Origin of the sequence: Bradyrhizobium betae (assembly GCF_004123905.1) — a bacterium.
GTDB lineage: Bacteria > Pseudomonadota > Alphaproteobacteria > Rhizobiales > Xanthobacteraceae > Bradyrhizobium > Bradyrhizobium betae_A.
Map to the genome: position 1 here is coordinate 173,015 of NZ_MZXW01000017.1, position 52,863 is coordinate 225,877.

The 52,863-nt window shown below is 64.4% G+C and carries 51 protein-coding genes (1 of these 51 running past the window's edge); 27 read left to right on the forward strand and 24 right to left on the reverse strand.

All coding sequences use genetic code 11. The features are described from left to right. On the reverse strand, positions 1-1,604 hold the 5' portion of the coding sequence (locus B5V03_RS16440) for a PQQ-dependent sugar dehydrogenase (protein WP_129271360.1). It extends 469 nt beyond the left edge of the window; 1,604 of the gene's 2,073 nt are visible here — the first part of the coding sequence; its start codon is at positions 1,602-1,604; its stop codon lies off the left edge, out of view. Positions 1,605-1,805: 201 nt separating this feature from the next. Between B5V03_RS16440 and B5V03_RS16445 the strand changes: the two genes are divergently transcribed. Then, positions 1,806-2,039 carry a DUF6894 family protein gene (locus B5V03_RS16445; RefSeq protein ID WP_129271361.1) on the forward strand — a complete coding sequence of 78 codons (234 nt, stop codon included), beginning with the start codon at positions 1,806-1,808 and terminating at the stop codon, positions 2,037-2,039. A gap of 9 nt (positions 2,040-2,048) precedes the next feature. After that, the gene (locus tag B5V03_RS41485) at positions 2,049-2,225 is read left to right on the forward strand and encodes a hypothetical protein (protein WP_164988058.1); all 177 of its coding nucleotides are present in this window, start codon (positions 2,049-2,051) and stop codon (positions 2,223-2,225) included. A 135-nt stretch (positions 2,226-2,360) separates the two neighbouring features. Here the strand turns inward: B5V03_RS41485 and B5V03_RS16450 are convergent, their stop codons facing one another. After that, entirely contained in the window at positions 2,361-3,134 is a 774-nt protein-coding gene (locus tag B5V03_RS16450; RefSeq protein WP_129271362.1) for an enoyl-CoA hydratase-related protein, read from the reverse strand. A 128-nt stretch (positions 3,135-3,262) separates the two neighbouring features. Between B5V03_RS16450 and B5V03_RS16455 the strand changes: the two genes are divergently transcribed. Beyond that, complete coding sequence (locus tag B5V03_RS16455; protein ID WP_129271363.1) at positions 3,263-4,852, forward strand: gamma-glutamyltransferase family protein; 1,590 nt, start codon at positions 3,263-3,265, stop codon at positions 4,850-4,852. A 2-nt stretch (positions 4,853-4,854) separates the two neighbouring features. Here B5V03_RS16455 and B5V03_RS16460 read toward each other — a convergent pair whose 3' ends face one another. Genes B5V03_RS16460 through B5V03_RS16475 form a run of 4 tightly spaced genes read right to left on the reverse strand, consistent with a single transcriptional unit; the run spans position 4,855 to position 8,359 of the window. After that, entirely contained in the window at positions 4,855-6,141 is a 1,287-nt protein-coding gene (locus tag B5V03_RS16460) for an NAD(P)/FAD-dependent oxidoreductase (protein ID WP_129271364.1), read from the reverse strand. Positions 6,142-6,153: 12 nt separating this feature from the next. Continuing rightward, positions 6,154-6,885 (reverse strand): amino acid ABC transporter ATP-binding protein, encoded by a 732-nt coding sequence (locus tag B5V03_RS16465; RefSeq protein WP_129271365.1) that lies wholly within the window; start codon positions 6,883-6,885, stop codon positions 6,154-6,156. Further along, positions 6,882-7,535 carry an amino acid ABC transporter permease gene (locus B5V03_RS16470; RefSeq protein ID WP_129271366.1) on the reverse strand — a complete coding sequence of 218 codons (654 nt, stop codon included), beginning with the start codon at positions 7,533-7,535 and terminating at the stop codon, positions 6,882-6,884. Before B5V03_RS16470 ends, B5V03_RS16465 begins: the two co-directional genes overlap by 4 nt. A 59-nt stretch (positions 7,536-7,594) precedes the next feature. After that, on the reverse strand, positions 7,595-8,359 hold the full coding sequence (locus B5V03_RS16475) for an ABC transporter substrate-binding protein (RefSeq protein ID WP_129271367.1): 765 nt from the start codon (positions 8,357-8,359) through the stop codon (positions 7,595-7,597). 179 nt (positions 8,360-8,538) lie between these two features. Here B5V03_RS16475 and B5V03_RS16480 point away from each other — a divergent pair, with 179 nt between their 5' ends. After that, on the forward strand, positions 8,539-9,183 hold the full coding sequence (locus tag B5V03_RS16480) for a helix-turn-helix domain-containing protein (protein ID WP_164988059.1): 645 nt from the start codon (positions 8,539-8,541) through the stop codon (positions 9,181-9,183). Between the two features lie 7 nt (positions 9,184-9,190). Here B5V03_RS16480 and B5V03_RS16485 read toward each other — a convergent pair whose 3' ends face one another. The 3 genes from B5V03_RS16485 to B5V03_RS16495 form a co-directional block, all read right to left on the reverse strand. Beyond that, positions 9,191-9,637: a GNAT family N-acetyltransferase gene (locus B5V03_RS16485; RefSeq protein ID WP_129271369.1), complete on the reverse strand. Its 447-nt coding sequence runs from the start codon at positions 9,635-9,637 to the stop codon at positions 9,191-9,193. 291 nt (positions 9,638-9,928) lie between these two features. Then, a complete protein-coding gene (locus B5V03_RS16490) occupies positions 9,929-11,194 on the reverse strand; it encodes a D-amino acid dehydrogenase (protein WP_129271370.1) in 1,266 nt (421 codons plus the stop codon). A 70-nt stretch (positions 11,195-11,264) separates the two neighbouring features. Beyond that, positions 11,265-12,593: an aspartate aminotransferase family protein gene (locus tag B5V03_RS16495; RefSeq protein WP_129271371.1), complete on the reverse strand. Its 1,329-nt coding sequence runs from the start codon at positions 12,591-12,593 to the stop codon at positions 11,265-11,267. A gap of 161 nt (positions 12,594-12,754) precedes the next feature. Between B5V03_RS16495 and B5V03_RS16500 the strand changes: the two genes are divergently transcribed. Together B5V03_RS16500 and B5V03_RS41490 are read left to right on the forward strand one after the other, a co-directional pair. After that, positions 12,755-13,303, forward strand: a complete 549-nt coding sequence (locus B5V03_RS16500) for a cupin domain-containing protein (RefSeq protein ID WP_129271372.1) — start codon at positions 12,755-12,757, stop codon at positions 13,301-13,303. A 138-nt stretch (positions 13,304-13,441) separates the two neighbouring features. Further along, the gene (locus B5V03_RS41490) at positions 13,442-13,594 is read left to right on the forward strand and encodes a hypothetical protein (protein ID WP_164988060.1); all 153 of its coding nucleotides are present in this window, start codon (positions 13,442-13,444) and stop codon (positions 13,592-13,594) included. Positions 13,595-13,642: 48 nt separating this feature from the next. Here the strand turns inward: B5V03_RS41490 and B5V03_RS16505 are convergent, their stop codons facing one another. From B5V03_RS16505 to B5V03_RS16515, 3 genes are read right to left on the reverse strand one after another with little or no spacing between them, the layout of a single operon-like run. After that, on the reverse strand, positions 13,643-15,898 hold the full coding sequence (locus tag B5V03_RS16505; protein ID WP_129271373.1) for a xanthine dehydrogenase family protein molybdopterin-binding subunit: 2,256 nt from the start codon (positions 15,896-15,898) through the stop codon (positions 13,643-13,645). Continuing rightward, entirely contained in the window at positions 15,891-16,946 is a 1,056-nt protein-coding gene (locus tag B5V03_RS16510; protein WP_129271374.1) for an FAD binding domain-containing protein, read from the reverse strand. The genes B5V03_RS16505 and B5V03_RS16510 overlap by 8 nt, the downstream gene beginning before the upstream one ends. Next, positions 16,943-17,440, reverse strand: coding sequence for a (2Fe-2S)-binding protein (locus B5V03_RS16515; RefSeq protein WP_129271375.1), 498 nt, complete (start codon positions 17,438-17,440; stop codon positions 16,943-16,945). The genes B5V03_RS16510 and B5V03_RS16515 overlap by 4 nt, the downstream gene beginning before the upstream one ends. A gap of 251 nt (positions 17,441-17,691) precedes the next feature. On the opposite strand from B5V03_RS16515, the gene B5V03_RS16520 reads away from it, so the two are divergent. Together B5V03_RS16520 and B5V03_RS16525 are read left to right on the forward strand one after the other, a co-directional pair. Continuing rightward, on the forward strand, positions 17,692-18,330 hold the full coding sequence (locus B5V03_RS16520) for a TetR/AcrR family transcriptional regulator (protein WP_129271376.1): 639 nt from the start codon (positions 17,692-17,694) through the stop codon (positions 18,328-18,330). A gap of 66 nt (positions 18,331-18,396) precedes the next feature. Beyond that, the gene (locus B5V03_RS16525; protein ID WP_129271377.1) at positions 18,397-18,804 is read left to right on the forward strand and encodes a DUF4864 domain-containing protein; all 408 of its coding nucleotides are present in this window, start codon (positions 18,397-18,399) and stop codon (positions 18,802-18,804) included. Here B5V03_RS16525 and B5V03_RS16530 read toward each other — a convergent pair. Continuing rightward, complete coding sequence (locus B5V03_RS16530; protein WP_129271378.1) at positions 18,764-20,065, reverse strand: MFS transporter; 1,302 nt, start codon at positions 20,063-20,065, stop codon at positions 18,764-18,766. The genes B5V03_RS16525 and B5V03_RS16530 overlap by 41 nt on opposite strands. Before the next feature lie 150 nt (positions 20,066-20,215). Here B5V03_RS16530 and B5V03_RS16535 point away from each other — a divergent pair, with 150 nt between their 5' ends. The 8 genes from B5V03_RS16535 to B5V03_RS16570 all read left to right on the forward strand — a co-directional run bounded on the left by B5V03_RS16535 (position 20,216) and on the right by B5V03_RS16570 (position 27,539). Then, positions 20,216-20,656: a hypothetical protein gene (locus tag B5V03_RS16535; protein ID WP_129271379.1), complete on the forward strand. Its 441-nt coding sequence runs from the start codon at positions 20,216-20,218 to the stop codon at positions 20,654-20,656. Positions 20,657-20,733: 77 nt separating this feature from the next. After that, complete coding sequence (locus B5V03_RS16540; protein WP_129271380.1) at positions 20,734-21,018, forward strand: hypothetical protein; 285 nt, start codon at positions 20,734-20,736, stop codon at positions 21,016-21,018. A gap of 9 nt (positions 21,019-21,027) precedes the next feature. Then, positions 21,028-22,452: a TolC family protein gene (locus tag B5V03_RS16545; protein WP_129271381.1), complete on the forward strand. Its 1,425-nt coding sequence runs from the start codon at positions 21,028-21,030 to the stop codon at positions 22,450-22,452. Between the two features lie 13 nt (positions 22,453-22,465). Continuing rightward, positions 22,466-23,797: a copper oxidase gene (locus B5V03_RS16550; RefSeq protein ID WP_129271382.1), complete on the forward strand. Its 1,332-nt coding sequence runs from the start codon at positions 22,466-22,468 to the stop codon at positions 23,795-23,797. Positions 23,798-23,829: 32 nt separating this feature from the next. Next, positions 23,830-24,285 carry a cupredoxin domain-containing protein gene (locus B5V03_RS16555; protein ID WP_164988061.1) on the forward strand — a complete coding sequence of 152 codons (456 nt, stop codon included), beginning with the start codon at positions 23,830-23,832 and terminating at the stop codon, positions 24,283-24,285. Between the two features lie 16 nt (positions 24,286-24,301). Then, positions 24,302-24,616, forward strand: coding sequence for a copper-binding protein (locus B5V03_RS16560; RefSeq protein ID WP_164988062.1), 315 nt, complete (start codon positions 24,302-24,304; stop codon positions 24,614-24,616). A 286-nt stretch (positions 24,617-24,902) separates the two neighbouring features. Next, complete coding sequence (flhA, locus tag B5V03_RS16565; RefSeq protein WP_164988063.1) at positions 24,903-27,044, forward strand: flagellar biosynthesis protein FlhA; 2,142 nt, start codon at positions 24,903-24,905, stop codon at positions 27,042-27,044. A gap of 294 nt (positions 27,045-27,338) precedes the next feature. Continuing rightward, positions 27,339-27,539: a hypothetical protein gene (locus B5V03_RS16570; protein WP_027532768.1), complete on the forward strand. Its 201-nt coding sequence runs from the start codon at positions 27,339-27,341 to the stop codon at positions 27,537-27,539. A 1,046-nt stretch (positions 27,540-28,585) separates the two neighbouring features. Here B5V03_RS16570 and B5V03_RS16580 read toward each other — a convergent pair. Then, positions 28,586-33,190 carry a LuxR C-terminal-related transcriptional regulator gene (locus tag B5V03_RS16580; protein ID WP_129271386.1) on the reverse strand — a complete coding sequence of 1,535 codons (4,605 nt, stop codon included), beginning with the start codon at positions 33,188-33,190 and terminating at the stop codon, positions 28,586-28,588. Between the two features lie 153 nt (positions 33,191-33,343). Between B5V03_RS16580 and B5V03_RS16585 the strand changes: the two genes are divergently transcribed. Further along, positions 33,344-33,685 carry a nuclear transport factor 2 family protein gene (locus tag B5V03_RS16585; RefSeq protein ID WP_129271387.1) on the forward strand — a complete coding sequence of 114 codons (342 nt, stop codon included), beginning with the start codon at positions 33,344-33,346 and terminating at the stop codon, positions 33,683-33,685. A gap of 76 nt (positions 33,686-33,761) precedes the next feature. Here the strand turns inward: B5V03_RS16585 and B5V03_RS16590 are convergent, their stop codons facing one another. Both B5V03_RS16590 and B5V03_RS16595 read right to left on the reverse strand, forming a co-directional pair. Beyond that, on the reverse strand, positions 33,762-34,985 hold the full coding sequence (locus tag B5V03_RS16590; protein ID WP_129271388.1) for an NAD(P)/FAD-dependent oxidoreductase: 1,224 nt from the start codon (positions 34,983-34,985) through the stop codon (positions 33,762-33,764). Positions 34,986-35,102: 117 nt separating this feature from the next. Further along, the gene (locus B5V03_RS16595) at positions 35,103-36,062 is read right to left on the reverse strand and encodes a helix-turn-helix transcriptional regulator (RefSeq protein ID WP_129271389.1); all 960 of its coding nucleotides are present in this window, start codon (positions 36,060-36,062) and stop codon (positions 35,103-35,105) included. 608 nt (positions 36,063-36,670) lie between these two features. Between B5V03_RS16595 and B5V03_RS16600 the strand changes: the two genes are divergently transcribed. The 6 genes from B5V03_RS16600 (at position 36,671) to apyS (ending at position 42,803) form a co-directional block, all read left to right on the forward strand. Further along, on the forward strand, positions 36,671-37,756 hold the full coding sequence (locus tag B5V03_RS16600; RefSeq protein WP_129271390.1) for a cytochrome P450: 1,086 nt from the start codon (positions 36,671-36,673) through the stop codon (positions 37,754-37,756). A gap of 118 nt (positions 37,757-37,874) precedes the next feature. Further along, a complete protein-coding gene (gene apyA, locus B5V03_RS16605; RefSeq protein WP_129271391.1) occupies positions 37,875-38,054 on the forward strand; it encodes an aminopyruvatide family RiPP in 180 nt (59 codons plus the stop codon). A gap of 71 nt (positions 38,055-38,125) precedes the next feature. Further along, positions 38,126-38,998 carry a multinuclear non-heme iron-dependent oxidative enzyme ApyH gene (gene apyH, locus B5V03_RS16610; RefSeq protein WP_129271392.1) on the forward strand — a complete coding sequence of 291 codons (873 nt, stop codon included), beginning with the start codon at positions 38,126-38,128 and terminating at the stop codon, positions 38,996-38,998. Further along, a complete protein-coding gene (gene apyI / locus B5V03_RS16615) occupies positions 38,991-39,857 on the forward strand; it encodes a RiPP maturation protein ApyI (protein WP_129271393.1) in 867 nt (288 codons plus the stop codon). The genes apyH and apyI overlap by 8 nt, the downstream gene beginning before the upstream one ends. Then, positions 39,835-41,811: a RiPP biosynthesis radical SAM protein ApyD gene (apyD, locus tag B5V03_RS16620; RefSeq protein WP_129271394.1), complete on the forward strand. Its 1,977-nt coding sequence runs from the start codon at positions 39,835-39,837 to the stop codon at positions 41,809-41,811. The genes apyI and apyD overlap by 23 nt, the downstream gene beginning before the upstream one ends. Beyond that, complete coding sequence (gene apyS, locus B5V03_RS16625; RefSeq protein ID WP_129271395.1) at positions 41,808-42,803, forward strand: RiPP biosynthesis methyltransferase ApyS; 996 nt, start codon at positions 41,808-41,810, stop codon at positions 42,801-42,803. The genes apyD and apyS overlap by 4 nt, the downstream gene beginning before the upstream one ends. Before the next feature lie 41 nt (positions 42,804-42,844). Here the strand turns inward: apyS and B5V03_RS16630 are convergent, their stop codons facing one another. The 4 genes from B5V03_RS16630 to fliI all read right to left on the reverse strand — a co-directional run bounded on the left by B5V03_RS16630 (position 42,845) and on the right by fliI (position 46,535). After that, positions 42,845-43,897 (reverse strand): anti-sigma factor, encoded by a 1,053-nt coding sequence (locus B5V03_RS16630; protein ID WP_129271396.1) that lies wholly within the window; start codon positions 43,895-43,897, stop codon positions 42,845-42,847. 37 nt (positions 43,898-43,934) lie between these two features. Further along, on the reverse strand, positions 43,935-44,480 hold the full coding sequence (locus B5V03_RS16635; protein WP_129271397.1) for a sigma-70 family RNA polymerase sigma factor: 546 nt from the start codon (positions 44,478-44,480) through the stop codon (positions 43,935-43,937). A gap of 176 nt (positions 44,481-44,656) precedes the next feature. After that, the gene (gene fliJ / locus B5V03_RS16640; RefSeq protein WP_129271398.1) at positions 44,657-45,076 is read right to left on the reverse strand and encodes a flagellar export protein FliJ; all 420 of its coding nucleotides are present in this window, start codon (positions 45,074-45,076) and stop codon (positions 44,657-44,659) included. A gap of 133 nt (positions 45,077-45,209) precedes the next feature. Then, positions 45,210-46,535: a flagellar protein export ATPase FliI gene (gene fliI / locus B5V03_RS16645; protein WP_129271399.1), complete on the reverse strand. Its 1,326-nt coding sequence runs from the start codon at positions 46,533-46,535 to the stop codon at positions 45,210-45,212. Between the two features lie 446 nt (positions 46,536-46,981). Here fliI and ctrA point away from each other — a divergent pair, with 446 nt between their 5' ends. From ctrA to B5V03_RS16665, 4 genes are all read left to right on the forward strand, one after another. Next, complete coding sequence (gene ctrA, locus B5V03_RS16650) at positions 46,982-47,683, forward strand: response regulator transcription factor CtrA (RefSeq protein ID WP_015688285.1); 702 nt, start codon at positions 46,982-46,984, stop codon at positions 47,681-47,683. Between the two features lie 167 nt (positions 47,684-47,850). Next, positions 47,851-48,255 (forward strand): DUF350 domain-containing protein, encoded by a 405-nt coding sequence (locus B5V03_RS16655; protein ID WP_129271400.1) that lies wholly within the window; start codon positions 47,851-47,853, stop codon positions 48,253-48,255. Between the two features lies 1 nt (position 48,256). Beyond that, positions 48,257-48,667 carry a hypothetical protein gene (locus B5V03_RS16660; protein ID WP_129271401.1) on the forward strand — a complete coding sequence of 137 codons (411 nt, stop codon included), beginning with the start codon at positions 48,257-48,259 and terminating at the stop codon, positions 48,665-48,667. A gap of 3 nt (positions 48,668-48,670) precedes the next feature. Next, a complete protein-coding gene (locus tag B5V03_RS16665) occupies positions 48,671-49,831 on the forward strand; it encodes a glutathionylspermidine synthase family protein (protein WP_129271402.1) in 1,161 nt (386 codons plus the stop codon). A 170-nt stretch (positions 49,832-50,001) separates the two neighbouring features. On the opposite strand, the gene B5V03_RS16670 is transcribed toward B5V03_RS16665, so the two are convergent. The 4 genes from B5V03_RS16670 to B5V03_RS16685 form a co-directional block, all read right to left on the reverse strand. Further along, complete coding sequence (locus tag B5V03_RS16670; RefSeq protein WP_129271403.1) at positions 50,002-50,874, reverse strand: CheR family methyltransferase; 873 nt, start codon at positions 50,872-50,874, stop codon at positions 50,002-50,004. Then, entirely contained in the window at positions 50,871-52,073 is a 1,203-nt protein-coding gene (locus B5V03_RS16675) for a protein-glutamate methylesterase/protein-glutamine glutaminase (RefSeq protein ID WP_129271404.1), read from the reverse strand. Before B5V03_RS16675 ends, B5V03_RS16670 begins: the two co-directional genes overlap by 4 nt. Positions 52,074-52,148: 75 nt before the next feature. Beyond that, the gene (locus tag B5V03_RS16680; RefSeq protein WP_007600538.1) at positions 52,149-52,514 is read right to left on the reverse strand and encodes a response regulator; all 366 of its coding nucleotides are present in this window, start codon (positions 52,512-52,514) and stop codon (positions 52,149-52,151) included. Between the two features lie 72 nt (positions 52,515-52,586). Further along, a partial coding sequence (locus B5V03_RS16685) for a chemotaxis protein CheW (RefSeq protein WP_206736155.1) occupies positions 52,587-52,863 on the reverse strand: 277 nt, incomplete at its 5' end.

Here is a 52,863-nt window from a genome sequence, read left to right on the forward strand (position 1 = left end):
CCAAAATCCGAATGGCAGCCGACGCAATGCTTCTCGACGAGGCCCTTGCGCAACGTGGTAAGGCGGATGCTGTTCTGCGCATCTCTGGCAACGAAGGCCGCGAGCTGGTCGATCATCGCCTGGCTGCGCGTGTCGCAGGGCAGTGGCGGCGGTGCATCGCCCGTGGCGCGATCGATGCGGATCACGGTCTGGTTTTTGTCCTCGACCAGCCAGATCGCACCGTCTTCCGCGACCGTCATGCCGACCGGCGCGCCCTGCGGCCGCGCACCGTTGACGCGGTGCCAGCCGGCGATCAGCTCTTCGAACGGCGCGGCAGTGACATCGCCGGCGTCCGTCTGAAAATTATGGGTCGGATCGGCTGCGCAACTAACGTGGTATCGCACCGGCGCCGGGGCGGACTTCGGGAAACCGTGGTCGTCGACGTCGTAGATCAGCACGCGGCTTCCGGTCGGGCGATAGCCGTGCAGACCGACCAGCAGCTTGCCCTCCAGCTCCGGGAATTTGGCGCCGTGATAATAGAGCATCGCGAGCGGCGCGCCGTGCGGCGGCATCAGCGAGAACGGCGGCTTGTAGAGCGCGTTGGCCGTGCAGAGCGATTTGTAGACGCCGGATTGCAGGACAATCCTGAATTCGGGGCTCGGCGTCGCGAGGTCGAAACAATAGGGCCAGCCATAATGCCTGCCCTGCTCGATCGCGTTGATCTCCTCGTTCGGCTTGAAGATGTCAGGCAGGTCGCGGCCATTCTCGCCTTGCAGGAAGGCGTAGCCCGCATCCGGAAAGTTCGGATGTAGCGCCAGCGCCATCGAATTGCGCAAGCCGCGCGCATAGACGGTGTGCGGCGGGTCGGGATCGCCTGCCTTCAACGCCGGGAAGGCGCCGCCCGCGGGCGGCGTGAACAGCCAGATCGACGCCATCGCGGACGCGCCCTCCGCGGCCGCACAAGGCTTCGTGATCGGCGCCGGCGTGATGCAGTCGTCGCTGTGCGAGCCGATATTGACGAACAGCCGGCCGGTCCTGTCGAACACGAACTGCTTGAGCGGATGCGCGCTCTCGTCGAGCCTAGTGCCGTCGGGCAGTGTGATCCGGCGGCCCGGCATATGACGGATGATGGTTTCGACCGTGCTCCGCGGATTGTCGGCGAGCGGATCGAACCGGAAGATCGTCTCTGATGTCGAGGCATAGAGCTTCTTGTCCGGGCCGATCACGAGGCCGAACGGGTACTCGACGCCGGTCAGCAGCTCCTTGAAGCGCTGGCCTTGGGGCGCATGCGGATCGAGCAGCAGCAGCCGTCCGTCGGTGTGGCCCCAGCCGCCCATGTCGGCGACCACGAACAGGTCGCGGCCGGGCACCTGCATGATCGAGCGCGGAAATTTGAGGTGATCCTCTTCGCTGGCGACGAGGCCGGCGCAAAATCCCGCCTTCATGTCGATCTGGATCCTGGGAAAGGCGAGATCCCCGCTACCGCAGGTATCCGTGCCGATGGCATAGCCGCTCTTCCTCACCGACTCGGAAGAGGCCGGGGCAGCGCCGAGCAGCGCTGCGACCAAAACCGCTGCAAACACACGCAGGTTTCGGCGGGCGTGCCCGAATGTGAACTGGTTCACGGTGGTCTCCCGGACTTTCGGGAAGCTTGTTCCATGCCGCCTGAACGCCGTCCAGCCATCACCCGCCTGTGATTAAACCTTTAACGACCTTGGTGCCGACCAATCTCCGTAAATTCCCTTACCGGGCTCGCCCCGAATGTTTCGCGAATGCCTCGGGTGGTATCGTTTTGCCATCCCAATCGCTCCCAATAGGAGACGCATATGGTCCAGGTCTATTTTCACTGCTCCAACACCGAGGGCACGCTGATCGACCGCTACGGCGCCGCCGTCGCCAACCTGACCGAGGCGCGCGACCGTGCGGCCCAGATCATGCATTCGATGATCCAGACCCCCGGCTCCGAGGACTGGCGCGACTGGGTGATCCATGTTGCCGACGACGACGGCGAGGAGATTTTCGATCTCCCCTTCACCGCCATGCTCGGCAAGCCGCATTGAGGTGATGCCATGCTGTTCGCTTCACTGACCCTGCTCCGCCAGCCCCTCACCTTCGTCGCCACCAAATGGCAGAAGCTGGTGCGGATCGCGGGCAACCCCTACCGCCCCGAGCTGCACTACATGCGTGGGCCTGGCCCGAAATGGCACGCCAAGTATCAGGCCAGCCGGCTGGACCGCAGGCTCTGAGCGCCACTTCTTAGATTTCACGCTAACGGTCTCTCCATAGTCATGCCCGGGCTTGTCCCGGGCATCCACATTTTTGGCCACCCGAAAGACGTGGATGGCCGGGACAAGCCCGGCCATGACGGCGAGAAGTGTGCCCTACCTCCCGGTAAACTTCGCCTTGCGCTTCTCGACGAAGGCATTGCGCCCTTCGATCGCATCGGCGCTCTTGCGGATCGTGGCCTGAAGCTCGATCTCGCGGCGGAATTGCGCCTCGTAGGTCGCGTGCTCGCTCTCCTCGACCAGCGCGCGGGTCGCGACCAAAGCGCGCGTCGGGCCATCGGCCAAACGACGCGCCAGGGCCAGCGCCTCATCCATCAGCTTCGCATCGTCGACCACCTCTCGCACCAGGCCGATCTCCTGCGCCCGCTCAGCCGTGAGCGGCTCGTTCAACAGCATCAGCTCGAGCGCGCGCTGCCGGCCGATCAGGCGCGGCAATAGCCAGGTCGAGCCGAGATCCGGCACCAGCGCGATACGGCTGAACACCTGGATGAAGCTTGCCGAGCGCGCCGCGACAATCATGTCGCCGGCCATTGCCAGACTGAAGCCGCCGCCGGCCGCCACGCCATTGACGGCCACGACGACCGGCACGCGGCATTCGCGCAGCGCCCTGAAGGCCGGCCAGTAGAAGCGCATCACACCGGCGGCGATGTCCTCGCCGAGCGCTTCCGATGCCTTCAAATTCTGGCCCGAGCAGAAGCCGCGCCCGGCGCCGGTGAGGATCAAGGCGCGGACATCGTCATCCCCAGTCATCTCGGCGACCGCGGCGGCGAGCGCGCCGAGCAGGTCCGGCGTCATCGCATTCAGGCTTGCCGGCTCGTCCAGCGTCAGGATTCCGACCGCGCCATCCCGCGCCCGTTTCACACCTGCCATGTCGCGTCTCCCTCTGGATGTTCTCGTTGGCGCCAATGTGCCATTGTCCGCGCGCTTCGCCAAATGCGGGGCTTGGAAGTCAGCGCAACGAAGCCAAGACAACTTAAGACAAGACAAAAAGCGACATCATGCCTCATCAGTTCAGCCTCGCCCAAACCGTCCGCAAACCTGCCGTCAAGACCAAGGGCGGCATCGTCGCCGCGCAATCGCGGCGAGCGGCTGAAGTGGGCGCGGAGGTGCTGGCGGCCGGTGGCGACTGCGTCGACGCGATCGTCGCGACCACCATGGCGCTCAACGTGCTGGAGCCCTGGAACAGCGGCATCGGCGGCGGCGGCGCCATGGTGCTCTACCGCGCCAAGGAAAATCGCTATGAGGTGATCGACTACGGCATGTGCGCGCCGCAGAGCCTGCGCGCCGCCGACTACCCGCTCAGCGGCAAGGGCGCGGCCGCAGATCTGTTTCCCTGGCAGAGGGTGAAGGACGACCGCAACATCCACGGTCCCGGCTCGGTCGCCGTGCCCGGCGTCGTCGCCGGCATGGAAGAGGCGCATCGCCGCCACGCCAGGCTGCCGTGGAAGGATCTGGTCGTACCGGCCGTGGCACTCGCCGGCGAAGGCCTGCTGGTCGATTGGTGGACCACGCTGACGATTGCAGCATCGGCCGCCGATCTCAGGCGCTATCCGGGAAGCGCGGCAACGTTCCTGAAGGACGGCCTGCCGCCGAGCGCACCATGGGGCATCAAATCCGAGACGCGGTTGCCGCTTGAGACGTTGAAGGCGACGCTGTCGCATCTCGCCGAAGCCGGTCCGCGCGATTTCTACCAAGGCGACCTCGCCAAGAGCATCGCCTCCGACATCAAGGCCGACGGCGGCTCGCTGTCGGTGGAAGATCTCGCTGCGTTCCGTGCCCATCTGCGCGAGCCACTGGCGATCCCCTATCGCGGCGGCAAGGTGTTTGCGACGCCGGAGCTGACGGCCGGGCCGACCATGGCGCATGCTCTGCGCCTGTTGCAGCAGAACCTGAAGCCGGCCAACGCGCCGGATGCGGCGGCCTACAGCGAATACGCCGTGGCGCTGCAAGAGGCCTATCGCGAGCGGCTCAAGGACATGGGCGATGCCGACGGCAAGCGCTCGCTTGGCGCGGAATATCTGGCGCCCGCCTGCACCACGCATTTCTCCGTGGTCGACCGCCACGGCAACATGGCCGCTGTGACGCAGACCCTGCTCTCGTCCTTCGGCTCGAAATATGTGACGCCGCATACCGGCATCGCCATGAACAACGGCATCATGTGGTTCGACCCGACGCCGGGCACCACCAATTCGCTCGCCCCGGGCAAGCGCTGCCTCACCAACTACACGCCCGTGATCGCAGAGACGAAGGACGGCAAGCGCCTCGCGGTCGGCGCCTCCGGCGGCCGGCGCATCCTGCCGTCGGTCATGCAGCTCGTGTCCTTTGCGATGGACTTCGGCATGGATCTCGATAGCGCCATCCACCAGCCGCGCATCGACGCCAGCGAAGGCGCGATCGTGATTGGCGACTCCCGTCTGCCGGCGGACGCACGCAAGACGCTCGCCGCGCGCTTCGACTATGAAGAGAGCCGGGTGCAGGCCTTGCCGCAAAAATTCGCGTGCCCGAGCGTGGTGATGCGCGAGGGCGACACGAATTTCGGTGCGGTCGAGATTTTCCAGCCCTGGGCGGATGCTGTAGTAGAGGGCTGAGGCTAGATCCCCAGCCGGTCGCGCACGCGGCCTGCGATCACCGCGGTCGTCACACCCACCGGCCAGAACGCGTGCATCGGGATCGGCTTGATGCCGGTGACGGGCATGTCGATCTCGGCCTTGGCGCCGCCGATCAGACGGCGGGCGAGTTGGGCGCCCATCGCGGTCGAGAGCGCGACGCCGCGGCCGTTGCAGCCGAGCGAGATCAGGATGTTGTCCGCGGGCTCGTGCACATGCGGATAATGGTCCTTGGTGATGGCGAGCCGGCTGTTCCAGCCATGGGTCCAGGCGACGCCCTTGAGCTGCGGCCACAGCCGCTCGGCGTAGCGCATGAGATAGGCGACGTCATCAGGCGAGTCGATCCAGCGCATCGGGCCGCGCCCGCCCATCAGCAGGCGATTCTGCTGATCGATGCGGTAATAGACGGTGATGTGGCCGCTCTCGTAGAGCACGGGACGCGTCGGCATGATCGAGCGGGCGACCTCGTCGGAGAGCGGCGCTGTGGCGGCGATCGAGGAAAACACCGGCACGATGGTGCGGCGGAGCGCGGGCCAGAGATCGTCGGTAAACCCGTTGGTGGCGAGCAGGACCTTGTCGGCATGCACGATCGCGCGCGGCGTCTCGATGCGCCAACGCGAACCGTCGCGGCGCAGCGATAGCGCCGGCGTTTCACCATGCACCTTCGCGCCCGCGGAGATCGCGGCGCGCGCGAGACCGCGGGCGTAGCTCAAAGGATGCAGGTCGCCGCCGCGGGAGTCGAGCATCGCGCCGATATAGCGGTCGGTGCCGGTCATCTCGCGCAGCTGCTCGCGATTGAGATATTTCACAGGCATACCGCGGCGGATGCATTGGTCTACCGTTGTCTTGATCGCGGCAGCGCTGGCCTCGTGATAGGCCGCGCGCAGCGTGCCGTTCTGGCGGGGCTCGCACGGGATCTGGTAGCGGCGGATCAGATCATGGGTGAAATTCGGCGTGCCGTAGGAGAACTCGATCATGCGGCGGCCGAGTTCACTGCCGAAATCGGCCTCGATCTGATCGGGATCGTGCTTCAAGCCGGGATTGGTGTGGCCGCCATTGTTGCCCGACGCGCCCCAGCCCGGTTCCTGCGCCTCCAGCACCAGGGCCTCGACGCCCTGCCCGGCCAGATGCAACGCCGTGGACAGGCCGGTGTAGCCGCCGCCGACGATCGCGACGGAAACACTCTTGTCGACGTCGAGCGGCGGCGTGGCCACCGGTGCGACAGCGGTGTCGGCATAGAGCGAGGGCGGCAGCGGCAGGCGCGGGTTCATGGCGAAGTCCGGTCAGAGCGGATGCAGCACGCGGCGCAAAAAGTCCTGCGTGCGCGGATGCTGGGGTTGATTGAGCAGCGCCTTGGCCGGCCCCTGCTCGACGATGATTCCGCCGTCGATGAACAGCACTCGGTCGGCGACGTCGCGGGCAAATCCCATCTCGTGGGTGACGACGACCATGGTCATGCCGTCGTCGGCGAGCTTGCGCATCACGCTGAGGACGTCGCCGACGAGCTCGGGATCGAGCGCCGAGGTCGGCTCGTCGAACAGGATCGCCTTGGGCTGCATCGCCAGCGCACGCGCAATCGCGACGCGCTGCTGCTGGCCGCCGGAGAGCTGCGGCGGATGCGCATCGGCTTTCTCGGCGAGGCCGACTTGCGCAAGCAGCACGCGGCCCCGTTCGAGCACCTGCGCACGCGGCTCCTTCTTCACGAAGAGCGGGCCTTCGACGACGTTCTCCAGCACGGTCCGATGCGGGAACAGATTAAATCGCTGGAACACCATCGAGACCTGCGTGCGGACCCTCACGATCGACGGCGCGTCGCGATCGACCTTGAGGCCTTCAACGCTGATCTCGCCACGGTCGTAGCTTTCGAGACCGTTGATACAGCGCAGAATGGTGGATTTGCCGGAGCCGGAGGGGCCGACGATGCAGACCACCTCGCCCTTCTCGACGTTCGCCGTGATGCCCTTGAGCACCTCGTTCTGGCCAAAGCTCTTGTGAACGTCCTTGAGCTCGATCATTTCTTGCCCGCCCGCTTCTCGAAGTGACGGACCAGCAGGATCAGCGGAATGCTCATGGTGAGATACATCAGCGCAACAAGCGTGAACACGTTGGTGTTCTTGAAGGTCGAGGACGCGATCAGCTTGCCTTGCAACGCGAGCTCGGCAACCGTGATGGTCGAGGCCTGCGAGGAATCCTTCAGCATCATGATCATGACGTTGCCGTAGGGCGGCAGCACGATGCGCACCGCCTGCGGCAGCACCACGCGGCGCATGGTCAGCCACCAGCCCATGCCGATCGATTGCGCCGCCTCGATCTGGCCCTTGTCGATCGCCTCGATGCCGGCGCGAAAATTTTCCGCCTGATAGGCCGAATAGGCGATGCCGAGCCCGAGGATCGCGGCTTGCAAGGCCGACAGCGTGACGCCGAGATCGGGCATCACGAAGTAGAGGTAGAACAAGAGCACGATGATCGGGATACCGCGGATCACGTTGATCAGGCTGGCACTGATCATCGACAGCGCCTTGATGCCGGAGACCCGCATCATCGCCCAGACGAGGCCGAGCACCGTCGAGAGCAGCAGCGAGCCGATGGTGACGATAATCGTCAGCGCGACGCCGCTCATCAGAATCGGGAAGAACTCGACGGCGTCGTGCCAGAAGCCTTTCATCGGCAAGCCTTCATCGAAAAGCCTTCATCGATCGAACCCTATCGATCAGCACCTCTTGATCAGCCCTGGGCCTTCTGGCCCCATTTTTCGAGGATCTTGTCGATGGTGCCGTTGGCCTTCAGCTTGGCCAGCGACGCATTGATCTTGCCGAGCAGCGCGGCCTCGCCCTTGCGCACGCCGATGCCGACCGAGCCGACGGTGACAGGCTTGTAGCTGTCGACCAGCCGCACCTCTGGGAAACCGCCCTGCTTCAGATTGTAGGCGAGGATCGGATAGTCGGCGAAGCCGGCCTTGAGGCGGCCGGTGTTCACGTCGCGCAGGATGTCGGGGATGGTGTCGTAGGCCTTGACGTCGGCGAACAGGCCGGACTTCTTCAGCGCGTCGACGAAGGCGGTGCCGACCTGGGCGCCGACTGTCTCGCCCTTCAGATCGTCCTGCGTGGCATAGGCCTTGGTGTCGGTCTTCGGCACCACGAGGCCTTCGCCATAGGTGTAGATCGGATCGGAGAAATCGACGACCTCCTTGCGCGGCGCAGTGATGAACATGGCGGCTGCGATGATGTCGATCTTGCTGGAGGTCAGCGACGGGATCAGCGCCGAGAACGCCATCGGCTCGATCTGCACATTGAGGCCGGCGTCCTTGCCGATCTCGGTGACGAGATCGACCATGATGCCCTGGATGGTGTTGGTCTTGGTGTCCAGGAAGGTGAAGGGAATGCCCGTCGGCGTCGAGCCGACCTTCAGTACCTGCTGCGCGGAGGCAGGCATGGTCGCCGAAATCGCGAGCGCCGCGACTGCGGCCTGGACAAAACGCTTCAACGCCATCGCATTCCCCTTTGGGTCCGGCCGATGGCGGCGCTCGCAGATGTCGTGATCAGACGTTGCGGGCCAAGCCGTTTCGGCCTATTTTCACCAATATGAAAATTTGGTCACACTTTCGCAGGTGATGCAAGCGGTTTTCATGCACATGAAGGAAGCGGTTTGACGTGAGCGGTGGCAAAAGAATGCGCAAACCGGCCGCCGCAAAGCCGGTGAAAAGGGCGAAGGCCAAAGCTATCACCAAGCCGGCCGAGCCGGCGATGGACGTTGCGGTCGGCCGCCGCATCAGGGATCTCCGGCGTGTCAGGCAATTCTCACTCGAAACGGTCGCGGCGCGCACGGAGCTGTCGATCGGCTTCCTCAGCCAGATCGAGCGCGGACTGTCGTCGCCGTCGCTGCGCGTGCTGGCAACGCTGTCCGACGTGCTCGGCGTCGGCATCGCCGCGCTGTTCGGTGCAAGCCCAAGTGCCGACGGCGCATCCGACCAAGTGGTGACGCGCGGGCTGCAGCGGCCCGAACTCAAGCTGTGGCGCACCGGCGTGTCCAAGCAATTGCTCAGCCCGGCCAGTGCCGACAACAAGCTGAACCTGTTCCTGGTGCATCTGGAGCCCGGCGGCTCAACCGGCGACGAGCTTTACACCCATGACGGCGAAGAGGCTGGCCTGGTGCTCGAAGGCGAGATGATGCTGACGGTGGACAGCGAGACGTGGTCGCTGAAGACGGGCGACAGTTTTAGATTTGCGAGCAGAAGGCCGCACCGGTTTTCCAATCCGGCGAATGATGCGAAGGCGGTCGTGCTGTGGGTGAATTGCGTGACGGGGGCGGGGTAGCTGGCCGTCAGGCCGACTGATAGACGTTCGGCCGAAGCACCTCCATGAAGCGGGACGGGCTTCCGATCTCCTTGAATCCGAATTGGCTATACAAGCCATGGGCGTCCGAGGTCAGCAGCAGGAAACGCCTGAGACCCTGGAGGTCTTCATGCTCCGTGACACGACGCATCAGTTCCTTGGACAGACCCTTGCCGCGATGCGCTTCGAGGATGAATACGTCGGCAAGCAGCGCGAATGTCGACCTGTCCGTGACGACGCGGGCAAAGCCGATCTGCGCGGCGCCATGGTACACACCAAAGCAGAGAGAATTTTCGATCGCGCGCTCGACGGTGGATCGCGGGATCCCGCGCGACCAATAGCTGTCTTCCGCCAGGAATTTGTGAATGACTGCTACGTTCAGGCGGTGCGGATCGGCTGAGATCTCGTAGTCGGCGGGAAACTGCTCCGTTTGCATTCACCCGGCTCCTTCTTGTGTCCATGCGACGCTATCCTGACCGTCATCCTGAGGTGCTCGCGCAGCGAGCCTCGAAGGATGCACGGCCCCGATCGAGCCGGGCCGTCGCCCTTCGAGGCTCGCCGCACGGCGCGTTGCGCCGCACAGCTCGCACCTCAGGGTGACGGTGATAGAGCAAGTGCGCGCTGCCTCCGCAGCCGTCATTGCGAGCGTAGCGAAGCAATCCAGACTGCCGCCGCGGAAAGATTCTGGATTGCTTCGCTTCGCTCGCAATGACGAGGGGATGGAGTCTTAGCCGAACCTGTGCGCGTACCGGTCCACCGTCAGCGCACTCACATCGACATCCGGCTTCTTGCCCGACAGCATGTCCGCGAGCACGCGGCCGGAGCCGCAGGACATGGTCCAGCCGAGCGTACCGTGACCGGTGTTGAGGTGGAGGTTGCCGTACCGCGTCGGGCCGATCACGGGCGGGCCATCAGGCGTCATCGGACGCAGGCCGCTCCAGAACGTCGCTTTGGACAGATCGCCGCCGCGCGGGAACAGGTCGGTCAGGGAGTGATCGAGCGTGGCGCGGCGCGCGTCGTAGAGTTTTGTCGAGAAGCCCGAGATTTCGGCGGTGCCGCCGACGCGGATGCGATTGCCGAGACGGGTGATCGCGACCTTGTAGCTCTCGTCCATCACGGTGGATTCGGGCGCGCCTGTTGCGTCCGTGATCGGCACCGTGATCGAATAGCCCTTCACCGGATAGACCGGCAGCGAAATGCCGAGCGGCGCAACGAGGCGCGACGACCAGCTTCCGAGCGCGAGGACGTAAGCGTCTGCCTGCAACATGCCGGCACTGGTCGCGACGCCGCTGACGCGCGCGCCGTCAGTGACGATGTGGCCGATGCCGGTATTGAACATGAAGCGCACGCCGAGTGCCTCGGCGTGCTTGGCCAGCGCCTGCGTAAACATGTGGCAGTCGCCGGTCTCGTCCTGCGGCAGACGAAGGCCACCGACGAACTTTTCCTTCACACCGGCGAGCGCTGGTTCGACCGCGATGCAGCCCTCGCGGCTCAGCGTCTCGTAGGGCACGCCGTATTGCTTGAGCACGGCGACGTCTTCGCCGGTGCCGTCGAGCTGGGCCTGGTAGCGGAACAGCTGGAGTGTGCCCTGCGAGCGCTCGTCATATTGAATGCCGATGTCGCGGCGCAGATCGCGCAGACAATCGCGGCTGTATTCCGCGATCGGGATCATCCGGCTCTTGTTGACCGCGTAACGCGCGCTGGTGCAGTTGCGCAGCATTTTTGAGAGCCAGACCCACATCACGGGATCGAGCTTCGGCCGGATCACCAGCGGGCCGTGCTTCATCAAGAGCCACTTGATCGCCTTCACCGGCACGCCGGGGCCGGCCCAGGGCGAGGAATAGCCCGGCGAGACTTCGCCGGCATTGGCAAAAGAGGTCTCCAGCGCCGGTTCGGGTTGACGGTCGACGACCGTCACTTCGTGGCCGGCACGTGCGAGGTAGTAGGCAGAGGTGACACCGATGACACCGCTGCCGAGGATCAGAACTTTCACGCTTGGTCAAACTCCCGCGGCATCACGCTCGCCGCTGCAAGGAAACAACTCGCAACGGCGAGAGCAATTATCAGGCCACCCGCTTGATGGCGTCGCCGAGGATCGAGACGATGTCGTCGATATGGCTCTTCTCGACGATCAGCGGCGGCGACAGCGCGAAGGAGTCGCCGCTCATGCGGAAGTACAATCCGCGATTGAAGCAGTCGACCATGACGTCGTAGCCGCGCGCACCGACGGTGCCATCACGCGGCGACAGCTCGACCGCGCCCATCAGGCCGCAATTGCGGATGTCGACGACGTTGGGCAGACCTTTGAGCGAATGTAGCGCATCGCGCCAGTATTCGGCAATCGACGCACCGCGTGTGAGCAGGCCTTCGTCCTTGTAGATGTCGAGCGTGGCGACACCCGCGGCGCAGGCTGTCGGATGCGCCGAATAAGTGTAGCCGTGGAACAGCTCCATCGCGTTCTCCGGGCCGACCATCAAGCCGTCGTGCACCTTGCGGCTCGCGAACACCGCGCCGCAGGGAATGGTGCCGTTGGTGATGCCCTTGGCCGTCGTCATCATATCGGGCGTGACGCCGAAGAAGTTGGCGGCGAACGGCGTACCGAGGCGGCCGAAGCCGGTGATGACCTCGTCGAAGATCAGCAGAATGCCGTGCTTGTCGCAGATCTCGCGCAGGCGCTGGAGATAGCCCTTCGGCGGCGGCAGCACCGCGGTCGAACCCGGCACCGGCTCGACGATGACGGCCGCGATGGTCTCGGCGCCGTGCAGGGCGACCAGACGCTCGAGATCGTCGGCGAGTTCGGCGCCGTGCTCGGGCTGATCCTTGGCGAAGGCGTTGCGGGAGAGATCATGGGTGTGCCGGATGTGGTCAACGCCCGGCAGCAGGGTCGCGAAGGCGCGGCGGTTGGCGACCATGCCGCCGACCGAGGTGCCACCGAAGCCGACGCCGTGATAGCCGCGCTCGCGGCCGATCAGGCGGGTGCGGCTCGCCTGGCCGTTGGCGCGGTGATAGGCGAGCGCGATCTTCAGCGCGGTGTCGACCGATTCGGAGCCGGAATTGGTGAAGAAGATGCGGTCGAGGCCCTTCGGCGCGATCTCGGCGAGACGCTCGGCGAAGTCGAACGCCAGCGGGTGGCCCATCTGGAACGACGGCGCGAAGTCCAGCGTCATCAGCTGCCGCTCGACCGCAGCGGCGATCTGCTTGCGGCCGTGGCCGGCATTGACGCACCAGAGGCCGGCGGAGGCGTCGATCACCTTGCGGCCGTCGACGGTGGTGTAGTGCATGCCCTCGGCCGAGGAGAACAGGCGCGGCGCCTTCTTGAACTGACGGTTGGCCGTGAACGGCATCCAGAACGAGTCGGTCTTGATAGTGTTCGGAATCTGATGAAGGGTCACGGGCCACGCTCCTTTGCTGACCTGCTAGCAGAGGCACGGTTCGGCAAGCGCAACAAGTCCTTTTCTGCGTTTCCGCAAGCCATTGATTTTACTAGGGCAGCCGGTCCATATTTGCGCGATCCGCAACACCTGCAACACGGGATCAGGGCAAGGACCAGGACATGAGCGTCGACATCGGTGGACGGCTGCGATTCATCCGGGCGCGCCAGAAGCTGTCCCAGCGCGCGCTCGCCAAGCGCGCCGGCGTCACCAATTCGACGATCTCGCTGATCGAATCCAACCAGATGAACCCGTCGGTCGGCGCGCTCAAGCGCATCCTCGACGGCATCCCGATGGGGCTCGCCGAGTTCTTCGCGCTGGAGCCGGAGAGCCGGCGCAAGATCTTCTACCGTTCGGAAGAACTCACCGAGGTCGGCAAGAAGCCGATCTCCTATCGCCAGATCGGCGATAATCTGTTCGGCCGCAGCCTGCAGATTTTGAAGGAGCGCTACGAGCCCGGCAGCGACACCGGACGCGTGCACCTGGTCCATGACGGCGAGGAAGGCGGCATCGTGATCTCCGGCAAGCTCGAAGTCACCGTCGAGGATGAACGCCGCATCCTCAATCCCGGTGATGCCTATTACTTCGAGAGCCGCCGCCCGCATCGCTTCCGCTGCGTCGGCGGCAAACCGTGCGAAGTGATCTCGGCCTGCACGCCGCCGACGTTCTGACGCGCTACCCGGGATACTACGGAGTGCCCCGGTGTCTTACGGAGCTTGCGCCATCTCAATTTCCGCGTGCCGAACCGCTATATGTTGCGAGCCGTAGTCGAGAAATATTCCGACACCGCTTCGTAACTGGGCTCGCCGATGAAGATCACGCTCGCCAATGCAGAGGCTGCGCTCGATGAAGTACAGCGCGACACCGACAAGCTCCATTCGCAGGAGCTGCGCAGGGCTATTGCTGAATACATCGAGACGCAACGCGAGGCGCTTAGGGCCCTCCGCAAGAAGCTGCATTAGCAGGACGCGGCGGAACGCGACTATCTCGCCCCGCCTTTTGTCTCAGAGCTACGTCAACAACTCCTCGATCTTGATCGGGAAACGACGCACCCGAATGCCAGTCGCGTGCCAGACAGCATTTGCGACCGCGCCGGCGCTGCCGGTGATTCCGATCTCGCCGACTCCCTTGATGCCGAGCGCATTCACATGCGGGTCGTGCTCCTCGACCGTGATGACGTCAAGCGGCGGCACGTCGGCATTCACCGGGATATGGTACTCGCCGAGATTGGCGTTCATGATCCGGCCGCTGCGCCGATCGGTGATGGCCTCCTCATGCAGCGCGAAGGACATACCCCAGATCATGCCGCCGAACAGCTGGCTCTTCACCAGATGCGGATTGACGATGCGCCCCGCCGCGAAGGCGCCGACCATGCGGGTGACACGGACCTGGCCGAGCTCGGGATCGACCTTGACCTCGGCGAACACTGCGCCGTGGGCGTGCATCGCATACTCCTCCATCGCCGCGGGGTTCGGCGCGCCGGTGCCGCGGGCCTCGACCTCCGCGACGCCTGCGCGCGCAAGAATCTCGGGGTAGCTCTCGCTGCGGCTTTCGTCGTCGCGGCGGATCAATCTGCCGTCGCGCGCGATGACGCCGGCATTGCCGGCGCCGAACAGCGGCGAGCGCTCATCGTTCGTGGCGAGATCGGCGAGTTTCGCGATCACGGCCGCACCGGCGCTGTGGATCGCAGCGCCAGCGGTTGCCGTGTGCGCCGAGCCGCCGGCGATGCCTGCGTCCGGCAAGTCGGATGAGCCGGCCTTGAACTCGACGCGGTCGATGTCGAGACCGAGTTCGTCGGCCGCGATCTGGGCCAGCGCAGTCCAGGCGCCCTGCCCCATGTCATGTGCGCCGATCTCCATCGCGCCGGAACCATCGCGGCGGAGCACCGCGCGTGCTTCGGCCTGGAACATCAGCGCCGGGAAGGTCGCGGTGCCCATGCCCCAGCCGACCAGAAGGCCGGCATCGTCCCGCATCTGCCGCGGCTGGAGCGAACGCTTCGACCAGCCGAAGCGCGCCGCGCCCTGCTCGTAGCAGGCACGCAGGGCCTTAGACGAGAACGGCTTGCCGGTGATCGGCTCGACCTCGGCGTAGTTCTTCAGGCGGAAAGCGAGCGGATCGATGCCGCAGGTCCAAGCCATCTCGTCGATCGCGCTTTCCAGCGCGATCGAGCCGGTTGCTTCGCCCGGCGCGCGCATGAACAGCGGCGTGCCGGTGTTGACGCGCACGGCGTCGTGCGAGGTGCGGATCGCAGGCGCCGCATAGAGCGTGTGCGAGGCATCGGCCGCGGGCTCATAGAAATCGTCGAACGTGCTCGACACGGTCCGCGCGTGATGATCGAGCGCAGTCAGGCGTCCCTCGCCGTCGGCGCCGATCCGTAGCCGCTGGCGCGTCGGCGCGCGATGGCCGACCGGGCCATACATCTGCTCCCGGCGCAGCACCAGCTTGACCGGCTTGCCGACCAGCTTGGCCGCCATGATGCCAAGGGTCGGCGGGCCCGACATCAGCCCCTTGGAGCCGAAACCGCCACCGAGAAACGGGCTGCGGATGTGGATCTTGTCAGGCGCAATGCCGAACAGCTCGGCGATGCGCCCGAGCGACAGCATCAGGCCCTGCGTCGGCATGTCGATCTGGAGGCTGTCGCCATTCCAGGCGGCAACGATCGCATGCGGCTCCATCGCATTGTGATACTGCGGCGGCGTTTCATAAATCGAGTCGATCTGCTTCCCGGCCGAGGCAAGCCCTGCCTCGACGTCGCCACGGTGATTTTCCGTGGGGTTGCCGACCCCGACGACCGGCGGCACATAGCTTTCACCGGCATCGAGGCCGATCAGCGCAGGCAGCGTCTCGTAACGCGGCGCCAGCAGCACCGCGCCTTCCGTCGCCGCCTCCAGCGTCTCGGCGATCACGACGGCGATTGGCTGGTTGGCGTAGCGGACCTCATTGCTCTGCAACACCTCCATCCGGAATACGAACGGATTGGTCTTGATCTCAGGATCGATCGCGAGCCGCGGCTTGTGATCGGGCGTCATGACATCGACGACGCCGGGATGGCGTTTTGCAGCCGCGACGTCGAGTGAGGTCACACGGCCGTGCGCAATGCTGGAGACAGCCATCACCGCAAACAGCATACCGGGCGGATGATTGTCGGCGGCATAGGTCGCCTGCCCCTTGACCTTGAGGATGCCGTCACGGCGGGTCAGCGGCTGGCCGATGCTCGAGCCATGCCGCAGATGAGTAGGCGCGCTGGTGAGATTGAGCTCAGACATGGATGGCTCCGGACGTCGAGGCAAAGGGAGAGGCCGGCAGCGCGGGGATGCGCGCGGGCGTGCCGGCGGCGGCAAGGGTCAGCGCGCGCACGACGATGCGGCGTGCGAGCTCGATCTTGAAGGCGTTGTCGCCGGACGGCTTTGCGTCGGTGAGCGCGCGCCAGGCGGCTTCCTGGAAGGCGTCCGCCGTGGGCGTAACGCCCATGAGCACATCTTCCGCGACACGAGCGCGCCACGGCTTTGCGGCGATGCCGCCAAGCGCAAGCCGCGTTTCCGCAATCTTGCCGTTCTCGATCCGCAACGCAGCGGCAGCCGAAACGACAGCGAAGGCGTATGAGGTCCGCTCGCGGACCTTGAGGTACCGCGCATGCGCGGCAAAGCCGCGCGCGGCGGGCGGCAGCCGCACCGCGACAATGAGGTCGCCGGGTTCGAGTGCGGAGTCGCGCTCGGGCGAGTTGCCCGGCAGGCGATGCAGCGCGTCGAGTGCCATTTCACGGCGACCGTTCCTGCCCTCGATCTCGACGATGGCATCAAGCGCAACCAGGGGCACGCAGAAGTCGGATGGATGCGTGGCGATGCAGCTCTCGCTCCAGCCGAGCACGGCATGGGTGCGGTTCTCGCCCTCGCGCGCATCGCAGCCGCTGCCCGCCTCGCGCTTGTTGCAGCGGCTTGCGGTGTCGTAGAAATACGCGCAGCGCGTCCGTTGCAACAGATTGCCGCCGACGGTCGCGGCATTGCGCAGTTGCGCCGACGCGCCGGAGAGCAGCGCCTCAGCAACGGCGGGATAGGACTTTGCAAAGTCCGCGTCATGCGCGAGATCGGCATTGCTGACCAGCGCGCCAATGCGCAGGCTTCCGTCAGCGAGGCGCTCGATTCCATCGAGCCCGTCGAGATGCGTGACGTCGACAAGACGATCCGGACGGCTGACGCCGCCCTTCATCAGATCAAGCAGATTGGTGCCGGCGGCGAGATAAACAGCACCCGGCTGCGCCGCGGCGGCGACGGCCTCGGCGACCGTGGCGGGCCTGACGTAATCAAACTGTTTCATGCGGAGCGCCTCTGATTGGTTTCATCAATGCCGGCCTGCGCCTCGAGCACGGCATCGACGATGCCGGCATAGGCGCCGCAGCGGCAGAGATTGCCGCTCAAGCATTCGCGGATGCGCTCGGGGTCGTTGCCGGCTTGCGCTTCCTGCATCATGCCGATCGCACTCATGATCTGGCCGGGCGTGCAGAAGCCGCACTGAAATCCATCGTGCGCGATGAAGGCGGCCTGGACGGGGTGAAGCTGGTCGCCGCGCGCGACGCCTTCGATGGTGAGGATATCGGCGCCATCATGGCTGATGGCGAGCGCGAGGCAGGAATTGATGCGCTTGCCGTCGACGAGAATGGTGCAGGCGCCGCACTGGCCGCGATCGCATCCCTTCTTGGTTCCGGTCAAATGGAGGCGCTCACGCAGGAGATCGAGCAGCGTGACGCGCGGATCGTCGAGGACGAAATCGCGCCGCGCACCGTTCACGGTGAGGCTGATGGAGTGGTTCATACAAGGCTCCGATCAGATATGGACATGAGTGATCGCGCAGCGCGCCACCTCCGTGGCCGCCGTCGATATCGTGCGCCCGAACATAATCCGGGCCAGCACACGACGAAGATACGGAGGCACCCTCCGCTTAACAAGAGCCGCCGTAAAATATTTGGAATTCGTCAAAAGTCCGTGGGCAGACAACGCGATGCAGCCCTGCAAAGGTTCTTGCGAGGGTTCAATCTAACCAATTCGTGATCTAGATTACCGGCATGGACGACCACACCGACCAGATTCGAAAGCCCCGCGCCGATGCCGTGCGCAATCGCGAGCGCGTGCTCGAGGCGGCGAAGGTCGTGTTCAACGCCGGCGGTCCGGAGGCCAGTCTTGAAGCTGTCGCAAAACGCGCCGGCGTCGGCATCGGCACGCTCTACCGGCACTTTCCGACCCGCGAGAATCTGTTCGAGGCGGTATACCGGCGTGAGGTCGAGCAGCTCAGCGAGCTTGCCGAGCATTTGAAGAATGCGAAGGACCCGGTCGATGCGCTCAGGCGCTGGCTGCGCTCAGGTGTCGAATTCGTTGCCACCAAGAAGGGGATGATGGCTGCCCTGGCGCTCGCGGTGCAAAGTTCATCGGAGCTCGCGGCGTTCTCGATGGACCGGCTGACCAAGGCGATCGGCTCGCTGCTCGATCGCGCCGTCGTGGCCGGCGAGATGCGCGGCGATGTCAGCCCGGAGGATTTGCTGCGGGCATTTTTTGGGATGTGCTACATGCACGACCAACCCGGCTGGCAATCCTCGGTGCTACGCATGCTCGACGTATTCGTCGACGGGCTGCGGATGCAGCCGGCCGGCAAGGCCAAGGCACGTACGGCCAAGGCCGCGAAGCCGGCCGTGAAACGGAAGCGATAGCACGCCCGTATTTCCCGTGGCGCGTGCTAGGATCGGCACCGCCAGGATTTCAACGCGGAGCCAGTCATGCGCATTGCCGCCTTGCTCGTCGCCTTCGTGATCGCCCTCAGCGCCGCTCCGGCATGTGCCGACGATGTCGCCACGGCGCAGGGCGTCATCCGCGCCCAGGAACAGGCCTTCGTCCGCGACGATGCGAGCGCCGCATATTCCTATGCCGCCCCCGCGATCAAGGAGATCTTCCCCGCACCCGACATCTTCATGGCCATGGTGCAAAACGGCTACGCGCCGGTCTACCGGCACAAGAGTTTTGAATTTGGCGAGAGCAAGAGCGAAGGCAATCAGATCGCCCAGCATGTTCACATCGTCGACGCCAATGGCGAGGCCTGGGAAGCGCTCTACACGCTCGAGCAGCAGGCGGACGGGAACTACAAGATCACCGGGTGTTCGCTGCTGAAGGCCGGACAGGCGGTTTAGGTTGCAAATCCGGTCCGGCCTTGACCGAATTCATCCGCGAGCGGATCAGCAGCACCAGGACAATGCCGATATTGACGGCGTTCCAGGCGACGCCGTTCGCAAACGCTGCTGCATAAGATCCCGTCGCATCGAAGATCACACCCGACACCCAGCCGCCGAAGGACATGCCGAACACGGAGGCGAAGATCACGATGCCGACGCGGGTTGCGGCTTCGCCCGCCGGCATCGCCTCGCGCACGATGATGGCGTAGCTCGGCACGATGCCGCCCTGGAACAGGCCGAACATCGCAGAGATCAGATAGAGCGAGGCGAGGCTGTCGAAGAACAGATAGAACACCAGCGCAAAGCCCTGCGCCAGCGATCCGAGCAGCAGCGTGTGGATGCCCCCGATCTTGTCGGCGAGGAAGCCCGAGCCGATTCGGCTGACGATGCCGCAGGCCATCATCAGGGACAGCATCTCGGCGCCGCGCGCCACGCCGTAGCCGAGATCACCGCAATAGGCGACGATGTGCACCTGCGGCATCGCCATGGCGACGCAGCAGGAAATGCTGGCAATCGAGAGCAGCACCGTCAGCGTGTTGGTCGACAGCTTGAGATCAACCCGCGGCGGCGGCGCATTGGCATGATCGCGGATATGGTCGTTCCCCATCTGCGCGCGCAGGACCAGCACCAGGATGGTCATCAGGCTCACGCAAACAAGGCCGATGCCGATGTGAGTGTAACGCCAGCCGATCGTCTGCAGGCCCCCATTCACGAGCGGCGGCCACATCGTGCCGGCCACATAATTGCCGCTGGCGACGATGGTCACGGCGAGGCCACGATAGCGCTCGAACCAGTGCGAGGCCTCCGCCATCAGCGGCGCGAAGGTCGCCGACGTCCCGAGCCCGATCAGGAAATAGGCCGCCACGAACTGCCAGAGCTGGGTCGAAAGCCCGGCCAGCGTGTTCGCAATGCCGAGGAAGGCGATGCTGATCGCCATCGCCGACACGATGCCGAACCGATCGGTAATCTTGCCGGCAATCACGCCGCCGAGCCCGAAGCCGAACATCATGAGGGTGAAGGCCAGCGACACCGCGCCGCGCGTGGCGGCGAATTCGGCCTGGACCGCGGGAATCATCACCACGATCGCCCACATGCCGACGCCGCCGATCGAGCCGATCAGAAGCGCAATGACGAGCCGTATCCAGGCCTGACGCGAATCAGGGGTGAATGTATCAGCTATGTGTCCTGGATGATTTGGTGCGTGCACAGGCCGGACCATGACCCGCGGCTCGCCACACGGTCAAGCAGCGTGGCGATATATTGGGCATGCGCGGTGCACTGCGGTAAAACGAGCTTGGCGGATGCGCGTTTTGCCATTAGTTTGCAATCCGCGTGTGCAACATTGCCGCGCGAGGAGTCTATTGGCAGAATGCTGTTGCGATTGACGCGATCGATGCGGATCAGGGTGGGGCGGATCATCGCCCTCGCCTATCTGTTCTGCGTGCTCGCGCCGGCCGCAAGCCTAGCCTGGGGCAGTGGTCCCGCACCGTGCCTTGACGAGGCGCTCCTCGCCGATCTCGTGCCCGTGCATCACCAGATGCAGCCCGGTCACGTGCATGACGGCGCCTCGCATGACCACGCCGGACCGCATGCGCACCACCAGACCGCCGCACAGGACGCTCCCGCTCCGCATCACGATGGCAAGGGAACGGTGGGCCCGTGCTGCGCGATGATGTGCGTGAGCGCGCTGCCGGCGGATCTGCCCGGCTTGACCACACCGGTCCGGCCGATGTCGATCTGCGCGCCCGAGATCGTGGCCAGCCTGCATAGCACGGCGCCGCCCCAGCACTACCGTCCCCCCATCGCCTGATCTGACGCGACGACGTCAGGCCGCACGCGCATCCGCGCGCGCGAACCTGTGGTCCTACGACAGATCAGGGATGACTCATGCTTACGCTTTCCGGAGCGAAGTCCGCGGCCGCATCCGCGGCGCGGGGACGACGCTTTTCATTTAACTGGCCCCTGCTGGCCGTGATTGCGCTGGCGTTGTCCGGCTGCATGCCGGCAACCACGCAGGTCGCGGGCGCCGATCCCGCCGATCCCGCGGCAAAGGTGGCACCTGTCGGCTATCGGTCGACGATCGCGCCCTATACCGGCCTGCGGCCCGCGACGCCGGCACCATGGCGCGACCGCAACGACGCCGTCGCGCCGCAGCCGAAGCAAGACCGGTAGGAGCGCGCCATGGCACACCATTTTGCGCGGGGCCTGCTCGTGCTCACTGCGTTCGGACTCTCCGGCTGCGCCGCATTTTCACCCGACAGCGGCATGAATGCCGTCTCGGAGCTGACCAGCCAGACCATCAACAAGGACGTCGCCTTCGTGCTGACGGCCGAGGGAGCCGGCGCGGTCGATGCGCGCGTTCGCCAGCTGCTGGCGCGCACGCTGACCAGCGAGAGCGCCGTGCAGATGGCGCTGCTCAACAACAAGGGATTGCAGGCCGCCTACAACGAGCTGGCGCTGGCCGAGACCGACCTGGTGGAGCAAAGCCTGCCGCCCAATCCCGTGTTCTCGATCTCGCGAATCTCGGGCAATGGCGCCAGCGAAATCGAGCGCCAGGTGGTCGGCGACATCCTCGCACTCGCAACCCTGCCGTTCCGCTCCGACATCGCCCGCGAGCGTTTTCGGCAGGCGCAGTTGCGTGCCGCGCTGGCGACGCTGCGGCTCGCCGCGGACGTGCGCCGCGCTTATGTCGGCGCGGTTGCCGGCAACGAGATGGTGGTGCTGCTGACGGACGCGAAGTCTACGGCGGAATCGACCGCGCAGCTTGCGGTCAAGCTCGGCGAAACCGGCTCGATCAACAAGCTCGACCAGGCGCGCGAGCAGGTGTTTTATGCCGAGACCACCGCCGACCTCGCGACCGCTCGGCAGGCGGCGACGAGCGGCCGCGAAAGACTGGCGCGCCTGATGGGGCTGTGGGACGACGGCCTCGACTTCCGCCTGCCCAACCAGCTGCCGCCACTGCCGCGCCGGCCGCAGGCGTTGCCCTCGATCGAAGCCGACGCGGTGGCCCATCGCATCGACTTGCAGATCGCGCGGCTCGAGCTGACGGCGCTGGCGAAGTCGTTGAATCTCACTGAAGCGACACGCTTCGTGACGCTGCTCGATCTCGCCGGAATCTCCCGCCGCACCCAGGATCCGGAAGGTGCGCCGTTCCGCGAACGTGGTTTCGATGTCCAGTTCCAGATCCCGATCTTCGACGGCGGCGAGGTGCGCGTGCGGCAGGCGACGGAGACCTACAGCCTCGCCTTCAACCGCCTCACCGAGCGCGCCGTGAACGTTCGCTCGGAAGCACGTGACGCCTATCGCGCGTACCGATCCACCTACGACATCGCCAGCCACTACCAGCGCGAGATCCTGCCCTTGCGAAAAATCATCACCGAGGAGATGCAGCTGCGCTTCTCCAGCATGCAGGTCGACATCTTCGCCCTGCTCACCGAGGCGCGTCAGCGCCTGGCGTCACTGCGCGGCGCGATCGACGCCAGGCAAAAATTCTTCCTCGCCCAGTCCGACTTGCAGACCGCCGTCAATGGCGGCGGCGCGCCTTCTTCGGGCGGCGACAATTCAACCACCATCGCCGCGGCAGCGCCTGCCGATGGCGGCCACTGAGAGGGAGGCCAGCATGTATTCCCGTCGAGGATTTTTGGGCACCGCCGCGCTTGCCGGCGCATCGGCCATCAGCGGCCGCGTCCAGGCCGCGTCGATTCCGGAAGCGCCGCACATGGACAGGGTGGTGATGCAGCCGCCTTTGCACCCCATCAGCGGACCCGACTATCGCCCCGTGGTCACGCTGAACGGCTGGTCACTGCCGTTCCGCATGAACGGCGACTGGAAGGAATTCCATCTCGTCGCCGAACCTGTCGTGCGCGAGTTCGCCGAAGGCATGAAGGTCAATCTGTGGGGCTACAACGGCCAATCGCCGGGACCGACCATCGAGGCGGTCGAGGGTGACAAGATCCGCATCTTCGTCACCAACAAATTGCCCGAATACACCACCGTGCACTGGCACGGCATGATCATTCCGAGCGGCATGGACGGCGTCGGCGGGCTGACCCAGCCGCACATCCAGCCCGGCAAGACCTTCGTCTACGAGTTCGAGATGAAGAAGAGCGGGACCTTCATGTACCACCCGCACTCCGATGAGATGGTCCAGATGGCGATGGGCATGATGGGCATGGTCGTCGTGCATCCGCGCGATCAAAGCTTCCGGCCCGTCGACCGCGACTTCGTCTTCGTGATGAGCACCTATCGCGTCGATCCCGGCACCTATCTGCCGCAGGTCAACGAGATGACCGACTTCAACATGTGGACCTGGAATTCGCGGGTGTTTCCGGGTATCGATCCGCTGCCGGTGCGGCTCGGCGACAGAGTGCGCGTGCGCATCGGCAATCTCAGCATGACCAATCACCCGATCCATCTGCACGGCCATAGCTTTGCGGTGACCTGCACCGACGGCGGCTGGATTCCCGAGAGCGCGCAATATCCGGAGACGACCACCGACGTGCCGGTCGGCGCTGTCAGGGTGTTCGACGTGCTCGCCGACAATCCCGGCGACTGGGCGTTCCACTGCCACAAGTCGCACCACACCATGAACGCGATGGGGCACGAGGTGCGCAATCTGATCGGCGTGTCGCGCAAGGACCTCGCCAGAGCCGTCGGCAAGCTCGCACCGGATGCGATGGCGATGGGCTCCTCCGGCATGGCGATGGGCAACATGGAGATGCCCGCGCCCGACAACACGCTGCCGATGATGACTGGCACCGGCCAGTTCGGCCCGATCGAGATGGGCGGCATGTTCACGGTAATGAAGATCCGCGAGGACCTCGCGCGCGACGATTATCGCGATCCCGGCCCCTACAAATTCCCGCAAGGCACCGTCGCTTACGAGGTCGAGGCACCCGATGCGGGACCGGTGCGGCAGCCCGCCACGCCCGCCCACAAGATGAAGATGTGAGCGGTTCGATGAACCACCAACTGGAGAACAAGATGAAGACGACAATCAAACTCGCACTCGCGCTGGCTGCGCTTTCAATCGCACCGGCCCTTGGCCACGACAAGCATGATCACGGCAGCTTTTCGGCCGGCGAGCCCGGCAATCCCAAGCAGCCCGCGCGCACCATCGAGATCCTGTTGAACGAGATGGACTACGCCCCCGCCAAGATCGAGGTCAAACGCGGCGAGCAGATCCGCTTCGTGCTGCGCAATGTCGGCAAGGAGGACCATGAATTCCTGCTTGCCACCACGAAGGAGAACCTCGCGCATGCCGAGGTGATGAAGAAGCATCCGCACATGGAGCACGACGAACCCAACGGCGTGCGCCTCGCACCGAGCAAGACGGCCGAGGTCCTCTGGAAGTTCACCAAGGCCGGCACGTTCGAATTTTCCTGCCTGATCCCCGGCCATCGCGACTACGGCATGGTCGGCCACGTCACTGTGAACTGAAGCAATGGAGAGAGCCATGAAATCGATCAGTAAATCGATCACCCGCATCACGGCCGCGCTCGCGTTGACGCTCGGCCTGACCTTCGCCGCCGGCACGGCGCAGGCAGCCTCGATCAGCGGCGAGGTCAAGAAGATCGACGAGAGCGCCGGCAAGATCACGCTCAAGCACGGCCCCGCCAAGAGCCTCGGCATGGACGAGCCCATGACCATGGTCTACCGCGTCAAGGACCCCGCTTGGCTCAAACAGGTGAAGGTCGGCGACAAGGTGACCTTCGAGGCCGAGGAGGTGGCCTCAGGGTACACGGTGACGAAGATGGAGAAGGCGAAGTAGGCCGACCTCCCCTCAACGGTCATTCCGGGGCGCGCAGCGCGAGCCCGGAATGACATCCGTGGCCCAAATACCCCGGTCTGACCTCCTGCCGCACCCTCCGTTAACCCTTTGCTAACCATACACCCGGCAAGAATTGCCGGGTGAAGTCGAGTGTCGTCAGCCGCGTAGAACGGGAGGTCCCCCCGTGGACGCCAGTGCGGTGCCTCACTTTCGGAACGGCGGCCCTCCGGCCGCCGCGCAGACAATTGGGGCGCGCGGACGTCAGCCGCGCGGGGGAGCAGCTACCATGGTCGACGTCACCGCGGGACAGGGCGTAGGCAGCACGAACGCCGGCTTCCCCACCCTTGCCGAGGTCGGCAACATCCTCAGGCGCGGCGATATCGCGCTGGCGCTCGGCGTCCTCACCATCCTGGTGGTGCTGATCCTGCCGCTGCCGGCGATCGTGCTGGACCTGTTCCTGGCGATCTCGATCACGCTCTCGATCCTGATCCTGATGACCTCGCTGTTCATCCAGGCGCCGCTGGAATTCTCCGCCTTCCCGACCGTCCTCCTGATCTCGACCATGCTGCGGCTGTCGCTCAACATGGCCTCGACCCGCCTGATCCTGTCGCACGGGCACGAGGGCACGGATGCCGCCGGGCACGTCATCGAAGCCTTCGGCAGCTTCGTGATGGGCGGCAATTTCGTCATCGGCATCATCGTCTTCGCCATCCTGATCATCGTCAATTTCGTCGTCATCACCAAGGGTTCGGGCCGCATCGCCGAAGTCGCCGCGCGCTTCCACCTCGACGCCATGCCCGGCAAGCAGATGGCGATCGACGCCGACCTCTCCGCCGGCCTGATCGACGAGAAGGTCGCCAAGCACCGGCGCAAGGAGCTGGAGGACGAAAGCGGTTTCTTCGGCGCCATGGACGGTGCCTCCAAATTCGTCCGCGGCGACGCCATCGCCGGCCTTTTGATCGTCTTCATCAACGTCGTCGGCGGCATGATCATCGGCGTGGCGCAGCAAGGCCTCTCCTTCGCCGACGCCGGGCGCAGCTACACGCTGCTGACCGTCGGTGACGGCCTCGTCACCCAGGTGCCGGCGCTGATCGTCTCGACCGCGGCCGGCCTGCTCGTCTCCAAGGCCGGCGTCTCCGGCGCCGCCGACAAGGCGCTGATGAAGCAGTTCTCCGGCTATCCGCAGGCGCTCGCGATGTCCGCGGCGGTCATGCTGGTGCTGGCGGCGCTGCCGGGCATTCCGACCATCCCCTTCCTGGCGCTCGGCGCCGGCGCCGGCGCGCTCGCCTGGCACGCCCGCAACCGCAACCGGGCGACGGCAAGGGCTGACGAAATTGCCAAGACCGCACCTGCTGCGGGAACGCCGGGTGCCCCGGGCGCCGCCGCGGCCGAAGAGCCCATCTCGGCGGCTCTGAAGATCGACGACCTCAAGATCGAGCTCGGCTACGCGCTGCTGCCGCTCGTCAACGGCCCCGACGGTACCGACCGCCTCACCGAGCAGATCAAGGCGCTCCGCCGCTCGCTCGCGATCGAGATGGGTTTTGTGATGCCGGCGGTGCGCATTCTCGACAACGTCCAGCTCGAGGCCAACACCTACATCATCAAGATCAAGGAGGTCGACGCCGGCACCGGCAAGATCTGGCCGAACCAGTTCATGGTCATGGACCCCGGCGGCAGCCAGGTGCAGGTGCCCGGCATCCACACCACCGAGCCGACCTTCGGCCTGCCCGCGACCTGGGTCGATGCCAGCCTCAAGGAAGAGGCCTCGCTCAAGGGCTACACCGTCGTCGACGCCGCGACCGTGCTCTCGACCCACCTCACCGAGCTGCTCAAGGCCAACATGTCGGACCTGCTCTCCTATGGCGAGGTGCAGAAGCTGCTCAAGGAGCTACCGAAGGAGCAGGGCGAGCTGGTCAAGGACATCGTCCCCGGACAGGTCACGGTTTCCGGCATCCAGCGCGTGCTGCAACTCCTGCTCGCCGAGCGCATCTCGATCCGCGACCTCTCGACCATCCTCGAAGGCATCGCGGACTCGCTCGCCTTCTCGCGCAATCCCGCGACCATGGTCGAGCACGTCCGCGCCCGGCTGGCACGGCAGATCTGCGCGCAAAACACCTCCTACAACGGCTATCTGCCGCTGATCGCGCTGTCGGCGCGCTGGGAGCAGGCCTTTGCCGAATCCATCATCGGCCAGGGCGAGGAGCGCAGCCTCGCGATGCAGCCCTCGAAACTGTCGGAGTTCATGACCGCCGTGCGCGAGGCCTTCGAGCGCGCCGCACGGGAAGGCGAAGCACCGGTGCTGGTCACCTCTGCGGCAATTCGTCCCTTCGTGCGCTCTCTGGTCGAGCGGTTCCGGGCCCAGACGACCGTGTTGTCACAGGCCGAAATCCATCCCAGGGCGAGATTGAAAACGGTCGGAAGCGTCTGATTTGCCTTAAGAAGCCGTGTGTTTTTCGGCCACAGGCAAATAGTTTTTGAGTTCCTGGTGCCTTGTCGACCAAATGCTGACAAGGCGCCCTAGAAGCACATTACGGCGTTGAAATAATTACAAAATTGCACGATCAAGGGTCGCCTTTGATCGCGATCTTTCACGTCGTGTCACGCTCTTGTGATCGCCCCTTGGGAACGAATCCCCCCAATACTAGGTTGTTGGGCACCGGAAGCATGAACCTGCCTGAACAGGGCGGCGACTACTTCGGGTAGATGGCGGCAGGAGCCTTCCATGAACCACTCGATTTACAGCGCAGATCGCTCGACCCACTTGAAGATCGTGGTCGTGGCCCTCGTCGCAGGGATCGCGGTGGCAGGCTTCGGCATCACGGCACGCACGGGTTCGGATGATGGTCTGACCCAGACGGCCCGCGTCATCAAGGCCGGCAAGCCGGTTGTTATCACCAGCTCGAACGCGTCCCTCGTTCGCTAAGGAGATATGAGTTTCAGGAATTCACGCGGCTCTTTACCAGCCCCCCAAAGTCGCCGTGTGGATATGTAGACGACCCCAACCCCAAGTCGACTACAGAAAGCGCCCGCCCCCCACGGGCGCTTTCTCATGTCTGGGGTATGCCTGTTATTGGTGAGCACAGGCGCATCCAATCCATCATTTCGAGCTGCTGATGCCGTCATCCTGAGGTGCGAAGCTTGCGTTGCGAAGCAGCGCAAGCGGAGCCTCGAAGGATGCACGGCCCCGATGCAGCTCGGCGTCGCCCTTCGAGGCTCTTCGTGGGCGCGCTGCGCCCATGAAGAGCACCTCAGGGTGACGGTCGACGATTTGCGCGTGTGGTGACATTGGTATTTTGCTTTCAGCAAGAGACACACCTTCGCGCTCCCGCGGCATCTTTTCGCCCGAGCTTTGCTTCGTCCGCCTGCCCTCAATTGAAAGAGGGCGCAGGGAAGACCGGGTGCCGGCTGGCACCCGCGGTCCACTGTGCGAGGTTGCAGATAGAAAATCTGCACAGTGGCATACAGGTGTAGCCAGGACATCCGGCCTTCCCTGCGCAGTGGCTTTACGGCTTATGTCGTGATCTCCCCGGGGAGCGATGCACTATTGCCCCCGTCGTCTCGCGGATGACTGACACGAGGGCCCGGTTGAGCCACACGCATCACCACGAGCCTTGACGCACAGACCCCGGGCGTCAGGACCACACGATTTTGCCGTACGCAGATCCCACCGGTCGTGCGCGCGACGTTTTCACTCACGGTTGCCCGCCCTGCGAAGCACTTCGCGCCGATGTGACCCACGTCCACCGCCGCCCGGCCCGCGTTCGTGACGATCGCGATACGCCCTCTTCCTTGGGCCGGGTTGACGCGACACATACGCCATTTCCGAATTTCGGTAAAGTGGAATATTTGTGGCTGTGCGGATTGACCCGTCGGGTGGGTGTTTTGCCCGACGGGCAACGCAAGGACTTGTAGATGGGCTCTCTCAGATCGCGGGTGCAATACTGGGCCTCGCGCCCCGAATGCAATGCTTCAGATCAGCAAATCATGATGCGCAGGTACAACGGAATGATGTGGACCGCTATTGCCGTGGTTGGCCGCGTGTTGTTCGTCCAGTCCAGGAGGGACGAGGCTGAGGATCACCTCGAGGCCCTCTCGCTGATCGAGCAGACCAGGCGGATTGATCGGATTGTTAGGCAGTTTGAGCTCAACTGCCGCGACGAGCGTGGGGGGAGCTGTCCCGCTATCGAAGCGGAACACCAGCTCGTTATCTGCGCCGCCCGTCTCGGATGCAGCTTTAGCCGGCTGTGCGGCCTCTGGTGCGATCGCAGCAGATTGCGCAGCCTGCTGGGCGTTGCCGCCGGTTGCGACGCTCGGTTCGACGACGTCAGCTGCTTCCGGCGCGTCTGCAGAGCTCGCGTGTAAATCGTGCCCCGATTTGCCGTGTTCCACGACGGTAGGCTCTGCTGTCGTCACTGCCGCCGCAGCGTCCAGCGCCGGAGCGTGTTGATCATTGTCATTGTTGCCCGGTATGAAATCAGCTTCAGCCGACTCCGTAGCGACCGCCTTTGCGGACCCCGGCTCCGCAGCGTGCTGCGAGTTACCACTTCCGGCGTTGCCGCCGGCTGCGACGTCCGGCTCCACAATATCGGCTGCTACCGCTGTGCTTGCAGAGGTGGAGTGCCCGGAGTTGCCATGTTCCACGCCGTCTGATTCCGCCGTCTTCGCTGCCCCTGGCGCAGCATCCGAAGCCTGAGCGTGATGCTCGGCGCCATTGCTGACGCCGTTGCCCGTTATAAAGCCTGCTTCAATCAACTCTGTGGCTGGCGCCGTTACAGACCCTGGCTCCGACGCGTGCTGCGAATTACCGCGACCCGTACTGCCGACGCCCGGCTCGACAATGTCGGCTGCTTCCGGTGCGTTTGCAGAGGTAGAGTGCCCGGAGTTTCCATGTTCCGCGCCGCCTGGTTCTGCCGTGTTCGTCGACGCTTGCGCAATCTCCGAGGCCGAAGCGTCATGCTCGGCGCCATTGCCGTTGCCCGGCTTGACGCCAGCTTCGGTCGGCTCGGTGGCTGCCGCCTTTGCAGACCCTGGCTCCGAAGCGTGTTGCGCGTTACCGTGGGCCGCGCTGCCGGCCGTTGCGACGCCCGGCTCGACAATGTCGACTGCTTCCGGTGCGTTTGCAGAGCTTGAGTGCCCGGAGTTTCCATGTTCCACGCCGGCTGGTTCTGCCGTCTTCGCGGACTCTCGCGCAGAGTCCGAAGCCGGAGCGTGATGCTCGACGCCGTTGCCCGGTTTGACGCCGGCTTCAGTCGGCTCGGTGGCTGCCGCCTTTGCAGACCCCGGCTCCGAAGCGTGTTGCGCGTTACCGTGGGCCGCGCTGCCGGTCGTTGCGACGCCCGGCTCGACAATGTCGACTGCTTCCGGTGCGTTTGCAGAGCTTGAGTGCCCGAGGTTTCCGTGCTCCACGCCGCCTGGTTCTGCCGTCTTCCCGGACTTGTCCGAAGCGGGAGCGTGATGCTCGGCGCCATTGCCGACGCCGTTGCCCGGTTTGACGCCGGCTTCAGTCGGCTCCGTGGCTGCCGCCTTTGCAGATCCTGGCTCCGAAGCATGCTGCGAATTACCGCGGCCCGCGCTGCCGGTCGTTACGACGCCCGGCTCGACAATGTCGACTGCTTCCGGTGCGTTTGCAGAAGTTGAGTGCGCGGAGTTTCCGTGCTCCACGCCGCCTGGTTCGGCCGTCTTCGCGGACTCTCGCGCAGAGTGCGAAGCCGGAGCGTGATGCTCGGCGCCATTGCCGACGCCGTTACCCGGTTTGACGCCGGCTTCACTCGACTCGGTGGCTGCCGCCTTTGCAGATCCTGGCTCCGAAGCATGCTGCGAATTACCGCGGCCCGCGCTGCCGGTCGTTACGACGCCTGGCTCGACAATGTCGGCTGCTTCAGGCGCGTTTGCAGAGCTCGAGTGCCCGGATTTGTCGTGCTCCACGCCGCCTGATTCTGCCGTCTTCGTGGACCGTGGCGCAGCATCCGAAGCCGGAGCGTGATGCTCGGCGTTATTGCCGACGCCGTTGCCCGGCTTGACGCCGGCTTTAGTCGGCTCCGTGGCCGGCGCCTTTGCAGACCCGGGCTCCGAAGTATGCTGCGCGTTACCGCGGCCCGCGTCAGCGGCCGTTGCGACGCTCGGTTCGACAATCTCGGCTGCCGGTGCGTTTGCAGAGCTTGAGTGCCCGGATTTGCCGTGCTCCACGCCGCCTGATTCTGCCGTCTTCGTGGACTTTCGCGCAGAGTCCGAAGCCGGGGCGTCGTGCTCGGCGCCATTGCCCGGTTTGATGTCGGCTTCAGTCGGCTCCGTGGCTGCCGCCTTTGCAGACCCAGGCTCCGAAGCGTGCTGCGAGGGACCGCGGTCCGCGCTAGCGGGCGTTGCGACGCTCGGTTCGACGTTTGGCGTGGTCGATGAAATGCCGGTGCCCGCATTGATCGGCTCACTCTTCAATGTGAGGCTTTCAACTGCCACAGCCGTCGCGCCAGGAGCAGGCACGATTGATGATCCCCGAGGCGACACGGCAGACGCACCATCGCTCTCTTCCGTTGCCGCCGCCGAATCGCTCGTGAAAGTTCTGAATCTCGTCGCCTGCCCCGAGCCGGTTCGAGCCTGCCCGAAATGGAACCCCAAGCCATCGTCGGCCGGAATGGTCCAAACGCCGGCCGTCGCGAGTGTGCTCCCGCTCCCTCCGATGCTGGGATGGCCATTGTCCGTGCTCAGAACAGTCCCATCGATTGCGGTCGCCGATGTCAGCGCCTCCTGGAGCTTCTCCAAGGTGATAGCGACAACCGCGCCATCTCGCTGGTCGACGAAATCCGACTCCGCAATCGATACGATCCCCTGCAGATGGACTTCCAGCAGGCCGCGATCCCCGATATCAAGAACACGATCGGTCGGATTCACATAGACGATCGTTTCATTGCTTGCGGAGTTGTAGATCCAGGCGAGGGTATGTGGCGGTATAGACTTGCCTGCTGCCGTCATATGCAGCCATGTGAGCGCTCCGAAAGCCGCAAGATTGATCCTGCTCGACCCAGATGCGAAATTGAAGGCAGAGTAGGAAGAGGTCGAATTGGAATGGGCCGGGGAGCGATAAACAACGTTTTCATCAACGTTGCTGCCCATCAGTTGATCGCGGCTATATCCGGCGATACTGCCATCGTCACCAGCGTGCTCCAAGCCAACGGGTTTTTGGACGGTGTCACCCTCGGCGCCATGACTCATTTGGCTCCGAGCGCCTTCGGGAGCGACGCTTTCGTTTCCAGTGGAGACCACCGCGGAAGGCTGGCGGGAAGCGTGCGAAGGGAAACCCGAGGCTGAATTGTCGACGTGATTGACCTCAGCATTGGTGATCGCGGCCAGTTTTGTGGTCGCATTCTCACCGGCATCGACCACGAAGCTGTCAATCGACGCGTGATCCGCGTGGTGCGGCTGCGCCGCAAGAGCGGAATCGTTCAGTGCGTAGATCAGCGCACCGGCGAGCGTGGCGAAGGTGCCAAATCCTGCGGGAATCAATGCCTGATTGGCAGGCCGCGAGATGTGATGTTCCGCGGTCGGGTCACCAAGCTGCGGGTCGCTGGTACCTCTCGGGAAAGGCGCAGGAAGATTGGGCGTGCTCGATCCAACCGGACCGTGGTCTTTCCACGGCTTCGAGCCTGCAGAGTGCTCAGCCGCGCGCAGCACCTCCATGGCCGCCGCCGGGTTTGTGACCTGGCTCAGCTTGGCAAGAAAGTCCTTCTGGGTGGGCGGCGTCTCGCCGGATTCCCCGACGATGAGGTGCCGGGCTTTCTTCCAGAGCTCATATTCGGCGTGCTCTCCCGCGTGGCCAATTCCGTTGTCATCCGGAACGGTGTCGTTCGCTTCCGACGCCTTGAGGTCGTCCGCAATTGTGAACGCCAGAAACGCCAGCACGAGCGTGCCGAAGCCGGAGGGGTGTCGCAGCAACGCGAGGGTCGCGAGCACAGTTCTGTTGGTGATCTCAAGCTTCTGAAATATGTGGTACAGGTGTATTTTGACCGTCCCTGGCGAAACGTTCAGCTGGCGTGCGATCTCCTTGTTCGACATTCCTTCTGATACCAGTCGTACAATTTGACGTTCCCGGTGCGTCAATTGCTCCAGCATCTTTTCAGTTTTGTCGCCGCCGTCGGCTCCCTTGCCGGTTGGCGAAAGATCGAACTGCTGGGACGACACACTGCGCTTCGTCATCAATCTCAGTTGTCGCAGCATAGCAGCGGGGGACGCGCACTTCGAAATTACGCCGCAGGCGCCAGCAGCAAGTGCTGCGATGAGATCCCGGTCGGATTCGGACTCTGTAAAGAACACCAGTCTCGTGAAAAGATTCTCAGCTTGCCCAATAGCGAGGATCTCGGATGCCGGCAGATCTGGCAGGGTGTCAGCAAGAAGAGCGGCGTCGGGTACCAAATTCCGAATGGCTTCGAGACCGCTGGTCCCATCGCGACATGATGCGACAACGTCGAAGTCCTGCTGTGCCCCGAGGATCGACTTCAGCCCGTGCAGAACGATCGGCTGTGGATCCACGATCACAAGCCGGATGCGCTTGAATATTCCCTGCTTCGCAGACCTGTCTAACATGGCGTCTGCCTCGGCCCCGGCCATCTATGTATTTCGGCATATGGCCGAGGCCGGGGGTGGGTATTAAAATACAATTAATCGAGTAGAGAAAGAGTTTAACTGGGTTAAGCTTAACCTAAAATCGCAGGTTTTGTCGGCCCTTAGGGAAGAAATATGCCATTTGACCCGATGGCCGTCGCGATCGACTGGCTTGACGCCTACCGCGCAGGCGATATCGAAGCGATCCTGGACATGTTTGCCGAAGATGCCGTGGTTCGCTGCGGCTGCGGCAGCGGCGGCAAAATCATTACCAGCCGCGAGGCACTGTGGGCCTATTGGGTCGATCGCCTCCGGGAACATCCGGCAGGCGCATTAGACGATCTCAGTCCTTCGAACGACGGGACCATGATCTCGTACGTCACGAGAGCTGGTGTCATGAATGCGCTTTTTGCGTTTGATGACGCCGGGAGGATCAGGGAACTCGATTGCAATCCCTCACACCAGACCGCCGCCTGATCCGGCCGCGGTGGGGCACGTGCAACGCTGGTGCGTTCTGGCGTATTGCTTGGCTTGGGTGGATGCACGGCCCATCTCAACGACGCGGCGCCCCATAGGTCGGCGGCGGTGCCTGCACCGTCGGCGCTGCGGCGCCGAAGAGATCGCCCTTGCTCCCGGTCAGCGGCGGATAGATGCGCTTGCGGTTGATGGTCTCTTTGGTCGCCTTCGCGGCCGCGCCTGTGCTGCGCACCTCGCGATCCCAGCCTTCCGTGTAGAGCGCGCCCCAGCCGCCGAGATCGAGCACGGTCACGTACCAGTCGATCCGCAGCGGCAGCATCGGTTGGCCCAAGAGATCGGCAACGACATTGTGTCCAGCGAAGCGGCCCATGGGGCGGGCGAACTGGCAGGACATCACGGTCGGATGCAATCCGTCGACCACGCTGGAGGCGACGTCGCCGGCAGCGAACACGCCGGGCAGATCGGCAACGCGCATGAACGGATCGACCAACAGGCGTCCGAGACGATCGCGTGCGCCCGGAAAACTCGCAGCCAGCCGGCTCGCGCGCATTCCGGCGCACCAGATTACCGTCTGGGCCGGGATGAACTCGCCCGAGTTCAGATGAATGCCGGCGGCCTCGACCGATCCGACGCGGACGCCGAGCCGCGTCTCGACGTCGAGCGAGGCCAGCGCCGTCTCGATGACGGGACGCGCATGCGCGCCGATGGTGGCGCCAACAGCCGGATTCGGATCAACCAGGATGATGCGGCGGCTGCCGGTGATGCCGGCGTGCCCCAGCCGGTCCGGCATCTCGGCCGCGACCTCGATGCCGGTGAAGCCGGCGCCAACTACTGCGATCGTCGAACGCCCCGGCGACGGCGCGCTGCGCCCGAGCGCGGCGAGATGATTTTCGAGGCGGAGCGCTGCGGCATAGGTATCGACATCGAAGGCATGATCGGCAAGGCCTGGAATGTCGGGACGCATCACTTCGCTGCCGAGCGCAAGCACCAGCCGGTCATAGGCCAGCGTCTCGTCGCCGCCGCTCGTGACCAGCGATATCTGGCGACGCGCCGGATCGATGGCCTCGACCTCGCCGATGCCGTGCGTGATGCCGATCGGGTCAAGCAGTTGCGCAAGCGGAAGTGCGACCTCGCTGAGATCGGCCTCGTAATTGCGCACGCGGATGTTGTGATAGGGATTGCGGTCGACGAGGTGGATCTCGATGTCGCTGCCAGCGCCGATCTCGTCGCGCTTGCGCGCGGCGCCGATGGCCGCCCACAGACCTGCAAACCCGGCGCCGAGCACGACGATACGCGCCATGTCCGTTGACTTCGTTGTTCGAGGGAATCCGGTGATCTGCCCGCATGGACAGATATAGCTCATTCCTCCGGTTCAACCAACTGCAGCAACGCCGCGCCGCTGCGCAAAATCGCGGGCTCAGGCTTCGCGCAATTCCGACGGCGTCGCGCCAAAACGCTTGCGGAAGGCGCGGTTGAAATAGGACAAATCGGAAAAACCCGAGGAATGCGCGATGTCGCTGATCTTGCGTGCCCGCGCGCGGGGATCGCCGAGCAGCTTTCGCGCCAGCAGCAAGCGCTGCTCCAGCACGAATTCGGTGAAGGTGGTGCCGGCCTGCTCGAACAGGCGCTGCGCCTGGCGCGGGCTCAAGCCTGAGCGCGTCGCAACTTCGGACAGGCAGAGATCGTTGCGGCCGAGCGCGGCCATCACGTCGGCGCGCATGAGATCGAGGCGGGCCGCCGCATGTCCACGGCCGCGCGCAAGGCTTGCATGCTCCGCATCGGTGCCGAGCAGCAGGCCGACGAGATCGACCATGTGCTGCGCGGTCAGGCGCTGGCCGACGGCGTCGAGATGCGGCGCGTGATGGGCGGCGAGCGCGTGGTAGCGAAAGATCGTCTCGGCGACCGCACCGTCGGAGAGCACCTGCGACAGCTTCTCCTCGGCGCGCGGATTGATGTCGAGCAACGCGCGGCGCGGCATGCGGATGGTGGTGAAGCGGTCGTCGTCGGTGTGGCCGACGGTGCCGGTGACGCCCATGTCGACGAGCACCATCTGCGCGGGCGCGAGCTCGACGGTGTGGCTGTTCTGCCCGACGCGAACGAGGCCCGCATGCGCCGATATCAGCACGAGATCGTCGCTGCCGTCGGCGAGGTGGCTCTGCGTGCGTGAGTATTGCGCGGAGGCGCCTTCCGGAATGGCCAGCGCGATATTGTCGACCACGCTGACCTGGAGCCGGCAATCGATGCTGTCGCCATGGCTCGGCCCGATGTCGACGCCGCAGGACCCGAAGGCCCGCTCGCGCCAGTGTTCGAAAGCCGGACCATGCGGTAGCCCCGCATATTGGTGGACGAAGATGCCCGGCGTCTTTGCTGCATCCATCTGATTTCTAGCCCCTCTCCGGCGCCATGATCGGCGGCGCCGACTGCAAATTCCGGGGATTTGACGCCGCGAAATGGACTGAGGTTCAAATCAGGGGCGGATTCGGCGGGACTTGTCGGAGAGCGACGGCGGGATGGACCGTGGCGACATTGCGGGAATCCGTGCCCTGGCCAACGCGACCGTCATCCTGCGCAGGCGGGTACCCGGTACTCCGTAGCCACCACGGCCCGGATTTGCGCCCATGGACCAAGCGCGCCTTGTCTGCGATCATTGCTTCGTAGCTCTCCCCGGTAAAGTGTGGCCGGCAGGTTGTGCACGTGACCGTATGCGCTTCAATTCCGCGTTTCATCGATCCCGAAGGCCTTCGCAGCGACCCGCTTTCGTTCCTGCGCGCGGCCCATGCAGCGGCGGGCGACATCGTGGTCGTGACAGAGCGCGGCCCGGCGTTCTCGCGAAAGCATGATTGCGCCGCTGCGGTCGCGGTGTTTGGACCAGCTGGGACCAGGCACGTCCTGAGCGACGCAGACCTGTTCGGCCCCGGCGTCTCGGTCGGCGAGCTATTCTCGCTCCCACCGGCCCTCAGCCGGCTGAACGCGGGTCTGTTCAGCATGAAAGGCGAGGAGCATGGCACCCAGCAACAACTGCTGCGGACAGCTCTCGACGACATGTGCACCCATGGCGTGGACCAAGTCGTTGCCCAAGCCTGGCAGCGGTTCGCCGAGGACCTCGGGCTCGCAGATGATGTCCCTCTCCTCAGCGAGATGCGGCGACTGGCGCTGCACGTCTCGTCGCTTCTCGTCTTCGGCAACACCGATCTCGAGCTCGGCCGTCTCATTCAGTCCTATTTCGAGTTGCGGCGCACCGTTTCGGCGGCAGCGACGGTGCCGAACCTCTTGCAGCGGCGCACGCTCATCCAGACCGGCGCCAGGCTCGACCGGCTTTTGCGCGCGCGTATGTTGGCGTTCCAGGCGGACGTTGCGAAGGGCAACGCTGCGGCGCACGCCTGCATGATGGGACGGCTCCATGCGACTGCACGCGGCAGCGCAACGGAAGACCAGCTCATTGCCCAGGCCAATACGCTGTTCATGTCGAGCAGTGAGCCGGTCGCGGTGTCCCTCACCTGGATTCTGTTGATCCTCTCTCAGCAACCCCGGTTGAGACGCGCCTTGCGGCTGGAACTGGCGGAGCGATCCGAACGCGGTGATCGCGATCGACCGTTGTTGCGGGCGGTGATCCACGAGGTGCTGCGTCTGCTGCCGCCGAATGCGATCATGGTCAAGGTCACCACCGGACCAGCGCAGTTGCTCGGTCATCGGCTGCCGCCGAACTGCGAGATCCTCCTGTCGCCATTCGTGGCGCACCGCGACAGCCGGGACTTTCAGCAAGCCGACGTCCTCGATCCCGGTCGCTGGCACGGATGGAAGCCATCAACGTATGCGTATTTCCCGTTCGGGCTGGGCGCGAGATACTGCGTTGGCCGTCAACTCGCGCTGTCGCTCCTCGTCGCGATCCTCTCGTCAATGCTCTCGCGCTATGACGTCGTGCTGGCAGCGGACCAAGCACTCGATTGGAAGATCAACATCACGTTGATGCCGGCGCAGGAACCGATTGTCCGCTTTCTGCCCGCGCAGATGCAATATGACGTGGCCGGCGGCCGAGTGCACGGACCGGTCGCCGAGCTGATGCGTTACTGAATCGGCAAGACGGAGCGGCGCAAGCACCTGGTGGGCGGGCCCGAATTCGATTGACGATACAATCTCGAGTTGCTAACCTTGCGGTGATTTCGTCAGATTTATTTTTGGGAGTCTGGTCATGGCCAAGAGCCCGAAGCGCGCCGCTGCAAGTGCCGGCGGCAATCTCAAGATGTCGTTGAAGCTCGATCCCGCCAAGATCAAACGCATTCAACAGTGCCTGAAGAAGGGCCAACTGACGATCACGGTCGCCAAGGTCTCCTCCGTTGCGCGTGGCGAGAACGGTTACAAGTACGACTGAGCTCTCTGCGACCGAACAGGCGGCGCGACGCGGTCCGCCAGGTTAGATGTATCCTCGCGACGAGGGAGCCGATGCGCCACGAGGCCACGGGAGAGTTTCGGCGTCGGAGGACGTCCGCCCGGCAACCTGTGCTTATCGGCATGGCGCAGGGCCCCGGTGTCTTGCCGCTCGTCGAGCGATATCCAGGCCTGCTGGACTACATCGAGCTGCCGTTCGAGCTGCTTCGCCACGATCCCTCGGCTCTCAAGACGAAGAACATCGCGCCGATCATCCTCCATTGCGCAAGCATGTCGATCGCCGGCTTCGTGCCACCAGCGCCCGCCACGCTCGATGCGATCGCGGCCCAGGTCGAGCTGACCGGCACGCCCTGGATCGGGGAGCATCTGGCATTCATTTCCGCCGACCCGCTTCCTGGCAGCGCTCTGCACGAGCCCACGACCCTGACCTACACCGTCTGCCCGCAACTCAGTGAGGATGTTCTCGAAAACGCCTGCGCCAACATCACCAGGTTGCAGAAGCGATTTTCGGTGCCGCTGATCGTCGAGAATTCGCCTCAGTACTTCGCCATTCCCGGCAGCACGATGTCGATCGTCGACTTCGTCGCCGAGTTCCACCGACGCTCCGGCGTGGGCATGCTGCTCGATCTTGCCCACTTCAGGATCAGCGCGATGAACATGAACTTCGAGGCCGAGCGTGAGATTCTCCGCTTGCCGCTGGAGAAGGTGGTGGAGATCCACATTTCCGGGTTCGACATCCAGGCAGAGACCGCATGGGACGATCACGCGGGCTTGGCTGACGAGGCGACGTTCGACCTTCTGGCTGTGGTTCTGAGCTGCGCGACACCGCGCGCCATCACGTTCGAGTACAACTGGTCGCCGGAACTGGACGACGAAATCATCGTGCGACAGCTAGATCGCGCCAGATCGATGTGTCGGAATGCCTAGGAAGACCGAAACGGCCGCCCGGCATGTTCACGCCACCCTGGCGGCGGCGGTCGCCGATCCCGATGCGCTCGAACGTCTTTGCCGGTCTGGCGACGCCAGGCGGTCCTTCGACGTCGAGCGAATTCGGCTGTTCGCTGGGCTGGCGCTGAAGGTCCGTCACAACGACATCCGGCTGCTGCTACCGCTGACCTTCAAATTGCTCGACAGGCTTAAGATCAGCGTCCCGATCTTCGCAGCCTACGGCAAGACCGCCGCCGCCCTGCGGGTCGCGAAACGGACGACGCAATCCGACAAGCTCGAGGTGATTTCCGGCTTCATCGAGGGCTGGCTGCGCGCGGACGATCCATTGCACGCGCTGGTGCGCGATGCCTTGCATCACGAGCGCGCGCTTCTGGCTCTGAAGGACAACCATGCCAAGGTCCCTGCCGGAACCAACGATCGCGAAGTCATGCGATCGAAGGCTACCGTAGCGCCGGCAAGCGTGGTGCGGCGAGCAACCGGACTGATCCGGAACGAGATGAGCTGCAACCCGCTTCTGCTCGCGACGGCCCTCGATTCTCCCGCAAGCGACCTTTCGGTTCTCCGGCGCGACCAACTCCACTTCGTCCATCGCTGGGACGCGCGGAGAGGTTGCGCCACCGCGGTCGAGATCGACGAACTCGGCCATGTGCTGCTCGAACTCGCCGACGGCCGCAGGAGTCTCACGCGTCTGATCGACATGCTGCGTCGGGCGGGTGTTACGCTGACAAGCGCAGAATTGTGCCGCGTCAGCCAGCAACTGGTCGATAACAACCTCCTGGTCGTGGTTCCCCTTCAACCTGGAAAGCGTCCTCGCCGTGCGGTTGATCCTGGTCGATAATTTCGTCATGCCGGGCAGCCTCGACCCGGATCTGTTCGACGTGCACCCGCATCTGGGGCTGACGTCGCTGGCGGCGGTCGCCGCGAAGGACAATCATACGGTGGTCGTCTATGACCCGAAGCGCGAAGTCCGCTTTGGACATCACCCCTATGACGGGACGTTGTACGAGCGCGTGGCCGTGGACATTCTGCGCCTGCGACCGGATGCAGTCGGCTTCACCACGCTTAGCTGCAGCTTCATCTTCGCGGTCAGGGTGGCCGCACTCCTCAAGCAGCGCGCGCCGGGCATCCCGATCCTGCTCGGCGGTCCGCATGCCACGATGTTGCATCGGGAAATCATGGACGCGTACGGTCAGTTCGACATCATCGTCCGGCACGAGGCCGAAGAGACGCTGCCTCCTCTGCTCGCCATGCTTGAAACGCGCAAATTCGACGGCATTCCCGGCGTGACATGGCGTGACGGCCGCGGCCTGCTGAAAACGACGCCGGGGCTTCCGAAGGTCGAGGATCTCGACAGCCTGCCGATCCCGTCATACGAACTCTACCCTATCACGACGCTGGGGCTCGATCTCATGCGCGTCGAAGCCGGCCGCGGCTGTCCGTTCGTCTGCACCTTCTGCTCGACGTCGACCTTCTTCCAACGCGACTATCGTCTCAAGTCGGCGGAACGCATCGTGCACGAGATGGACCTCCTGCACGCACGTTACGGAGCAACTGAATTCAAGCTCGATCATGACCTTTTCACGGTCAACCGGCGCAAGGTGCGCGAGTTCTGCGAAACCGTCCAAGATCGCGGCTACAACTGGCGCGTCTCCGCCCGCACCGATTGCGTCGATGCCGATCTGCTGGAGACAATGGCGCTCGCCGGCTGCATCGGCCTCTATTTCGGCATCGAGACCGGCTCACCACGAATGCAGCGGCTCGCCGACAAGCGCCTCAAGCTCGATGGCGTGACTGACATTCTGAATATCGCCGAAAACTTCGGTATCGAAACGACGGCTTCGTTCATCACCGGCTATCCCGAGGAACTACAGGACGATCAGGACCAGACGCTCGACATGCTGGGGGCCTGCTTTGGCCGCCCGCAGGACGCGTGCACGCCACAACTGCACATCCTGTTGCCGGAGCCGGGCACCCCGATGTTCTCGAAGCACAGCGCGAATCTGGCCTATGACGGCTATGTCACCAAGTTTAACGCCTGTTTGTTCCAGGGCGATCGCTCCGAGGTGCTTGCCCACCCCAAGCTCTATTCGACCTATTACTACTATCCCGCGGCGATGCCACGGGAACGCTACGTGCTGGCGGTCGATGCGGTAGATGCCTTGCGGACAGTCGGTCACCAGATCCTGAACTACGCGCTACGTTTCTTTCGGGGCAGGTTGAGCCTGCTGATCGCCGCGTTCCGCGATTGGCTGGCGAGCAACGGCGCGTTGGCTGCAAAGCCCGATCTGGCGCTTGAATTCATCACGGCGCGATTTAGCGCGTCGCACCACCTGACCTCGCTGTTCCGCTATGGCTTGGCAGTGAGTGTACTCAAGCAGGCGGGCACTGCACTGCGATCGGGGGACAACGGCGCCCCGTCAGGCCAGCAAGCGCCGTACGCGCGGAGCCCGGGAAGTTGCATCCTCACCGAGTTGCATGACTGCGGAGCACTCCTCGAGCGGATTTCTGCGCTGCCGGCAACGGCGGGTCCGCTCAGTGCGCGCGATGCAGGTCAACGCGGCTGCTACCTCCTCGTGGTGCAGCAGAGGTCGGTTCTCTATCGCGTCGATCCGGAGCTGGAGATCATTCTGGATCTGTTTGAAACGCCGCAACACTTGACCGACGTCATGCGGTTCCTGCACGACATCGCCAGCGATACGGAGCTGGATGATCACCTGCTCGACCGGCTGGTCGATATCGGCGCGCTCGTCCACCACGCTGATCAGCGTGCTTCGCTGAACGCCGCTTCATGACGCGAACGCGCGCGGATCCTGCCCGCCACTCGGCCTTCGACCTTGCCGAGGGCTTCTATCTTGCACACGCACTGCTGGCGCTCGAGCACAACGGTGTCCTGCGCTCGCTGGCCCGCCCCGCCACCGCCGCCGCGCTCGCCAAGAAACATCACGTTCACGCCGGACTGCTCCAGTCAGCGCTTGAACTGCTTGCCGCCCGAACGAATTTGATCACCTGCCACGCCGACCGGTTTCGGCTAGCTGGCGCGTATGACGATCATGCCCGTTTCGTCGTTCATCAATATCTCGGCGCCTATGGTCCTGCCGCTATCGCGCTGGGCCGTACTCTACGGAAGCCAGAACTTGCGGCAGCCCTGATCGACCGCAAGCAGCACGCCAAGGCTTTCGAGGACTCGCCGACGCTGAGCAGCGACCTGATCACGGACTTGATCGTGCAGCTCGGCTTCAACGACGTGCTTGACCTCGGTTGCGGCAATGGAGCGCTGCTGTCCGGGCTGACCCGGCGGATGACGGAATTCCGTGGCTTCGGACTCGACGGCAATCCGGCCATGTGTGCCTTGGCGCGAAGGCGCCTCAAGGCGACACCCGACGCCTCGCGGGTGAGGATTTTTCGGGGCGACAGCCGGCGGCCTGACACGGCCCTTCCGGCTTCAGTGAAGCGACAGGTGCGAACCTTGTCCGCCGCAAGCCTCGCCAATGAGTTCTTCGGCTCCGGAAATCGCGAAGCAGAACGATGGCTTGCGCGCCTGAAGGCGGCTTTTCCCGGGCGAACCCTCCTGATCGGTGACTATTACGGTCAACTGGGATATGGACGGCGACTGCGGTCGCGCGCGCTCGCCGTGCATGACTTCGCGCAAGCGATCTCCGGTCAGGGCGTGCCGCCGCCCGATCTGGCATCCTGGAAGACAATCTACCGCAACGCGCAATGCACGCTGGTCCATGTGGTCGAGGACGAGGACGCCACGTTCTTCGTTCACTTGCTCAAGCTTTGATCGTCGCGCCCCGTCGCGACTGGTTTGGCGCTCGAACGCGGCTACTTCGGCGCCTGCGGCTGCGCCGGCGGCACGGTCTCGATCAGCTTGCCGGTAAATATCGGCGCCGAGGTCGGCTGGCCGTTGGGCGAGCCGCCGGCCTGCTCGACGGTGACGGCATAGGTCGCGCCACTGACGACGTCGGCATCGTAGGAGGCGAGCAGCGGGCGCGCGGTGAAATCGCCCGCGCCAATCACGCCGAGCGAGCGCGGACGCGGCAGCTTGTCGGAGATCAGCCAGAGCTCAAAGCTCTTGCCGGGCTCCGGCGTCGCGCCGACCTTGCGCACGGTGAAATTCCTGGTCGTGCCGTCGATGGTGAGGATGAAGGCGGGGCCACCACCCTGGCCCTGCAACAGCGCGACATATTGCGACGACGCGGTGAGCGGCGCCGGTGCCTTCACCTCGACCGTCTGGATGCGCGGTGCGGGACGCAAGGCACCAGGCAGCGCATCGGGCAGGAAGATCTCAAGCGACAGTGTCACCAGCAGCGCGGCCGCGAGCGCGCCGACCGCGGATGCGATCGAGCGCCAACGTTTCACCCGGCCCTCGAGCCGGATCACGTTGCTGTTGTCGACGACCGGCGGAGGTGGCGTGCGCACGACGTCAGGATCGGGCGCATGGACCTGCGGCACGAACTGCGGAGCGAAGTCCGGGATGACATCGGAGTCGGAAGGCGGCGGCTCCGGCGGCTGCACGTCCAGAGATGGTGGCTCTGGCGATACAGGCTCGGCAGAAGAAAGCTCCGGCGTCGCAACTTCGAACGAGGAGGAGTCCGGCACGGGTGGCGGCGGCGCGACGTCCGACAGCACAGGCGCCTCCTGCGCAAAACCGTTGCGCGCAAGCTCGGAGCGGATGTTCTCCCACACGATCGGGCGCGGCTCGATCGCGCCGACCATCTGGTTGAGGACGCCGAGCCGATAGGCCCAGGCCTGCACGATATCGGCAAACGCCTTGTCGACCGCCATCATGGTCTCGACCTGCGCGCGTTCGTCGGCGTCGAGTATGCCGAGCGCATATTCCGCGGCGAGCGCGATATGGTCCTCCGTGTAGGCCATCAATTGCAGTCCAGAACCACCTTCACAATAGAAGCCTTCATAGTCCGAGGCACTCGCGAATATCCAGCATGCTGCGCCGGAGCCACGTCTTCACCGTGTTGACGGGCGCTGAAAATTTCTCCGCCAATTGCTCGCGGCTCCAGCCGTTGTAATAGGCGAGAAGCACGAGCCTCTGACGATCCGGCTCGAGCCGGCCGACACATTCCAGCAGGCGCCTCAGCTCCTCGGTCATCTCGCGGCGCGCAAGCGGATCGGGGCTGTCGGCCGCAACCTCCATCGCCTGAGGCTCTTCCTCGATGGAAACTTCCGTCTTCTTGCGCACGATGTCGATGGCGCGGTTGCGCGCGATCGACGCCATCCACGTGATCGGCGACGACAAGGCCGGATTGAACTGGCCGGCGCTGTTCCATACCTTGACGTAGGTCTCCTGAATGACCTCCTCCGCGAGATCCTGTCGGCGCAAGATACGGAGGACGACGCCATAGAGTTTCGCGCGGGTGGCGACGTAGAGGCGCTCGAACGCGGCCTGATCGCCCTTGGCGACCGCCCCAATCAGCCCAACCAGCTCTGCTGGCGTCAGCATTCAGCCCCCCACGCGCGGCCCGTCGCGTTCCGCGCAAGCCCTGGCACTCCGCTACCATAGCGCGCGGCAACGCCGACCACCAAGGGGCGGAGCGCCGCGCTGTGGACAGCACATGCGAAAACCCGGACCTTGCGGTCCGGGTTCTGCAAATTCTTGGCGTCCGGCTGCTGGCGCCGTTAGGCGACGGCGCCGATGCGGGCGCGCATCAGGCCGATGCTGTCGAGATCGGCCTGCTCGCGGGCGTTCTCTTCGGCGCGCTCGCGGGCCTGGTCGCGCTCGTCGAGCAGCTCGACCTTCTTCAGCTCCTCGAAGGCCTCGGCCAAAGCGCCCTTGGCTTCGTCGAGCTGGCCCTTCAGCTCGTCGGCCGAACGGGTCAGGTTCTCACGGCGCTGGATCGCGGCCTTGGCGTAGGTCGGATAGGCGAAGTGCGAGGGATCGTTGATCCCGGCACGTTCCTGCTCGGTCGAAATCTCGCGCTCAAGATCGGTCGACATCCGCTGGAAGTCGGCGATCATGGTCTCGATCTGAGTGACCCGGCGGCGCTTCTCGTCGACCTGAAACTTCTTCAGGCGGATGAGGGTATCTCGTGACTTCATCGACTCATACTCCCCAGAAGTCCCCTGGCTGCAAGAGACACGCACATTGGGACGTCACCGGTCTCCCCACAGGCCCGACGGGGGCCAAGACCGGCTCTGCTACTCTGTGAGAGCGGATGATGACGGGACAAAGTTAGCGTTCCGTTTCCAAATTGCCGAGGATTTGCGCCAATTGGCGGTAGCCGTCCGCCAGGGAGGCATTTTCGTCCTTGCGCTGCCGCAAGAAGGCCTCCAGCGGCTCGTGCAGGCGGATCGCCTCGTCGACCTCGGGGCTGGAGCCGGCCCGGTAGGCGCCCAGCCGGATCAATTCCTCCATGTCGGCATAGGTCGCCATCACCGCCCGCGCCTTCTGGATGGTCGGCCAGAATTGCGGATCGGCCGATTTCGGCATGGTGCGGGAGACGGATTTGAGGATGTTGATGGCGGGGTAGCGGCCGCGCTCGGCAATCGAGCGCTGCATCACGATGTGGCCGTCGAGGATGCCGCGGACGGCATCCGCGATCGGCTCGTTATGATCGTCGCCGTCGACCAGCACCGTGAAGATCGCGGTGATCGCGCCCTCTCCCAGGCCCGGTCCGGCGCGCTCCAGAAGCTTCGGCAACTCGGTGAACACGGTCGGCGTATAGCCCTTGGCGGTCGGCGGCTCGCCGGCGGAGAGGCCGATCTCGCGCTGGGCCATGGCAAAGCGCGTCACCGAGTCCATGAGGCAGAGCACGTCCTTCTCTTCATCGCGAAAATATTCGGCGACCGCGAGCGTCAGATACGCCGCCTGGCGGCGCATCAGCGCCGGCTCGTCGGAGGTCGCGACCACCACGACGGAGCGCGCCAGGCCCTCCTCGCCGAGGTCGTCCTGCAAAAATTCCTGCACCTCGCGGCCGCGTTCGCCGATCAGCCCGATAACGCTGACCGCGGCATCGACGTTGCGCGCCAGCATCGACAACAGCACCGATTTGCCGACGCCGGAGCCTGCGAAAATGCCCATGCGCTGACCGCGGCAGCAGGTGAGGAAGGTGTTCATCGCGCGCACGCCGAGATCGAGCGGGCTACCGACACGCTTGCGCGAATGCGCCGGCGGCGGCGAATTGCGGAACGGCATCGGCGCCGGGCCCTGCGGCAACGGCCCCTTGCCGTCGATCGGCTCGCCGAGCGCATTGACAACGCGGCCGAGCCAAGCCGATGACGGCCGCACCTGGTTGGCGGCATTGGCGATGACGGCCTTGCAGCCGCGCCGCACGCCTTCGAGGCCGGCGAACGGCATCACGACGGCATTGTTGCCGGAGAAGCCGATCACCTCACAGGGAATCGAACGGTTGGCGCCGGTCTCGATCACGAGCCGCGCGCCGACCGACATCGCGTGAATAGGTCCGGCCACCTCGACCATCAGGCCGCGCACGCCGACCACACGTCCATAGATATTGACGCCGTCGATGTCGCCGATCTGTTCGGCAAGAGCCTTCATAGAGCAGCCTTCATAAGGGGCGCGCCTTCATATGAGGGCCTTCATTAAGGTGGTCACCTTCGATATCCGGGCCTTCACGGCAAAACCCTTAAGTTTCGCCATATTTCTGAACGGCGCTTAACTTCGTGTTTACCCGCATCGTTAATCATTGCGTCACTGTCTTTGTGACTGAGCGTGGCTCCCCTTCAGAAGAAGGCTGAGTCGCGGGAGTCGGTTAGGCCCGTCTCTTAAAGTGGAACTTGAACGGAACCGGATAACGAAAGCTGCTTCACCGCAAGACCTTAGGGCGATTCGACGAAAATTGCATCCACAGGGCTTGCGTTCCAGAATCAGAATTTGTTAACCATCTGTTGTCAGGATCCGAATCAGTTGTTCAAAGGCGTTTTGTTGTGTGCCGCGAATGCGGCCGACCTGACGCCCAGGAGCGGCGACTATGGGGAACTGGCATGCGCGTTTTGCTGATTGAAGATGACAGCGCCGTCGCGCAGTCGATCGAGCTGATGCTGAAGTCTGAGAGCTTCAACGTCTACACGACCGATTTGGGGGAAGAAGGCGTCGATCTCGGTAAATTATACGATTACGACATTATCCTTCTCGACCTCAACCTGCCTGACATGTCCGGCTACGACGTGCTCAAGCAGCTCCGGGTCTCCAAGATCAAGACACCGATTCTGATCCTCTCCGGCCTCGCCGGCATCGAGGACAAGGTCAAGGGTCTCGGCGTCGGCGCCGACGACTACATGACCAAGCCCTTCCACAAGGACGAGCTGGTTGCCCGCATCCACGCGATCGTGCGCCGCTCCAAGGGTCACGCCCAGTCGGTCATCCAGACCGGCGACCTCGTGGTCAACCTCGACACCAAGACGGTCGAAGTCGGCGGCCAGCGCGTGCACCTGACCGGTAAGGAATACCAGATGCTGGAGCTGCTCTCGCTCCGCAAGGGTACGACCCTCACCAAGGAAATGTTCCTCAACCACCTCTACGGCGGCATGGACGAGCCCGAGTTGAAGATCATCGACGTCTTCATCTGCAAGCTCCGCAAGAAGCTCGCCAACGCTTCCGAGGGACGCAACTTCATCGAGACCGTGTGGGGCCGCGGCTACGTGCTGCGCGAGCCGCACGAGCAGGAAGAGCGCATTCCCGCCTGATCGCGTTTACGTCGCGAGCCCCCGGGGCTCGCTCCTCCCAGCCTGGACCCCGCCGCAAATGGCGGGGTTTTGTTTTTTGGGGACGCGAGCGCGGCCTCATCGTCCTCCCGCCATTGAACCGCTATCCTCCCCCCGCCGACGAATGGTCGCTGCATGATGGGGGAACGATGATCCTGCAATCACTCGCCGGCCTGCCCGCCTTCCTGGTCTATTTCTGCACCGGGCTGGTCGCGATCGTGGCGTATCTGTTCGTCTATACCCGCATCACGCCCCACAACGAATTCCAGCTCATCCGCGATAACGATCCCGCCGCGGCGATCGCGCTCGGCCTCAGCCTGCTCGGCTTCGTGGCGCCGCTGGTCAGCGCCATCGCGCATTCGGCCAATGTGCTGGACTGCCTGATCTGGGCGACGATTGCACTGATCGTGCAGGTCATCGTGTTCTTTCTGGTGAAGGTGCCGGTCCCGAACCTGTCGGGGCGGATTGCCGCGGGCGAACTTGCACCCGCCATCTGGCTCGGGCTGTCCTCGCTCGCAGCAGGCCTGCTGAACGCAGCCTGCATGATCTACTAACATGACCAACAAGCCCTCCAAAAAGGAGTTCGGCAAACGCCGGCCGGCGGCCGCGCCGCCGCCTCCGCAACAGCCGGTGAAGCGCTCCGGCCATGTCGCGCTGCTGGTGATGGGCACGATCGCGGTCGGCACCACCGCCTACACGCTGATGCCGCGGCAGACTTGCGAGCCCTCGCCTGCCGGGACGACGGTGCCCGGCGTGGAAACGCCGGTGCAGGCAAGCACCGCGTGCAGCAGCAGAAGCAGCTCCTCGAGCGGTGGCAGCAGCTCGCGCTGGTCGTCGCGATCGAGCTTCTTCAGCAGCGACTCGTCGTCTCATTCCTCGTCGGGAACATCGTCCGACTCAGGTTCGAGCAGCGTGAGCCGCGGCGGCTTCGGCTCATTTGGCCACGGCTTTTCGGGCGGCGGCTGATCCATGCAACGCATCACCTGTCTCGAGCGCGACGACTGGCGAGAGACCGCCGCGCAATGTGGTTTCGTCTTCCACACCATCGGCGGCGAGCGCTATTGGGACGAGCGCGCTTATTACGCTTTCACCCTCGACGAGATCGAGCGCGGCATCGAGACGCCGACCGGCGAGATCGACGCGATGTGCCTGGAGCTCGCCGGCCGCGTGATCAATGATGAACGGCATCTGCGGCGCTTGCAGATCCCCGAAGCATTCTGGAGCCTGATCGCCGAGAGTTGGGAGCGCGATGACCGCAGCCTCTATGGCCGGCTCGACCTGAAATTCGACCAACATGGTCCGGCAAAGCTGCTCGAATACAACGCGGATACGCCGACCTCGATCTTCGAGGCAGCGGTGTTTCAATGGACCTGGCTCGAGCAGGCGATCGAACGCCGCATCATCCCTGATCGCGCCGACCAGTTCAACTCCATCCACGAGCGGCTGATCGCGGCGTGGAAGGACATCGCAGCTGGCCGCCATCTGCATCTCACCGGCACCACCGGCAATGACGAGGACGCCGGCACGCTCGCTTATCTCGAGGACACCGCGCGCCAGGCAGGGCTCTCGACCACGCTACTCGACATCGAGGAGATCGGCTGGCGCGACGAAGCGGGCGGCTTCGTCGATCTCGATAACAGCGACATCGCGCTCGCCTTCAAGCTCTACCCTTGGGAATGGATGTTCCACGACGCCTTCGGCGCCAAGCTGAAGGACGCGCCGACGCGCTGGATCGAACCGCCATGGAAGGCGGTGCTCTCCAACAAGGGCATCCTGCCGCTGCTCTGGGAGATGTTCCCGAACCATCCCAATCTGCTGCCGGCCTTCTTCGAGGATGACGCGCGGGCGGCGGAGCTTGGAACGTCGTATGTGCGCAAACCGCTGCTGTCGCGCGAAGGCGCCAATGTCACGCTGGTGTCAGCCGGCGTATCGCTCGACGCGCAGGAAGGCCCCTATGGCGCAGAAGGTTTCATACGGCAGGCGCTGTCGCCGCTGCCGAATTTTTCCGGCTTCTATCCGGTGGTGGGCAGCTGGCTGGTGAACCACGGGCCATGTGGCCTGTCGATCCGCGAGGATGAGAGCCCGATCACGGGCAACGGCTCGCGGTTTCTGCCGCATGCGATCTTGTGACAAGGGCGAAGTTCTTTCCCTCCCTCGTGGGAGAGGGTGGCTCGCCGCAAAGCGGCGAGACGGGTGAGGGGTCTCTCGCCGCGAATCCAACTTACATTTGAATTCGCGGAGCCCGCCCCTCATCCGGCGCTTCGCGCCACCTTCTCCTACAAGGGGAGAAGGAAGAAAGATCACCTTGCCGCGGCAACCTTCAGCGACGGCGGCATCAATCCGCCCATGGGACGGCCCGAGCGCGCAGGGTTGAGCTGATAGAGACCGCGCCGGTCGGTGATCGGGCGGAACGCATCGGTGATGCCGACGACGGATTCAGCGGCGCCGAGCAGCAGCGTACCGTCCGCTTCCAGTCCCTTCGCCATACGCTCGAAAATCACCGCCTTGGTGTCCTGGTCGAAATAGATCAGCACGTTGCGGCAGAAGATGACGTCGAACGTGCCGAGATGGGAGAAGTCCTGCAACAGATTGAGCTGGCGGAACTGCACCATCGCACGAATGTCGGCATTGAGCTGCCACAGCTCGCCGGCTTGCGTAAAATACTTCATCACGTGCTGGATCGGCAGGCCGCGCTGCACCTCGAACTGGCTGTAGATTCCGGCCCTGGATTTCTCCAGCACCTCCTGCGACAGATCGGTGGCGACGATCTCGATGCGCCAGCCGGCAAAGGCCGCGCCCATCTCCTTCACGCACATCGCGATCGAATAGGGCTCCTGCCCCGTCGACGACGCCGCCGACCAGATCCGCAGCGACTTGCGCGCCGCGCGCGCCTGATGCAGGCCCGGCAGGATGGTTTCGCGTAGGTGATCGAACGGGATCTTGTCGCGGTAGAAGAAGGTCTCGTTGGTGGTCATCGCTTCGACCACGTCGGTGGCAAGCCGGCCGTCGCCGTTCCTGATCTTCAGCACGAGATCGGGAATGCCGGGAAGGCTGGCCTTGCGCGCGAGCGGCAGCAGCCGGCTCTCGACCAGATACTGCTTCTCGGGAGAGAGATCGAGACCGGAGCGCTCTTTCAGGAACTTGCGCAGATACTCATAGTCCGTCGGCGTCACGAGCGGTCTCCCGCAAACAGGCGGTTGACCTTGGCGCCGATCTGATTGAGCGGCAGGATCGCCGCACAGATGCCGGCATTGGCCGCCGCGCCCGGCATGCCCCACACCACGCTGGAGGCTTCGTCCTGCGCGATCACGCTGCCGCCGGCGGCGACGATGTCCTTGCCTCCGCGCATGCCGTCCGAGCCCATGCCCGTCAGGATCACGGAGAGGATGCTGCCATGCCAAATGTCGATGGCGGAGGTGAAGAGCGGATCGACTGCCGGCTTGCAGAAATTGACGGCGGGGCCGTCGTCGAGCGCGATCGCCACGTCCGCGCCGCTGCGCACGACGCGCATATGCTTGCCGCCCGGCGCGAGGTAAATGCGTCCCGGCTTGACCGGCTCGCCGTCGACCGCCTCGGCCGACGGCTTGCGGCTCGCGCGTGCCAGATGCTCGGCCAGAATGGTCGTGAAGGTCGGCGGCATGTGCTGGGTAATCAGCACGGGGAAACGGTCGATGACAGGACCGAGCTCGGTGACAAGCGCCATCAGCGCCTGCGGACCGCCGGTCGAAGAGCCGATCAGCAGCACCTTGGGTGCCTGGGTCGAGAACGGACGCGTGGTCAGCGGACCTGACGACAGGGCATGTAGGGCCGGAGCCGGTGCGGGCGTAACGGGCCGCGCGACAGCGGGTGCACGTGCAGCTGGTGCAGCATGGCTCGCGGGCGCCAGCGGCGGGCTCGCGACCGCGGGCTTGCGGCGCAGCCGTGCGCCGAGATGACGGATCTTCTGGATCAAATCATGATGGAAGATATCGGCGGCTGATGCCTCGCGCGTCGATTCCGGCTTCGGAATGTAGTCGGCCGCGCCGAGCGACAGCGCCTTGAAGCTGATCTCCGCGTTGCGGCGGGTCAGCGTCGAGGCCATGATGATGACGAGATCGCGCTTCTTCGCCAGCAGTTGCGGCAGCGCCGAGATGCCGTCGAGCTCGGGCATTTCGATGTCGAGCACGGCAACATCAGGATTGATGCGTTCGATCTGGTTGACCGCCTCGAGCCCCGTGCGCAGCGAGGCAGCGACTTCCATGTCGTGCTCGGCACCGATCCAGCGCGAGATCAGACCGCGGATGACGACGGAGTCGTCGACGACCATCACCCGCAGTGGCCCGGCTTCGCGCGACGAGCTCGTAGTCGAATTACCTGCGAACGCAACACTCATTACTCACCAACTCAGACTGAAACGGTTCAGTTGAAAACAATCGCCGAAGGATCCGTTCAGCCTCCGGGAGTTCGCTCAGATAAGTCCGACTTCCTGGAATTTCGCAGTCACGATGTCTTTGTCGAAGGGCTTCATGATGTACTCGTTGGCGCCGGCATGCAGCGCCCGCGCGATATGCGCGACGTCGTTCTCGGTGGTGCAGAACACCACCTTGGGCTGGTCGCCGCCGGGCATGCGACGGAGATGGCCGAGGAATTCGTAGCCGTCCATCACGGGCATGTTCCAGTCGAGCAGCACCGCATCAGGCAAGCCGCGCTTGCAGGCTTCGAGCGCCTTCTCTCCGTCCTCGGCTTCGAGGATCTGGAAGTCGAGGCCCTCCAGGATCCGGCGCGCAACCTTGCGGATGACGCTGGAATCATCAACGACGAGACAAGTTCGCATGTGAACCTCTGCTTCCTACCCCCTTTGCGGGGGCACTTCCTATTGCAGGTACGTCGGCGGATTGCCGGCGTATCAGGCCGCCATCATCTCGGGGGCGAGCTCGAGGACACGATCGACGTCGAGGACGACCATGAGCTGGCCGTCGAGACGGTGGACGCCGCCGGCGAGCTTGGCCATGCGGGGATCGAGGTTGACGGGGTTCTCTTCCATGCCGTCCTCGGCAAGCCGCAGCACCTCGCCGATCTGGTCGATCAAGAGGCCATAGGATTCACCGCGCAAATCGACGCCGACCGCCATCGGGGTCTTGCCGTCCTCGGGCTTGGGCAGGCCGAGCCGGGCGCGCATGTCG

What these genes read in the sequence shown, in the direction of transcription:
- B5V03_RS16445 (WP_129271361.1), top strand. Translation starts at nt 1,806, where the DNA reads ATGGTCCAGGTCTATTTTCACTGCTCCAACACCGAGGGCACGCTGATC.
- B5V03_RS41485 (WP_164988058.1), top strand. Translation starts at nt 2,049, where the DNA reads ATGCTGTTCGCTTCACTGACCCTGCTCCGCCAGCCCCTCACCTTCGTC.
- B5V03_RS16450 (WP_129271362.1), bottom strand. Translation starts at nt 3,134, where the DNA reads ATGGCAGGTGTGAAACGGGCGCGGGATGGCGCGGTCGGAATCCTGACG.
- B5V03_RS16455 (WP_129271363.1), top strand. Translation starts at nt 3,263, where the DNA reads ATGCCTCATCAGTTCAGCCTCGCCCAAACCGTCCGCAAACCTGCCGTC.
- B5V03_RS16460 (WP_129271364.1), bottom strand. Translation starts at nt 6,141, where the DNA reads ATGAACCCGCGCCTGCCGCTGCCGCCCTCGCTCTATGCCGACACCGCT.
- B5V03_RS16465 (WP_129271365.1), bottom strand. Translation starts at nt 6,885, where the DNA reads ATGATCGAGCTCAAGGACGTTCACAAGAGCTTTGGCCAGAACGAGGTG.
- B5V03_RS16470 (WP_129271366.1), bottom strand. Translation starts at nt 7,535, where the DNA reads ATGAAAGGCTTCTGGCACGACGCCGTCGAGTTCTTCCCGATTCTGATG.
- B5V03_RS16475 (WP_129271367.1), bottom strand. Translation starts at nt 8,359, where the DNA reads ATGGCGTTGAAGCGTTTTGTCCAGGCCGCAGTCGCGGCGCTCGCGATT.
- B5V03_RS16480 (WP_164988059.1), top strand. Translation starts at nt 8,539, where the DNA reads ATGCGCAAACCGGCCGCCGCAAAGCCGGTGAAAAGGGCGAAGGCCAAA.
- B5V03_RS16485 (WP_129271369.1), bottom strand. Translation starts at nt 9,637, where the DNA reads ATGCAAACGGAGCAGTTTCCCGCCGACTACGAGATCTCAGCCGATCCG.
- B5V03_RS16500 (WP_129271372.1), top strand. Translation starts at nt 12,755, where the DNA reads ATGAGCGTCGACATCGGTGGACGGCTGCGATTCATCCGGGCGCGCCAG.
- B5V03_RS41490 (WP_164988060.1), top strand. Translation starts at nt 13,442, where the DNA reads ATGAAGATCACGCTCGCCAATGCAGAGGCTGCGCTCGATGAAGTACAG.
- B5V03_RS16505 (WP_129271373.1), bottom strand. Translation starts at nt 15,898, where the DNA reads ATGTCTGAGCTCAATCTCACCAGCGCGCCTACTCATCTGCGGCATGGC.
- B5V03_RS16510 (WP_129271374.1), bottom strand. Translation starts at nt 16,946, where the DNA reads ATGAAACAGTTTGATTACGTCAGGCCCGCCACGGTCGCCGAGGCCGTC.
- B5V03_RS16515 (WP_129271375.1), bottom strand. Translation starts at nt 17,440, where the DNA reads ATGAACCACTCCATCAGCCTCACCGTGAACGGTGCGCGGCGCGATTTC.
- B5V03_RS16520 (WP_129271376.1), top strand. Translation starts at nt 17,692, where the DNA reads ATGGACGACCACACCGACCAGATTCGAAAGCCCCGCGCCGATGCCGTG.
- B5V03_RS16525 (WP_129271377.1), top strand. Translation starts at nt 18,397, where the DNA reads ATGCGCATTGCCGCCTTGCTCGTCGCCTTCGTGATCGCCCTCAGCGCC.
- B5V03_RS16530 (WP_129271378.1), bottom strand. Translation starts at nt 20,065, where the DNA reads ATGGTCCGGCCTGTGCACGCACCAAATCATCCAGGACACATAGCTGAT.
- B5V03_RS16535 (WP_129271379.1), top strand. Translation starts at nt 20,216, where the DNA reads ATGCTGTTGCGATTGACGCGATCGATGCGGATCAGGGTGGGGCGGATC.
- B5V03_RS16540 (WP_129271380.1), top strand. Translation starts at nt 20,734, where the DNA reads ATGCTTACGCTTTCCGGAGCGAAGTCCGCGGCCGCATCCGCGGCGCGG.
- B5V03_RS16545 (WP_129271381.1), top strand. Translation starts at nt 21,028, where the DNA reads ATGGCACACCATTTTGCGCGGGGCCTGCTCGTGCTCACTGCGTTCGGA.
- B5V03_RS16550 (WP_129271382.1), top strand. Translation starts at nt 22,466, where the DNA reads ATGTATTCCCGTCGAGGATTTTTGGGCACCGCCGCGCTTGCCGGCGCA.
- B5V03_RS16555 (WP_164988061.1), top strand. Translation starts at nt 23,830, where the DNA reads ATGAAGACGACAATCAAACTCGCACTCGCGCTGGCTGCGCTTTCAATC.
- B5V03_RS16560 (WP_164988062.1), top strand. Translation starts at nt 24,302, where the DNA reads ATGAAATCGATCAGTAAATCGATCACCCGCATCACGGCCGCGCTCGCG.
- flhA (WP_164988063.1), top strand. Translation starts at nt 24,903, where the DNA reads ATGGTCGACGTCACCGCGGGACAGGGCGTAGGCAGCACGAACGCCGGC.
- B5V03_RS16570 (WP_027532768.1), top strand. Translation starts at nt 27,339, where the DNA reads ATGAACCACTCGATTTACAGCGCAGATCGCTCGACCCACTTGAAGATC.
- B5V03_RS16580 (WP_129271386.1), bottom strand. Translation starts at nt 33,190, where the DNA reads ATGTTAGACAGGTCTGCGAAGCAGGGAATATTCAAGCGCATCCGGCTT.
- B5V03_RS16585 (WP_129271387.1), top strand. Translation starts at nt 33,344, where the DNA reads ATGCCATTTGACCCGATGGCCGTCGCGATCGACTGGCTTGACGCCTAC.
- B5V03_RS16590 (WP_129271388.1), bottom strand. Translation starts at nt 34,985, where the DNA reads ATGGCGCGTATCGTCGTGCTCGGCGCCGGGTTTGCAGGTCTGTGGGCG.
- B5V03_RS16595 (WP_129271389.1), bottom strand. Translation starts at nt 36,062, where the DNA reads ATGGATGCAGCAAAGACGCCGGGCATCTTCGTCCACCAATATGCGGGG.
- B5V03_RS16600 (WP_129271390.1), top strand. Translation starts at nt 36,671, where the DNA reads ATGAAAGGCGAGGAGCATGGCACCCAGCAACAACTGCTGCGGACAGCT.
- apyA (WP_129271391.1), top strand. Translation starts at nt 37,875, where the DNA reads ATGGCCAAGAGCCCGAAGCGCGCCGCTGCAAGTGCCGGCGGCAATCTC.
- apyH (WP_129271392.1), top strand. Translation starts at nt 38,126, where the DNA reads ATGCGCCACGAGGCCACGGGAGAGTTTCGGCGTCGGAGGACGTCCGCC.
- apyI (WP_129271393.1), top strand. Translation starts at nt 38,991, where the DNA reads ATGCCTAGGAAGACCGAAACGGCCGCCCGGCATGTTCACGCCACCCTG.
- apyS (WP_129271395.1), top strand. Translation starts at nt 41,808, where the DNA reads ATGACGCGAACGCGCGCGGATCCTGCCCGCCACTCGGCCTTCGACCTT.
- B5V03_RS16630 (WP_129271396.1), bottom strand. Translation starts at nt 43,897, where the DNA reads ATGGCCTACACGGAGGACCATATCGCGCTCGCCGCGGAATATGCGCTC.
- B5V03_RS16635 (WP_129271397.1), bottom strand. Translation starts at nt 44,480, where the DNA reads ATGCTGACGCCAGCAGAGCTGGTTGGGCTGATTGGGGCGGTCGCCAAG.
- fliJ (WP_129271398.1), bottom strand. Translation starts at nt 45,076, where the DNA reads ATGAAGTCACGAGATACCCTCATCCGCCTGAAGAAGTTTCAGGTCGAC.
- fliI (WP_129271399.1), bottom strand. Translation starts at nt 46,535, where the DNA reads ATGAAGGCTCTTGCCGAACAGATCGGCGACATCGACGGCGTCAATATC.
- ctrA (WP_015688285.1), top strand. Translation starts at nt 46,982, where the DNA reads ATGCGCGTTTTGCTGATTGAAGATGACAGCGCCGTCGCGCAGTCGATC.
- B5V03_RS16655 (WP_129271400.1), top strand. Translation starts at nt 47,851, where the DNA reads ATGATCCTGCAATCACTCGCCGGCCTGCCCGCCTTCCTGGTCTATTTC.
- B5V03_RS16660 (WP_129271401.1), top strand. Translation starts at nt 48,257, where the DNA reads ATGACCAACAAGCCCTCCAAAAAGGAGTTCGGCAAACGCCGGCCGGCG.
- B5V03_RS16665 (WP_129271402.1), top strand. Translation starts at nt 48,671, where the DNA reads ATGCAACGCATCACCTGTCTCGAGCGCGACGACTGGCGAGAGACCGCC.
- B5V03_RS16675 (WP_129271404.1), bottom strand. Translation starts at nt 52,073, where the DNA reads ATGAGTGTTGCGTTCGCAGGTAATTCGACTACGAGCTCGTCGCGCGAA.
- B5V03_RS16680 (WP_007600538.1), bottom strand. Translation starts at nt 52,514, where the DNA reads ATGCGAACTTGTCTCGTCGTTGATGATTCCAGCGTCATCCGCAAGGTT.